Origin of the sequence: Microbispora sp. H10836 (assembly GCF_012999525.1) — a bacterium.
Classification (GTDB): domain Bacteria; phylum Actinomycetota; class Actinomycetes; order Streptosporangiales; family Streptosporangiaceae; genus Microbispora.
On the sequence record NZ_JABBWU010000001.1, the window covers coordinates 626435 to 682212 of the forward strand.

General features: G+C 71.3%; 54 protein-coding genes, 1 tRNA gene and 1 pseudogene (2 of these 56 running past the window's edge). 32 read left to right on the forward strand and 24 right to left on the reverse strand.

What is annotated here, in order from left to right; genetic code table 11:
• The 6 genes from HHX30_RS02900 to galK form a co-directional block, all read left to right on the forward strand.
• A protein-coding gene (locus HHX30_RS02900) for an HPr family phosphocarrier protein (RefSeq protein WP_169979017.1) crosses the window boundary here: on the forward strand, positions 1–248 show its 3' portion. It extends 85 nt beyond the left edge of the window; the window shows 248 of its 333 coding nt (coding positions 86–333); its start codon lies beyond the left edge, outside the window; the stop codon is at positions 246–248.
• Between the two features lie 171 nt (positions 249–419).
• Positions 420–1337, forward strand: a complete 918-nt coding sequence (locus tag HHX30_RS02905; RefSeq protein WP_169979019.1) for an AraC family transcriptional regulator — start codon at positions 420–422, stop codon at positions 1335–1337.
• Positions 1334–1756, forward strand: a complete 423-nt coding sequence (locus HHX30_RS02910) for a VOC family protein (protein WP_169979021.1) — start codon at positions 1334–1336, stop codon at positions 1754–1756. The genes HHX30_RS02905 and HHX30_RS02910 overlap by 4 nt, the downstream gene beginning before the upstream one ends.
• A 77-nt stretch (positions 1757–1833) precedes the next feature.
• Entirely contained in the window at positions 1834–3090 is a 1257-nt protein-coding gene (locus tag HHX30_RS02915; RefSeq protein ID WP_169979023.1) for a hypothetical protein, read from the forward strand.
• A 96-nt stretch (positions 3091–3186) separates the two neighbouring features.
• The gene (locus HHX30_RS02920; RefSeq protein ID WP_169979025.1) at positions 3187–4848 is read left to right on the forward strand and encodes a catalase; all 1662 of its coding nucleotides are present in this window, start codon (positions 3187–3189) and stop codon (positions 4846–4848) included.
• Between the two features lie 115 nt (positions 4849–4963).
• A complete protein-coding gene (galK, locus tag HHX30_RS02925) occupies positions 4964–6085 on the forward strand; it encodes a galactokinase (protein WP_169979027.1) in 1122 nt (373 codons plus the stop codon).
• Positions 6086–6088: 3 nt separating this feature from the next.
• On the opposite strand, the gene HHX30_RS02930 is transcribed toward galK, so the two are convergent.
• Both HHX30_RS02930 and HHX30_RS02935 read right to left on the reverse strand, forming a co-directional pair.
• Entirely contained in the window at positions 6089–6859 is a 771-nt protein-coding gene (locus HHX30_RS02930; RefSeq protein WP_249349624.1) for an enoyl-CoA hydratase-related protein, read from the reverse strand.
• A gap of 41 nt (positions 6860–6900) precedes the next feature.
• A complete protein-coding gene (locus tag HHX30_RS02935) occupies positions 6901–8055 on the reverse strand; it encodes a nitric oxide synthase oxygenase (RefSeq protein ID WP_311922052.1) in 1155 nt (384 codons plus the stop codon).
• A 376-nt stretch (positions 8056–8431) separates the two neighbouring features.
• Between HHX30_RS02935 and HHX30_RS02940 the strand changes: the two genes are divergently transcribed.
• Positions 8432–9691, forward strand: a complete 1260-nt coding sequence (locus HHX30_RS02940) for a hypothetical protein (protein ID WP_169979032.1) — start codon at positions 8432–8434, stop codon at positions 9689–9691.
• 150 nt (positions 9692–9841) lie between these two features.
• Here HHX30_RS02940 and HHX30_RS02945 read toward each other — a convergent pair whose 3' ends face one another.
• Together HHX30_RS02945 and HHX30_RS02950 are read right to left on the reverse strand one after the other, a co-directional pair.
• Positions 9842–10381 carry a DUF1062 domain-containing protein gene (locus tag HHX30_RS02945; protein WP_311922053.1) on the reverse strand — a complete coding sequence of 180 codons (540 nt, stop codon included), beginning with the start codon at positions 10379–10381 and terminating at the stop codon, positions 9842–9844.
• A gap of 304 nt (positions 10382–10685) precedes the next feature.
• Positions 10686–11117 (reverse strand): YgjP-like metallopeptidase domain-containing protein, encoded by a 432-nt coding sequence (locus HHX30_RS02950; protein ID WP_169979036.1) that lies wholly within the window; start codon positions 11115–11117, stop codon positions 10686–10688.
• A gap of 150 nt (positions 11118–11267) precedes the next feature.
• Here HHX30_RS02950 and HHX30_RS02955 point away from each other — a divergent pair, with 150 nt between their 5' ends.
• Positions 11268–11882, forward strand: a complete 615-nt coding sequence (locus HHX30_RS02955; protein ID WP_169979038.1) for a dihydrofolate reductase family protein — start codon at positions 11268–11270, stop codon at positions 11880–11882.
• 10 nt (positions 11883–11892) lie between these two features.
• On the opposite strand, the gene HHX30_RS02960 is transcribed toward HHX30_RS02955, so the two are convergent.
• Positions 11893–12111 (reverse strand): hypothetical protein, encoded by a 219-nt coding sequence (locus HHX30_RS02960; protein ID WP_249349526.1) that lies wholly within the window; start codon positions 12109–12111, stop codon positions 11893–11895.
• 136 nt (positions 12112–12247) lie between these two features.
• Between HHX30_RS02960 and HHX30_RS02965 the strand changes: the two genes are divergently transcribed.
• Positions 12248–12598, forward strand: coding sequence for an MmcQ/YjbR family DNA-binding protein (locus tag HHX30_RS02965; RefSeq protein ID WP_169979040.1), 351 nt, complete (start codon positions 12248–12250; stop codon positions 12596–12598).
• A 237-nt stretch (positions 12599–12835) separates the two neighbouring features.
• Here HHX30_RS02965 and HHX30_RS02970 read toward each other — a convergent pair.
• A tRNA-Asn gene (locus HHX30_RS02970) sits at positions 12836–12908 on the reverse strand.
• Positions 12909–13178: 270 nt separating this feature from the next.
• Between HHX30_RS02970 and HHX30_RS41210 the strand changes: the two genes are divergently transcribed.
• From HHX30_RS41210 to HHX30_RS02995, 5 genes are all read left to right on the forward strand, one after another.
• Positions 13179–13478 carry a YtxH domain-containing protein gene (locus HHX30_RS41210; protein ID WP_249349527.1) on the forward strand — a complete coding sequence of 100 codons (300 nt, stop codon included), beginning with the start codon at positions 13179–13181 and terminating at the stop codon, positions 13476–13478.
• Between the two features lie 140 nt (positions 13479–13618).
• A complete protein-coding gene (locus HHX30_RS02980) occupies positions 13619–13888 on the forward strand; it encodes a metal-sensitive transcriptional regulator (protein ID WP_169944372.1) in 270 nt (89 codons plus the stop codon).
• 216 nt (positions 13889–14104) lie between these two features.
• Positions 14105–15445 (forward strand): rhodanese-like domain-containing protein, encoded by a 1341-nt coding sequence (locus HHX30_RS02985; protein ID WP_169979042.1) that lies wholly within the window; start codon positions 14105–14107, stop codon positions 15443–15445.
• 35 nt (positions 15446–15480) lie between these two features.
• Positions 15481–16068: a rhodanese-like domain-containing protein gene (locus HHX30_RS02990; RefSeq protein ID WP_244313006.1), complete on the forward strand. Its 588-nt coding sequence runs from the start codon at positions 15481–15483 to the stop codon at positions 16066–16068.
• Between the two features lie 17 nt (positions 16069–16085).
• Complete coding sequence (locus HHX30_RS02995) at positions 16086–16976, forward strand: sulfite exporter TauE/SafE family protein (protein WP_169979044.1); 891 nt, start codon at positions 16086–16088, stop codon at positions 16974–16976.
• A gap of 192 nt (positions 16977–17168) precedes the next feature.
• Here the strand turns inward: HHX30_RS02995 and HHX30_RS03000 are convergent, their stop codons facing one another.
• The 4 genes from HHX30_RS03000 to dnaG all read right to left on the reverse strand — a co-directional run bounded on the left by HHX30_RS03000 (position 17169) and on the right by dnaG (position 21903).
• Entirely contained in the window at positions 17169–17672 is a 504-nt protein-coding gene (locus HHX30_RS03000; RefSeq protein WP_249349528.1) for a hypothetical protein, read from the reverse strand.
• A 122-nt stretch (positions 17673–17794) separates the two neighbouring features.
• Positions 17795–18523 (reverse strand): glyoxalase, encoded by a 729-nt coding sequence (locus HHX30_RS03005; RefSeq protein ID WP_169979046.1) that lies wholly within the window; start codon positions 18521–18523, stop codon positions 17795–17797.
• Between the two features lie 174 nt (positions 18524–18697).
• The gene (gene rpoD, locus HHX30_RS03010; RefSeq protein ID WP_310741755.1) at positions 18698–19837 is read right to left on the reverse strand and encodes an RNA polymerase sigma factor RpoD; all 1140 of its coding nucleotides are present in this window, start codon (positions 19835–19837) and stop codon (positions 18698–18700) included.
• 146 nt (positions 19838–19983) lie between these two features.
• The gene (dnaG, locus tag HHX30_RS03015) at positions 19984–21903 is read right to left on the reverse strand and encodes a DNA primase (RefSeq protein ID WP_169979050.1); all 1920 of its coding nucleotides are present in this window, start codon (positions 21901–21903) and stop codon (positions 19984–19986) included.
• 146 nt (positions 21904–22049) lie between these two features.
• On the opposite strand from dnaG, the gene HHX30_RS03020 reads away from it, so the two are divergent.
• Positions 22050–22907, forward strand: a complete 858-nt coding sequence (locus HHX30_RS03020) for a M23 family metallopeptidase (protein WP_169979777.1) — start codon at positions 22050–22052, stop codon at positions 22905–22907.
• Positions 22908–22922: 15 nt separating this feature from the next.
• Here HHX30_RS03020 and HHX30_RS03025 read toward each other — a convergent pair whose 3' ends face one another.
• Positions 22923–24230 (reverse strand): deoxyguanosinetriphosphate triphosphohydrolase, encoded by a 1308-nt coding sequence (locus tag HHX30_RS03025; protein WP_169979052.1) that lies wholly within the window; start codon positions 24228–24230, stop codon positions 22923–22925.
• Between the two features lie 173 nt (positions 24231–24403).
• Between HHX30_RS03025 and HHX30_RS03030 the strand changes: the two genes are divergently transcribed.
• On the forward strand, positions 24404–25195 hold the full coding sequence (locus tag HHX30_RS03030; protein WP_311922054.1) for a hypothetical protein: 792 nt from the start codon (positions 24404–24406) through the stop codon (positions 25193–25195).
• On the opposite strand, the gene HHX30_RS03035 is transcribed toward HHX30_RS03030, so the two are convergent.
• On the reverse strand, positions 25192–27105 hold the full coding sequence (locus HHX30_RS03035; RefSeq protein ID WP_311922055.1) for a M14 family zinc carboxypeptidase: 1914 nt from the start codon (positions 27103–27105) through the stop codon (positions 25192–25194). The genes HHX30_RS03030 and HHX30_RS03035 overlap by 4 nt on opposite strands.
• Before the next feature lie 150 nt (positions 27106–27255).
• Positions 27256–29892, reverse strand: coding sequence for a pyruvate, phosphate dikinase (gene ppdK / locus HHX30_RS03040; protein ID WP_169979057.1), 2637 nt, complete (start codon positions 29890–29892; stop codon positions 27256–27258).
• A 408-nt stretch (positions 29893–30300) separates the two neighbouring features.
• Here ppdK and HHX30_RS03045 point away from each other — a divergent pair, with 408 nt between their 5' ends.
• The 3 genes from HHX30_RS03045 (at position 30301) to HHX30_RS03055 (ending at position 33707) form a co-directional block, all read left to right on the forward strand.
• Positions 30301–31758, forward strand: coding sequence for an alpha/beta hydrolase (locus HHX30_RS03045; protein ID WP_169979059.1), 1458 nt, complete (start codon positions 30301–30303; stop codon positions 31756–31758).
• A gap of 450 nt (positions 31759–32208) precedes the next feature.
• Positions 32209–33177 carry a hypothetical protein gene (locus HHX30_RS03050; RefSeq protein ID WP_169979061.1) on the forward strand — a complete coding sequence of 323 codons (969 nt, stop codon included), beginning with the start codon at positions 32209–32211 and terminating at the stop codon, positions 33175–33177.
• A 65-nt stretch (positions 33178–33242) separates the two neighbouring features.
• Positions 33243–33707 carry a hypothetical protein gene (locus HHX30_RS03055; protein WP_169979062.1) on the forward strand — a complete coding sequence of 155 codons (465 nt, stop codon included), beginning with the start codon at positions 33243–33245 and terminating at the stop codon, positions 33705–33707.
• A 183-nt stretch (positions 33708–33890) separates the two neighbouring features.
• Here the strand turns inward: HHX30_RS03055 and HHX30_RS03060 are convergent, their stop codons facing one another.
• Entirely contained in the window at positions 33891–35276 is a 1386-nt protein-coding gene (locus HHX30_RS03060) for a glycine--tRNA ligase (protein WP_169979064.1), read from the reverse strand.
• Between the two features lie 160 nt (positions 35277–35436).
• A complete protein-coding gene (locus tag HHX30_RS03065; RefSeq protein WP_169979066.1) occupies positions 35437–35754 on the reverse strand; it encodes an antibiotic biosynthesis monooxygenase in 318 nt (105 codons plus the stop codon).
• A 120-nt stretch (positions 35755–35874) separates the two neighbouring features.
• Here HHX30_RS03065 and HHX30_RS03070 point away from each other — a divergent pair, with 120 nt between their 5' ends.
• From HHX30_RS03070 to HHX30_RS03080, 3 genes are all read left to right on the forward strand, one after another.
• Positions 35875–36297, forward strand: coding sequence for a DUF6703 family protein (locus HHX30_RS03070; RefSeq protein ID WP_310741705.1), 423 nt, complete (start codon positions 35875–35877; stop codon positions 36295–36297).
• Between the two features lie 55 nt (positions 36298–36352).
• Entirely contained in the window at positions 36353–36766 is a 414-nt protein-coding gene (locus HHX30_RS03075; protein WP_169979068.1) for a Fur family transcriptional regulator, read from the forward strand.
• A gap of 62 nt (positions 36767–36828) precedes the next feature.
• Positions 36829–37377, forward strand: coding sequence for a CGNR zinc finger domain-containing protein (locus HHX30_RS03080; RefSeq protein WP_310741704.1), 549 nt, complete (start codon positions 36829–36831; stop codon positions 37375–37377).
• Position 37378: 1 nt separating this feature from the next.
• On the opposite strand, the gene HHX30_RS03085 is transcribed toward HHX30_RS03080, so the two are convergent.
• Complete coding sequence (locus HHX30_RS03085) at positions 37379–38164, reverse strand: isoprenyl transferase (protein ID WP_169979069.1); 786 nt, start codon at positions 38162–38164, stop codon at positions 37379–37381.
• A gap of 30 nt (positions 38165–38194) precedes the next feature.
• A complete protein-coding gene (gene recO, locus HHX30_RS03090) occupies positions 38195–38971 on the reverse strand; it encodes a DNA repair protein RecO (protein ID WP_169979071.1) in 777 nt (258 codons plus the stop codon).
• 266 nt (positions 38972–39237) lie between these two features.
• Here recO and HHX30_RS42460 point away from each other — a divergent pair, with 266 nt between their 5' ends.
• Complete coding sequence (locus HHX30_RS42460; protein ID WP_169979073.1) at positions 39238–40833, forward strand: CDP-alcohol phosphatidyltransferase family protein; 1596 nt, start codon at positions 39238–39240, stop codon at positions 40831–40833.
• The gene (locus HHX30_RS42465) at positions 40830–41540 is read left to right on the forward strand and encodes a DUF5941 domain-containing protein (RefSeq protein WP_169979075.1); all 711 of its coding nucleotides are present in this window, start codon (positions 40830–40832) and stop codon (positions 41538–41540) included. The genes HHX30_RS42460 and HHX30_RS42465 overlap by 4 nt, the downstream gene beginning before the upstream one ends.
• Positions 41541–41646: 106 nt before the next feature.
• Here the strand turns inward: HHX30_RS42465 and HHX30_RS03105 are convergent, their stop codons facing one another.
• Complete coding sequence (locus HHX30_RS03105) at positions 41647–42141, reverse strand: ATP-binding protein (protein ID WP_169979077.1); 495 nt, start codon at positions 42139–42141, stop codon at positions 41647–41649.
• A gap of 219 nt (positions 42142–42360) precedes the next feature.
• On the opposite strand from HHX30_RS03105, the gene HHX30_RS03110 reads away from it, so the two are divergent.
• Positions 42361–43260 (forward strand): helix-turn-helix transcriptional regulator, encoded by a 900-nt coding sequence (locus HHX30_RS03110; RefSeq protein ID WP_311922056.1) that lies wholly within the window; start codon positions 42361–42363, stop codon positions 43258–43260.
• Between the two features lies 1 nt (position 43261).
• Here HHX30_RS03110 and HHX30_RS03115 read toward each other — a convergent pair whose 3' ends face one another.
• The 3 genes and pseudogenes from HHX30_RS03115 to HHX30_RS03125 all read right to left on the reverse strand — a co-directional run.
• Positions 43262–44170: a LysR substrate-binding domain-containing protein gene (locus HHX30_RS03115; protein WP_169979079.1), complete on the reverse strand. Its 909-nt coding sequence runs from the start codon at positions 44168–44170 to the stop codon at positions 43262–43264.
• A 70-nt stretch (positions 44171–44240) separates the two neighbouring features.
• Positions 44241–44969, reverse strand: coding sequence for an ABC transporter permease (locus HHX30_RS03120; protein WP_169979081.1), 729 nt, complete (start codon positions 44967–44969; stop codon positions 44241–44243).
• Between the two features lie 71 nt (positions 44970–45040).
• Positions 45041–45709: pseudogene (locus tag HHX30_RS03125) on the reverse strand (ABC transporter ATP-binding protein); the annotation flags it as partial.
• A 64-nt stretch (positions 45710–45773) separates the two neighbouring features.
• Between HHX30_RS03125 and HHX30_RS03130 the strand changes: the two are divergent.
• Positions 45774–46406 carry a TetR/AcrR family transcriptional regulator gene (locus HHX30_RS03130; RefSeq protein ID WP_169979085.1) on the forward strand — a complete coding sequence of 211 codons (633 nt, stop codon included), beginning with the start codon at positions 45774–45776 and terminating at the stop codon, positions 46404–46406.
• A gap of 157 nt (positions 46407–46563) precedes the next feature.
• Here HHX30_RS03130 and HHX30_RS03135 read toward each other — a convergent pair whose 3' ends face one another.
• Positions 46564–47265: a TetR/AcrR family transcriptional regulator gene (locus HHX30_RS03135; protein ID WP_169979087.1), complete on the reverse strand. Its 702-nt coding sequence runs from the start codon at positions 47263–47265 to the stop codon at positions 46564–46566.
• 101 nt (positions 47266–47366) lie between these two features.
• On the opposite strand from HHX30_RS03135, the gene HHX30_RS03140 reads away from it, so the two are divergent.
• Both HHX30_RS03140 and HHX30_RS03145 read left to right on the forward strand, forming a co-directional pair.
• Positions 47367–48383, forward strand: a complete 1017-nt coding sequence (locus HHX30_RS03140; protein ID WP_169979089.1) for a DMT family transporter — start codon at positions 47367–47369, stop codon at positions 48381–48383.
• A 137-nt stretch (positions 48384–48520) separates the two neighbouring features.
• The gene (locus HHX30_RS03145; RefSeq protein ID WP_169979091.1) at positions 48521–49207 is read left to right on the forward strand and encodes a DsbA family protein; all 687 of its coding nucleotides are present in this window, start codon (positions 48521–48523) and stop codon (positions 49205–49207) included.
• 54 nt (positions 49208–49261) lie between these two features.
• On the opposite strand, the gene HHX30_RS03150 is transcribed toward HHX30_RS03145, so the two are convergent.
• Positions 49262–49918 (reverse strand): class I SAM-dependent methyltransferase, encoded by a 657-nt coding sequence (locus HHX30_RS03150; RefSeq protein WP_169979093.1) that lies wholly within the window; start codon positions 49916–49918, stop codon positions 49262–49264.
• Between the two features lie 131 nt (positions 49919–50049).
• On the opposite strand from HHX30_RS03150, the gene HHX30_RS03155 reads away from it, so the two are divergent.
• From HHX30_RS03155 to rocD, 3 genes are all read left to right on the forward strand, one after another.
• Positions 50050–50499, forward strand: coding sequence for an Lrp/AsnC family transcriptional regulator (locus HHX30_RS03155; RefSeq protein ID WP_169979095.1), 450 nt, complete (start codon positions 50050–50052; stop codon positions 50497–50499).
• A 106-nt stretch (positions 50500–50605) separates the two neighbouring features.
• Positions 50606–51460, forward strand: coding sequence for a dimethylargininase (ddaH, locus tag HHX30_RS03160; protein WP_249349529.1), 855 nt, complete (start codon positions 50606–50608; stop codon positions 51458–51460).
• Positions 51457–52662 carry an ornithine--oxo-acid transaminase gene (gene rocD, locus HHX30_RS03165; RefSeq protein WP_169979097.1) on the forward strand — a complete coding sequence of 402 codons (1206 nt, stop codon included), beginning with the start codon at positions 51457–51459 and terminating at the stop codon, positions 52660–52662. Before ddaH ends, rocD begins: the two co-directional genes overlap by 4 nt.
• On the opposite strand, the gene HHX30_RS03170 is transcribed toward rocD, so the two are convergent.
• The gene (locus tag HHX30_RS03170) at positions 52631–54214 is read right to left on the reverse strand and encodes an alkaline phosphatase D family protein (RefSeq protein ID WP_169979106.1); all 1584 of its coding nucleotides are present in this window, start codon (positions 54212–54214) and stop codon (positions 52631–52633) included. The genes rocD and HHX30_RS03170 overlap by 32 nt on opposite strands.
• A 233-nt stretch (positions 54215–54447) precedes the next feature.
• Between HHX30_RS03170 and HHX30_RS03175 the strand changes: the two genes are divergently transcribed.
• Positions 54448–55778: the 5' portion of a Glu/Leu/Phe/Val dehydrogenase gene (locus tag HHX30_RS03175; RefSeq protein WP_169979108.1), read on the forward strand. It continues 10 nt past the right edge of the window; 1331 of the gene's 1341 nt are visible here — the first part of the coding sequence; the start codon lies at positions 54448–54450; its stop codon lies off the right edge, out of view.

Genomic DNA, 55778 nt, shown 5'->3' on the forward strand with positions numbered 1-55778 from the left:
AGGCCGTGCCCGTGCGCATCCGCGTGGGCGACGGCAAGGCCGTCCCCGCCAACAGCATGCTGGGCGTGCTGACCCTCGGGGCCGGGCACGGCGCCGAGGTCACTCTGGAGGCCGACGGGCCGGGGGCGGAGGAGGCCCTGACCACCCTCGCGGACCTGCTGTCCCGCGACCTCGACGCGGAAGGAGCCGAGGGAGCCGAGGGAGCCGAGGGAGCCGAGGGAGCCGAGGGAGCCGAGGGAGCCGCCTGACCGGCGGCTGAGGGCATCCGGACCGCCCTGCGGGCGCGTCCCCCGGCCCGCGCCCGGCGCACCTGCACGCTCAGCCCGGCCTCGCCGCGCTCCCGCGGCCGTCGTCGACCATCACGATGACGGCCGCGCTCCGCGTGATGGAGACTGGAACGCGGGAGGGAGGAGCAGGCGATGGCGGCTCGGGATCGGCGGGCGGCGGAAACCGGCGAGCACGAGGAGAACACGTTCTTCCATCGGCGGCCCGCTCCGGCGCTGCGTCAGCTGGTCGCGTGGTACAGCGCCTACCGCGAGGCCGGAGTCCCGCCGGCCACGCATCGCGGCCTGCCCTCGCCGTACCTGACGATGATCGTCACGCTCGACGATCCGCTCGTCGTCGCGGCGCACCCCGACCCGCGCACCCCGCCCGGGTCGTACGACACGCTGGTCGGCGGGCTGCACACCACCCCCGCGCTGATCACGCACGACGGCCGGCAGTCGGGTGTGCAGCTCGCGCTGACGCCGCTCGGCGCGCGGGCCCTGCTCGGGCTGCCCGCCGGGGAGCTGTCCGGGCTCGACCTGGACGGCGCCGAGGTGCTCGGCCGGCCGGCGGCCGAGCTCCGCGAACGCCTCCTGGAGGCGCCCGGCTGGGACGAGCGCTTCGCGGTCCTCGACGCGGTCCTGTCCCGGCGCGCTCGGCCCACGCGGGCGCAGCCGGCCGAGGTGGCGCGGGCGTGGCGGCGGACGCTGACCGCCGGCGGGCGGGTCAGCGTGTCCGGCCTCGCCCGCGAGGTGGGCTGGAGCACGAGGCACCTCAACGGCCGGTTCCGGGAGGAGATCGGCCTGTCCCCCAAGGAGGCGGCGCGGGTCGTGCGGTTCGACCGGGCCCGCCGCCTGCTGCAGCACGCGGCGGTGTCAGGGCGGCGGCTCACGCTGGCCGCCGCGGCGGCCGAGTGCGGGTTCTACGACCAGGCGCATCTCGCCCGCGAGTTCGGCGCCTTCGCCGGGTGCCCACCAAGCCAGTGGCTGGCCGAGGAAGGCGGCCACGGAGGCGAGCTGTTCCGAAACGTCCAAGCCGGGGCTGAGGACGGCTCGCCAGACTCGATGGCATGAACGACACCACACCAGCACCTCAGGTATGGCCCACGCTGCGGGCCGGGGACGCACGCGCCCTGATCGCCTTCCTCGTCGAGGCGTTCGGCTTCGAGGAGACCGCCGTGTACGGCGAGGGCGACCGCGTCGACCACGCCCAGCTCTCCTGGCCGGCAGGCGGCGGGATCATGCTGGGCAGCGTCCGCGACACACCGGACGACAAGTGGAGCCTCACCCCCGGCTCCTTCGGCGCCTATGCGGTGACCGACGACCCGGACGCGCTGTTCGCCCGGGCGACCGCCGCGGGGGCGCGGGTCGTCCAGGAGCCGTACGACACCGACTACGGCTCCCGCGAGTTCGTCGTCCGCGATCCGGAGGGCAACCTCTGGTCGTTCGGCACCTACCGCGGCGAGCCGCGGAAGGCGGCCCCCACAGGGTGAGGTAGGGAATTCCCCACCGCGGTTCCGGCGGTGTGCGGGATGGGCCGCGACCACCGCCGGAACCTACGTTTACGGCCATGACGAACTCCCTCCCCAAGCGTCTTCTGGCCGCCGCGGCCTGTGCCGCGCTGGTGCTCTCCGTTCCCGCGACCGCCTCCGCCGCGATCACCCGGCCCTCCGCCCCCACGGCCGCCGCCGTCACCGCCGTCACCGCCGGGGCCCCGCACGGCACGATCGTGTCGGCGACCCGGATCGACCGGCTGTCGCCCGCCCGGGTCTCCGCCACCCTGCGCGCCGCCGGCTTCCCCGTGCCGGAGCACCCGCTCGGCGTCGACGTCTACCGGGTCGTCTACCGGACCACCGGCACCGGCGGACAGCCCACGACCGCCAGCGGCGTCGTGACCCTGCCCCGCTCCGGGGACGGGCGCCTGTCGTTCGCGGTCTACGAGCACGGGACGCTTCCCACCAAGCGCTACGCGCCCTCCGTCGCTCCGGGCAGCGACGGCCGGCTGGTGCCGGTCATGTTCGCCGCCGCGGGCTTCGCGGGGGTGGCGCCCGACTACCTCGGTCTCGGGCTCGGGCCGGGCCGGCATCCGTACATGGACGCGGCGTCGGAGGTGACCGCCTCCGCCGACCTGCTGCGCGCCGCCCGCGATCTCGTCGCCCGGCACGGCCGCGGCCTCGACGGCCGGGTGATGGTCACCGGCTTCTCCCAGGGCGGGCACGCCGCCATGGCGCTGGGCCGCGCGCTCCAGCGGGGCGTCGTGCCCGGCCTCCGGCTCGCCGCGCTCGCCCCGATCAGCGGGCCGTACGCCGTCGAGCGGGCCGAGCTGCCCGCCGTCCTGTCCGGGGACGTCGAGCCGCGCTCCGCGACGTTCTACCTCGCGTACTGGATCACGTCGATGAACCGGCTCCACCATCTGTACGACACGCCCGGCCAGGCGTTCCGCGCACCGTACGACCGGACGGTGGAGGGGCTCTTCGACGGGCGGCACACCGAGGAGCAGATCGCCGCCGCGCTCCCGGCGAGCCCGGCCGAGTTGCTGACCGAGGAGTTCATGATCCAGGTCAGGCGGCCCTCGGGCGCGTTCCTCGAGGCGCTGCGCGTCAACGACACCACCTGCACCGGCTGGCGGCCCCGGGTCCCGGTCACGCTGTACGCGGCCCGTGGCGACCGCGACGTGGCGATCGCCAACGCCCGGGTGTGCCGCGACGACCTGGCGGCGAGCGGGGCGAACGTGCGCCTGGTCGACGCCGGGGCCGTCGGCCACGTGCACGGCGCCCTGTGGTCCCTCCCCCGCGTGCTCCGGGCGTTCCAGGATCTCCTCACCTGAGGGCGCCGGGACGAATACCCCGCCCAAAACCGGATAGGGGAGTCTTGAAGTGGACTAACAGTTAAAACGTGATCAAATAGCGAGAGGAGCCGTCCCATGACGGACGTGTCGAGCAGGGGGCCGGAGCCCGGAGACGAGCGTCCGGTGCTGACCAACCGTCAAGGGCACCCGGTCTACGACAACCAGAACCAGCGGACGGTCGGCGCGCGCGGCCCGGCCACTCTCGAGAACTACCAGTTCCTGGAGAAGATCAGTCACTTCGACCGGGAGCGCATTCCCGAGCGGGTGGTCCACGCTCGCGGCACGGTCGCCTACGGCTTCTTCGAGGCGTACGGCAAATGGGGTGACGAGCCGATCGCCCGGTTCACCAGGGCGAAGCTCTTCCAGGAGGCCGGCAAGCGCACCGATCTCGCCATCCGGTTCTCGACCGTGATCGGGGGGCGCGACTCGTCCGAGTGCGCCCGCGACCCGCGCGGCTTCGCCGTGAAGTTCTACACCGAGGACGGCAACTGGGACCTCGTCGGCAACAATCTCGCGGTGTTCTTCATCCGCGACGCCATCAAGTTCCCTGACGTGATCCACGCGCTCAAGCCGGACCCGGTGACGTTCCGGCAGGAGCCGAACCGGATCTTCGACTTCATGTCGCAGTCGCCCGAGAGCATGCACATGCTCGTCAACCTGTTCAGCCCGCGCGGCATCCCGGCGGACTACCGGCACATGCAGGGCTTCGGGGTCAACACCTACAAGTGGGTCAACGCGCAGGGCGACACCGTGCTCGTGAAGTACCACTGGATGCCCAAGCAGGGGGTCAGGAGCATGACGGCCGAGGACGCCGCCCGCATCCAGGCCCACGAGCTCGGGCACGCGACCAAGGACCTCCGTGACGCGATCGAGCGGGGCGACTATCCGGAATGGGAGCTGCTCGTCCAGATGATGAGCGACGACGAGCACCCCGAGCTGGACTTCGACCCGCTGGACGACACCAAGGTCTGGCCCGAGGAGCTCTTCCCGGCCAAGCCGGTCGGGCGGATGGTCCTCGACCGGACCGTCAGCAACAACTTCGCGGAAAACGAGCAGATCTCCTTTGGCACCGGCGTCCTCGTCGACGGGCTGGACTTCTCCGACGACAAGATGCTGGTGGGCAGGACGTTCTCCTACAGCGACACCCAGCGCTACCGCGTCGGGCCGAACTACCTGCAGCTGCCCGTGAACCAGGCCAAGAACGCCGAGGTGCGCACCAACCAGCGCGACGGCCTCATGACCTACCACCAGGACCAGGGAGGCGAGAACCCGCACATCAACTACGAGCCGTCTATCAACGGCGGGCTGCGGGAGGGACAGTTCCCGACGCACGACGAGCAGGGCCCGGAGATCGTCGGCAGGCTCACCCGCAAGCGCATCCCGCGGACCAACGACTACAAGCAGGCGGGCCAGCGCTACCTGCTCATGGAGCAGTGGGAGCGTGACGACCTGGTGGAGAACATGACCACCATGCTGTCGCAGTGCGACCGGCCCATCCAGGAGCGCATGGTCTGGCACCTGCTGCTGGTCGAGGACGACCTCGGCCTGCGCGTCGGCGAGGGGCTCGGCATCACACCCGACGACGTCAAGCACCTGGAGCCGCTGGCGAGCCAGGACCTGACGGAGGAGGACACGCAGCGCCTGGCCAACCTCGGCAAGAACGGCCCGCGCGACGTATCGGGCCTCACGATGACGCACTGCGTCCCGGACGAGCGGGCCACGGTACCCGCGATGTGAGGTCGGCATGATCGGACCAGGGCCCGGCCCGGGCTACCCGGGCCGGGCCCCGGCACGTCCGCGGCCAGGGGCCGCTACCCTACGGGGAGGCTGCGATGTTGAGGAGTGTGCGACTATGCGCGTTGTTGATGCTTTCCGGCAGGCGTACGGCGGCGAACCCGCCGGGGTCTGGCACGCGCCCGGCAGGGTCAACCTGATCGGCGAGCACACCGACTACAACGACGGCTTCGTCCTGCCGTTCGCGGTGCCGTGGGGCGTGACGGCCGCCGTCAGCCCCCGCGACGACCTCACGGTGCGGATCGCCTCCCTCCAGGCGCCCGGCGAGGAGCAGGTGCTGGAGGACCTCGACCGGGCCGCGGGCTGGGCCCGCTACCCCACCGGGGTCGTCGCGGTGATGCGCGGCGCCGGACTCCCGGTGCGCGGCGCCGACATCGTGGTCGACGGCGACGTGCCCAAGGGCGCCGGGCTGTCCTCCAGCGCCGCGCTGGAGGTCTCGGTCGGGCTCGCCCTGAACGACCTGTACGGCCTCGGCCTGGAGCCGATGGAGCTGGCCAGGCTGTGCCAGAAGGCCGAGAACGAGTTCGTCGGCATGCCCTGCGGGATCATGGACCAGGCGGCCTCGGCGCTGAGCCAAGAGGGGCACGCCCTGTTCCTCGACTGCCGCTCGCTGGCCAGTCGCGCCGTCCCGTTCGACCTGTCGGCGTACGGATTGCAGATCCTCATCGTCAACACCGGCGTGCACCACGAACTGGCCGACGGGCAGTACGCCAGGCGGCGCCAGGACTGCGAGAACGCGGCCAAGCGCCTCGGCGTCCCGTCGCTGCGGGACGTCACCGACCTCGCCGCGGCCCTGTCGAGGCTCAGCGGAGACGAGCGGGCCCGCACCCAGCACGTCGTCACCGAGAACCATCGGGTGGAGGCCGTCATCGGGCTGCTGCGGGCCAAAGCCGTACAGGAGATCGGCGCCCTGCTGAACGCCTCGCACCTGTCCCTCCGGGACCAGTACCAGGTCTCCTGCCCGGAGCTGGACGTGGCCGTCGAGGCCGCGGTCAAGGGCGGCGCGCGCGGGGCGCGGATGACCGGCGGCGGCTTCGGCGGCTCGGCCATCGCACTCGTCGCCGACGACCGGGTGGACCGGGTCCGCATCACCGTGGAGCAGGCCTACGCCGGGCGCGGCTGGGCCGCGCCGACGTTCCTGCCGGCCACTCCGGCGGCCGGCGCCCGCCGTCTGCGCTGAGCGCTACGTCAGAGGCGGGAAGTCCGGCGGCCGGCGTTCGAGGAAGCTCGCCACTCCCTCGGCGAAGTCCGGCCGCCGGAACGACTCCATCATCAGCCGTACGGCCTCGTCCCTGGCCTCGTCGAGCCCCGCCTGCCAGCCGCCCCAGATCTGCCGCTTGATCACGGCCATCGACGCGGGCGAGCACTGGGTGGCCAGATCCTTCGCGTACGCGACGGCCTCGGCGAGCAGCCGCTCCCCCGGCACGGCGCGTACGGCGAGGCCCATGGCGCACGCCTGCGCGCCGGTGAAGACCCGGCCGGACAGCAGCAGGTCCATCGCCCGCGCCTGGCCGGCCAGCCGGGGCAGGATCCAGCCGAGGCCGTACTCGGCGACGAGGCCGCGCCGCGAGAACGCGGTCGTCCACTTGGCGTCGTCGGCGGTCAGGACCACGTCGCACACGAGCGCGTGGACCATCCCCAGCCCGGCGCACGCGCCGTTGACCGCGGCGACGACGGGCGTCCGCAGGGTGGTGGGGAAGGTGTTGGGCCGGGGGTCCTGCTCGTCGGCGTAGGTTCCCGCCTGCAGGGCCGTCAGGTCGGCGAAGTCGGCCCCGGCGCAGAAACCCTTCCCCGCGCCGGTCACCACGACCGCCCGTACGGACGGGTCGCGGTCGGCCTCCTCCAGCAGGTCGAAGTAGCGCCGTCCCATCTCGGCGGTCCAGGCGTTCAGCCGTTCGGGCCGGTTGAACGTCAGGATCCGCACACCGCCGTCGTCCTCGGACAGCACCACCATCGCCACACCCCTCCTTCGCCCGAACATAGTTCTACACGGTTCTACACCAGCGGAGGGCGGTGGACGTAGGCCGGCGTGAGCCGTACGTCGTCGTAGTAGCGGTGGAAGACCGGCGTCGCGGCGCCGGACAGGGGCGGCACGATCCAGGACCAGTCCGCGGGGCAGACGCGCCCGCTGCGCTCCTCCCGCTCCAGATGGGTCATGAACCGCCGCGCCTCGGTGTGGTGGTCGGTGATCGTCACACCGTCCTCCGCGAAGGAGTGCAGCACGGCGACGTTGAGCTCCACCAGGGCCTGGTCGCGCCAGAGCGTCCGGTCGTGGGAGGTGTCGAGACCGAGCTGCTCGGCGACCACCGGGAGCTGGTCGTAGCGGTCCCGGTCGGCCAGGTTGCGCGCGCCGATCTCGGTGCCCATGTACCAGCCGTTGAACGGCGCGCACGGGTAGGAGACGCCGCCGATCTCCAGCGACATGTTCGCGATCGCCGGCACGGCGTGCCACCTGAGTCCCAGATCGGCGAACCACGGGAAGGCCGGGTGCCGGAGCGGCACCTCCAGGACCGCGTCGCGCGGCACCTCCCGCAGGACCAGGGCGCCCTTGGCCTCCACGACCAGCGGCAGGACGTCGAACCTCGTGCCGTCCCCCCGCCAGCCCATGCGCAGGGCCCGCATGGTGATCCGCGCGTTGGCCGGATCGCCGAGGACCGAGCCGTCCTCGCGGACGTACCCGGCGTACCGGATGAGCTGGTCGTTGAGGATCCGCGGCGCCCGCTCCCCCGGCCGGTCGGGGGCGCACACCGTGATGGTGGGGCGGATCCTGCCCTTCCCGGTGGCCGTCCTGAGATGCTCGACGCACTCCTCGGCCACGCCGTCCGCGGTGTCCACGTGCCGCCGGTCACGGACCTGCAGCGACCGCCAGTAGAGGCGGCCGATGCATCTGTTGCTGTTGCGCCACGCCACCCGCGCGCCGAAGGTCAGCTCGCCCGTGGTGTGCGTGTACGTCCCCGTCTGCTCGATCTCCGCGAAGACTTCCCGGAGCCGCTGCTCCACCGGGCCCGCCACCGGGTTCTCCGCGTGGTGGAGCCGGATGAAGTCCTCCGCCTCCCGTCTGTCGACCTCCTCCCCGCGTTCCCGTACGGGCGCGGGGGTCTTCCTCGTTTTACGCCAAGTCAGCACGACCGCCACACACTTCGCGCTCACGGGCGCCCCGCGCCGGTTCCGGGCCGGCGGCGACACCCTCCCGCAGTGGCCCTCACCCCACTGCGCCGTCCGTGGTCCGCGGCAGCCGCGACCGGTACGGCCGCAGCGCTCCACATTTTCCGCGAAGTCCCAGGATTTGTCCGCCAAATCCACACACGCGCTGTCATGGTCCGGCCTTTCGGCCCCGTTCATCTGGCCCCAGCCACCGCTTTCCCCGTTCCCTATACGTACGGCCTCGTTTCAACGGGATGAGAGGAACGTGGTGACCGAAGAACCAGAACCTTCACCGGCCCGGGCACGGCGACCTCGACCACCTGCGCGGCTCCGGCAACGACCAGCCTGGGGATGGGCGCTGTACGCCTTGGGATGGGCGGCTGTGACCGTGGGCACGATCAGCGGCGCCGCGGCCTACTCAGCCGTGCGCCGTGGGACGGCCCCGCAGGGCTGGCCGGCGACGGCCGCCGAGTTCGCGCTCATGACCGCGCTGCTGGGAGGCGGTCGCTGGGCGATACGACAAAGCCACCGGCACCGGGCCAAGACACTGCGACCCGTCGACGCGCTCCCGCACGACCAGGAGATCGTGCTGTTCCTGCGCGCGTTCACCGACGACGAGGGCTTCGCCAATGTTCCCCGGGGCCATCCGCACGGTCCCTGGGCGGCGACGACCGACACCGAGGAACAGCAACTGGCACAGGCGACCGCGCCGTTCGGCCAGATGATCGCCCTTGGCAAGCCCGGCGACGCGCTCCCGCAGACCGGTGCCGGACGTTACTACGCCGCGGACCACGAGTGGCAGACGCAGGTGCTCGCCGCTCTGGATCGCGCCCGCCTCGTCATCCTGGCCTGTGGGCCCGGACGCGGCCTGCGATGGGAGACCGAGCGAATCGTGGCCTTCAACCGGCCCGAGCGGCTGGTGCTCGTCGTCGCCCGTGACGCTGACCAGTACGAATCATTCAGAGCCGAGATGCACGACCTTTTCCCCAAAGGCCTGCCTCGGGCTCCTGACTTCGAGAACGTCGTCGTCAAGGGGCCTGATCATGTCCACATCCGCGCCGTCGTCTGGTTCGACGGCGACTGGACGCCACACGCGACCGCCCTGGGGGCGGCCGATCCAGAAGTCCGCGTCCACAGGTTGATCGAGCCTTCCGCATGGGTCAGAACGGCTTTCCCCCTTGCCATCCGGCCGGTTTATCAGCGGGCCGGACTCGCCATACCCGGACTTCCCGCCACACGGCACACTCGCCCGTGGCAGGTTCCCGTCGCGCTGGTGCTCTGCGCGCTCGCCCTGGTGCTTCTGTCCGCCGGGACAGACGGCTTCGATCTGTCGAGCGAGAAGACCACTACCCTGCTGATCTTTCTCGGCCTTCCCTTCTCGGTCCTGCTGTATCGGACATGGTGTGGGGGACATATCTCCATAAGGTTCGTGCAATTCTTCGGATGGCTGTTCGGAGCGGTGTCCTTCATGGTTCTGGTGATGCCGGGAACCACACGACATCCCCTCGTCGCCGGGCTGCTCGGAACCCTGTCGAGCACCGGGGCTCTTCTGCTCGGCAGACACAGAGTCCGCGAGTGGGTCGCGTCACTCGCCTTGGTGCCGCCGGACAGTCCGCGAGCGAGTCGGCGAAAGCGAAAGTGACAATGGGCGGCGGCATGCGCCGGCCGGCCAGGACGGCCTGCACACGGTGCGTGGCTCGCCAGGGGCGACTCCGGACGGCCGGAGCCGCCCCTGGGGCGAGGCGTGTTCGGCACGGATGCCTACGGGGATCGCATTGCGGCTACCCTCCCGTCAGTCCCCGGCCATGACGGTGAAGGTGAACCCGGTGCTCGTCGTACGGCGCAGCGGAATGTCGCACTTGATCCGGCGGAGCACCTCGTTCCTGCTGAGGCCGAGCCCCTGGGCGATGAGCCGCTCCGGGCGCACCGGCACAGGGTCCTCGAAGACGACCTCCACCTGGACCGGCCACGACTCGTCGAGCCATGCCAACGGGGTGTCCAGCCGCCAGGCCCCCTCCCAGTCCAGAGCGAAGCGGTTGCGCCGGGCGAACAGCGGATCCAGCAGCGTGGACGCCACCAGCTCCGGATCGTTGGTGTGGTAGCCGTCGAGCTCGGCCGGATCGACGGATCTGACCGGCGCCCGCTCGTGCACGGTGAGCTTGCTCGTCCGGCCGCAGGACACGCAGCGGACCAGCAGCCACACGTCCAGCAGCTTGCCGTTGGCGTTGACCCGGAACCTGCCCTCGCCCGTGGTGGCCGACTCCGACCGGCAGTCCGGGCACCGCGACGACAGCAGAGGCAGCCTGGTCCGGCGGACGACCCAGGGCAGCACAGTATGAGGTTGTGAAGACATGATCTCTCTAGACCTGACACGAGGCCGATCGCGCGCGGCCTCAAACGCTGCATGACCGGGCGCACACGGGCAGCCCGGCGGAGCCGACGGGACGGTCGGCTTGAAGGTGAGCGGAAGAAGGTGTCAGGTTAAAGAGCAGGCGGGGTCACGCGCTTTTGTCCTCTGTCCTCACGGCGACGGGGGCCGCAGGCACCCTACGGGAGCGCGAAAGAAGGGCTCAAGCGGTTTTCCGCGGCGGTGGTCCCTGTCGCCTGGGTTCATCCCACGGCCGTGCTCCGCCTCGTCAGCGTCCTTCCTCGGGCAGCCACAGGTCGGGGCCGAGTCGGCGCAGGCGCTCTCGGCACCGCAGCCCGGTCACCTCGACGCCCATCCTCTGTGCCCACGGCCGAGTGCGCCGCTTCAGCCACGATTCGCCGACCCGGCGATACCAGCGGACCAGGTCCCGCGCTCCCCCGCCCCGGCCCAGCTCCAGCCGTCCGCGAAGCAGCCGCACCTCGCGTCCCGGCTCCACGATCCGCAGCCGGTACGACCGGCCGAGATACGGGAAGCCCTCGCCGGCGACGTACTGCCGGGCCGGGCGGGCCTCGCCCAGCTCGCGCCGGTCAGCGAGCTTGCCGTACGGCCAGGGCCGCTTGGCCTCGACCACCTTCACCAGTTCGGCGAGCTCGGTGTAGTCGATGCGCGGCAGACGGGCGGCTGCCTGACTTCGCTCCACGGCACAAAGGACTGGTGATCGGTAATCAGCCGGAACGTGTGGACCCGGACCTGAACCGCTCCGTCGGCACGGATCTGTGGTCTGCCGATAAGTTTGGGAGGCTGCGCCGGTCTGCCTACCGACGCCACCTGACTTGAAGGGATCGTCACGATGGCGAAGATCATCTCCACGCTGTTCATCTCGGCCGACGGCGTGGCCGAGATCGACCCCGATTGGCACTTCCCATACTTCGACGAGAACATGGGCCGCGCCGTCGGCGAGGACTACGACACCGCTGACGTGCTGCTCATCGGCCGCGAGACCTATGACAGCTTCGCCGGCGCCTGGCCCGGTCGCGAGGCCGCGGGCGGGGACGACGCGCCGTTCGCCAAGCAACTCGGGGACATGCGCAAGGTGGTCGTCTCGCGCCAGCCGCTGGAGTTCTCCTGGCGCAACTCTGAGCTGATCAAGGGCGATCTCCTCGACGCCGCCGCCTCGCTCAAGGCCGATGCCGGCATCAGAGGCATCCTCATCCCCGGGTCGATCTCCGTCGTGCAGCAACTGCTCGCTGCAGGCCTGGTCGACGAGCTGCGCCTACTGGTGCATCCGGTGGCGGCGCGTAAGGGCCGCAGGCTCTTCGACGACGGCGACGCGCCGTACCACCTGAAGGTGACTGCGACGGAGGCGTTTGCGACGGGCGTGATCCGCGTCATCTACTCGCCGACCGCGGCACCTGCCAAGGTCGGCTACGACGAGGTCAAGGACCAGGTGCCCGAAGGGAAATAGCCTCCGGGGGTCACCAGGGGACGGCGCCCTCGTCGTCGAAGAAGCCGCCGCGCGGCCCGTCGTCCGGCAGGGTAGCGAGCCGGATCGCGGTCGCGGCGCCCTGCTCGGGCGTCCGTGGCGCGTTGAAGCCGGTGAAGTCGGTCGCCACGTAGCCCGGGCAGCAGGCGTTCACGATGACCTTCGTGTCGGCGAGCCGACAGGAGAAGGTTCTTCGCGGCAACGACGCCATCCGGAGACTGTTGGACGGCCGGCAACGATGTCGTTCTCTTGCTCACCCATCACCCGTGACGCGTAACGAACTTCTCACGGGGGGCTGCAGGAGAACCGGCGGCGCGAATGTCGGAGGCGGCTGGTAGAAGGTGAGCATGGGCGTGAGCGTGGATGAGTTCCTGGCCTTGCTGACCAGGTTGCCCGAAGTCGAGCAGGGCTACGGCGGCGAGTGGGTCTCGCTGAAGGTGGACGGCAAGGGCTTCGGATATCTGTGGGAGAAGACCCGGACCGTCGGGCTCAAACAGCCGATCGAGGAGCAGATCGCGCTGGTGTCCGAGCGTCCCGACGTCTTCGAGGTGCAGTTCACCGCGGGACGCTTCGGCTGGGTCGTGGTGAAGCTCGACAAGATCGAAGAGGACGAGCTCTTCGAACTCGTCACCGAGGCGTGGCTGCTGACCGCGCCGAAGGATCTGGTCGAGGCGCACGAGCCCGAGCTGCTGCCGTAACTCCCTGCCCGCGAGGTCTCCGCCGGTCGTACGGCGGGCGCCGACCCGGGTGATCCCGGGGAACGGCGCCGCGAGATTCCGAGCGAGCGGGTGACGTTCCGATGAGCCCTGCCCCCGGTGTTCCGGGGGCACCGGCCGCACTGTGGTCATACCGGGGCCAGACCGTGGCCGTACCGTGCGGACCTGGAAAACGACCGAGGCCGGTGATCTGGGATCACCGGCCTTCGGAGTGATGAGCTCCCGCGATAGGACTCGAACCTATAACCTGCCGGTTAACAGCCGGCTGCTCTGCCGATTGAGCTACACGGGATCGTGCTCTGTACTGCTGTTACTGCTGTTACTGCCTGCTCCGCTCGTTCCGGCCTTTCGGCTTTCCTTGCGGCGCGGAACTAGATTAGCGCACTCCGGGGGGTGTCTGTCACATCGATTCCGCCCGCGAGTCGTCGGGTCTTGATCGGCGTACGGCAAAGAGCGCCCGGAGGGCCTCGGGAGCCGCCCGGGCGGGGCAGGAGCGGCTGCTGTTGGATAGAGACATGCCCTCGGGGTAGGGGGGCGGGGAACACGAGCGCGGAGGTGGAAGATGCGATACAAGGCGATGTTCGCCACCGGGCTGGCCGTCGGCTACGTCCTCGGCACGCGGGCCGGGCGTGAGCGCTACGAGCAGATCAAGCGCTTCGCGCAGCGGCTCGCGGACAGCCCCACGGTGCAGGAGGCGGCGGGGCTGGTCGGCGCCCAGGCCTCGAAGGTGGCGGGCAAGGCCAAGGACCTCGCGGGCGACAAGGTGCCGTTCCTCAGGAAGACGGAGTCCTGGGAGTCCGACAGGACCGACCGGGTCGGCACGGCCACCGGCTGGCCGGGCGGCGCCGACCAGATCCCCTGAGCCGCCCCCGGCCGATTACGCCCTCGACCGCCGGAGCAGCCCACGACCCCGGAGAGCAGGCGGCGGGCCCCCGGCACGATGCCGGGGGCCACGGGTGAAGCCCATTTGCCCTCAGGTACCCCCGGGGGTATAAATGAGACATGCAGATGAACGAGGCAATGGTCGGCGACGCAGTGACGCGTTTGCGCCGGGCGCACGGCCAGCTCGCCGGAGTGATCGCAATGATCGAGGCGGGCGAGGACTGCACCAAGGTGCTGACCCAGCTGGCCGCGGTCTCGAAGGCGATCGACCGGGCCGGATTCAAGCTCGTCGCCAGCGGTCTGCGGCACTGCCACGCCGCACAGGAGCGGGGCGAGGAGGCTCCGATGAGCGTGGCCGAGCTGGAGAAGCTGTTCCTGGCCCTCGCCTAGATCCTCTGCCCCAACCGACAAAGCCCCGCCACGCGCACAGGCAGGCCTTCGCCGTGGACTCCCCCGGAGGAAGGCCGGCCTTCGCACATCCGCCGGATACCCCCCGGGGTATCTCGCGGCCATCTTCGCGCCGGCGTACTCGACAGCAGGCGCGGTCAACGGTTTTTCAGGCCCGTCACATACCCCCGGGGGTATATGGAAATGAGGTGTTCCCCTATGGAGATCGTGTCCTTCCGCACTCCGGGTCTCGGTGACCAGACCTACCTGCTGACCCACGAAGGCAAGGGAGTGCTCGTCGACCCGCAGCGCGACATCGACAGGTTCCTGCGGGCGGCGGCCGAGCGCGACGTGGAGCTGCGCTTCGTGCTGGAGACCCACCTGCACAACGACTACGTGTCGGGCGGCGAGCAGGCGGCTCTGCGCACCGGAGCCGAGCTGGTCCTGCCCGCCGCCGCCGCGCCTGCCTACCCTCACACCCCGGCGTTCCACCTGGAGGACATCGAGGGAGGGGACGGCCTGTCCCTGCGGCCGGTCCACACCCCGGGGCACACCCCCGAGCACACCAGCTACCTGGTGCTCATCGAGGGTGAGCCGGTCGCGGTGTTCTCCGGCGGCAGCCTCCTGGTGGCCTCGGCGGGCCGGCCCGACCTGCTCGGCATGGCCCGGGCCCGGACCCTGGCCCGGCTGCAGCACGGCTCCCTGCGCCGGCTGGCGGCGCTGCCGCCCGAGGTCGGGCTGTTCCCGACGCACGGCGAGGGGTCGTTCTGCAGCGCGAGCGGGGCCGGCCGCTACACCTCGACGATCGGCGAGGAGATGAGGTCCAACCCGCTGCTCGCCATCGAGGACGCCGAACAACTGGCCGACGAACTGCTCGCCGCACCCATGCCGATCCCGGCCTTCTACCGGTACATGGGCCCCGCCAACACGCTCGGCGTGCCGCCGATGCCCTCCGTCGGCGCGCCCGAACTGGCCGTCGCCGACCTGCCCCAGGACGTGCGCGTGGTCGACATCCGCCCGCGCGAGAGGCAGGCGGACGGCTTCCTGCCCGGCTCTGTCGGCATCGAGCTGGGGGCGGACTTCGGCAGCTGGGCCGGGTGGCTGCTGCCGTACCGGTCGCCGATCGTGCTCGTGGCCGAGCCCGGCCAGGACGCGGGCGAGGCGGTGACCCAGCTGGCGCAGATCGGCATCGACACCGTGCGCGGCGTCGTGCGCGACCTCGGCCCGGCCGCGACCGCGACGTTCGAACGGCTGGACCTGGCGGCCTTCACGGCACGGACGGTCCAGCCCGGCGCCCAGGTGCTGGACGTGCGCATGCCGAACGAACGCCAGGCCGTGCGCCTGGAGGGAGCCGTCGAGCGCTTCCTCCCCGACCTGGTGACCGAGGGCGTCCCCGCCGAGCTGGACCGCGAGCGCCCGGTGCTCGTGGCCTGCGGATCGGGCCGGCGCGCGGCCATCGCCGCCACGCTGCTCGCGGCTGCGGGATACACGCCGGTCGCGCTCGACGGCGCCGGCGTGCCCGACGTGGTCGCCACGCTGCGGACCCGCCGCGCTGCCTGACCCCAGACCCCACATACGAGAACGAGAAGGAAGCCGTGAACACCGAATCCCCGAACATCGACACCGCGACCGCCCGTGCGCTGATCGCCGCCAACCCCGACGTGCTGGTCGTGGACGTGCGGACCCCCGCCGAGTTCGAGACCGCGCACATCGGCGGCGCGATCAACCTGCCGCTCGACCAGGTCGACGCCCACCTGCGGCGGATCGTCGCCGACGCCGGCGGGCGGATGCTGCTCATCTGCCAGTCCGGCGGCCGGGCCACCCAGGCGCACAAGAAGCTCTGCGAGGCGGGACTGCCCGACACGGTCGTGCTCACCGGCGGGATGAACGCCTGGATCGCCTCCGGCGCCCCCGTGGTGCGCGGCAGACAGCGGTGGAGCCTGGAACGCCAGGTCCGCGTGGTCGCGGGCGGCATCGTGCTCGCCTCGATCGTGGCCGACCTGTGGCTGCCGGGGGCGCGCTTCGCCGGCGCCTTCGTCGGCGCGGGCCTGGTCTTCGCCGGGCTGACCGACACCTGCGCCATGGGCATGCTGCTGTCCCGCCTGCCGTACAACCGCGGCGCGGGCGCCGACGTGGACGCCGCTCTCGCCTGTATCCGCCGCCCCGGCCGCAGCGCGGCCTGACGGATCGAGACGACGACATGACCGCTCTCACTCTGGCCGGCGCCGTCGTCGTCGGCCTGACCCTGGGCCTGTTCGGCGGCGGCGGATCGATCCTGACCGTTCCTCTGCTCGTCTACGTCGCGGGTGTCCCGGCCAAGTCCGCGATCGCCATGTCCCTGTTCGTCGTCGGCGTGACCAGCGTGGTCAGCGCCGTCGGCCACGCCCGCGCCGGCCGCATCCGGTGGCGGACCGGGCTGGTGTTCGGCCTGGCCGGGATGGCCGGAGCGTACGGCGGCGGCCTCATCGGGCCGCGCCTGCCCACGGCGGCGCTGCTGGCGGGGTTCGCGCTGATGATGGCGGCCACCGCCGTCGCCATGATCTGCCGCCGCGGGACGTCCCAGGCCGCGGGGGCCCACAAGGATCTGCCGATCCTCCACGTCCTCGTCGAAGGCGTCGTCGTCGGCCTGGTCACCGGCCTGGTCGGGGCCGGCGGAGGCTTCCTCGTCGTCCCCGCGCTGGTGCTGCTCGGCGGCATGCCGATGAGCACAGCCGTCGCCACCTCCCTGGTGGTCATCGCGATGAAGTCGTTCGCCGGGCTGGCCGGCTACCTGCAGACCGTCCCCGTCGACTGGTCGATCGCCCTGCCCGTCACGGCGATGGCGGTCGCCGGCGGTCTCGCCGGGGGCTGGCTGGCCGGGCGCGTCCACGCCGACCGCCTGCGCAGGGGCTTCGGCTGGTTCGTCCTCGTCATGGGCGGATTCGTGCTGCTCCAGCAGGCGCCGCCCGAGCTGTTCCACACCGTGTGGGGCGTCACCGCGCTGCTGGCCGGCGCCGCGGCCGTCGCGGCGGGGGTCGTCTATCTGTTCCTGTGCCAGGGCCGCCGGCTGGACGGCGGCGCCCTGCGCGTCGGGGAACTCAATCGCACGTGACGCACGCCCCTGCTCGGCGACGCGGCAGGCTCCGTGCGCGGCCGTCCGGCCCGGACGGGGGCGATCGAGGACAGCGCGGCGTAAAGATCCTCTTCCGGTCGTCGCCGGCTCCGCTCTGCTCCGGTGTCCCGTCCAGGCCACCGGAGCAGAGCCGGACGTCCCCGCCGAGTCCCCTGCCCGGGTTCGCCGGCTTCACACGCCGAGGCTGCGCCGTACCTCTTCGAGCGCCTGCTCGGCGTGCGCGCGCAGGCCCGGGTCCTTCGCGTCGAGGCCGGGGTCGAAGATGAACTCCCAGCGCGGGGTGTCGTAGCCCGGGATCCGGCGGGCGACGAGGCGCACTCCCCCGCGGCCGTCGATGGTCACATGGCGGCTCGCGACGATCGTCGAGGTCACCCGCTCGCGGATCGTCTCCGGCAGCCTGCCCGGCTCGGGCAGGAGGGTCCGGTGGACGGATCCGTCCGTCATCGTGACCGTCACTCCCTCCTCGTCCCACACGGCCTTGTCCATGAGGTGCCACGGCAGGCGCGGCCCGTCCGGCAGGTGCAGCGCCCGGGTGGTGGCGACGACGTGGCCGCCCTCCGGCGTACGCGCGTGGCTGATCGGGTGCTCGCCGCTCTCCAGCGCGAGAGCCGTACGGACCTCACGAGGGAGCCGGGAGCCGAACAGGCGGGACAGCGAGGGCTTGGGAGGAGTCAAGAGGCACCGCCAGCGTACGACGACCGTTAACACCCCCGAGGCTATCCGGCGGCCCCGTCCCTCCTGTCGTACGGGCTCCGAGCGCGGGAGCCGCGGAACCCGGGCGGGAAGCCGCGTCGCGCTCAGGGGAGCCAGTCCTGAAGTCCGGCGAGATGCCCGAGTTCCGACTCGATTCGCCGCCTGTCGTCGGCGGTGAGCTCCAGACCACGCAGATCGGTGAGCCAGGGATCGGCAGGCTCACCGAGGACCGTGGCCAGGTCGACGAGGTGACACAGGGCGATGGCCCGCTCGACCGGCGAGGCGTCCGCGCCGTGCCTGCGCACCGCGGACTTGAGCGCACGGAAGGCCTGCAGGTCGTCGTTCTTGAACTCGCGCAGTATCCGGGCGTTGTCGAGCGCCCTGGCCAGGCCCGTCAGCTTCTTCGAACCGCCGTACTCCACCTCGGCCGGCTCGTCGCGCTGGATGAATATGATCGAGTTCCCGGACGGATCCATCAGCGTGAACCGGGACGCGCCGGGCCGGTAGCGGGTGATCCGCGGCAGGCCGGAGCTCAGCACCTTCCCGTAGACCCGGCGCATCGCCGCGACGAACTCCGCGTGGTACGGCGCCACGGCGTCGACCATGACCAGGCAGCCTCCGGACTCCTCCCGGGCCGGGTCCAGGCCCTTGGGCGCCGGGCCGAAGTGCAGATCGAATCCGCTCCACCGCAGCGCCAGATAGACATAGGGCCTGCTTTGTTTGTAGGTCGCCTCGAACCCCAGCGCCTCGTAGAACGCCAGGGTCTCCTCCGGCGACGCGCACGGCATCAACGGCACCGTCGTCTCGTTCGGCCGGACCGCGGGCTCACTCATGTCATCCACCTTTCCGATCGCCCGGCGATGGTGGCACCCCTCGGCGCGGCTCGCACATGGATCGCTCCATGACCCCGCGTCGCTCCATGGACCCCGCGTCGCGCCGTCGGCCCAGGACGCGGACGAGCGCCTCCCGTGAGCCGGGAGGCGCTCGTCCGCGCCGATCGGGGAGCGTCAGTCCAGGTAGTCCCGTAGCGTCTGGGCCCGGGTGGGGTGGCGCAGCTTGGCCAGCGTCTTGGACTCGATCTGGCGGATGCGCTCACGCGTCACGCCGAACTCCCGGCCGACCTCCTCCAATGTGCGGGGGTGGCCGTCGGAGAGGCCGAACCGGAGCTGGATGATCCGCTGCTCGCGCTCCGACAGCGTGGCCAGGATGTCGTCGAGCTGGTCCTGCAGCATGATGAAGGCCGCGGCCTCCATCGGCACCACCGCGTCGGCGTCCTCGATGAAGTCGCCGAGGTCGGAGTCCTCCTCGCCGATCGGCGCCTGGAGCGAGACCGGCTCCTGCGCGATGCGCTGGATCTCCACCACGCGGTCGATGGGCAGGTCCATCTCGGCGGCGATCTCCTCGGGCGCGGGCTCCCTGCCGAGATCCTGGTGGAGCTGCCGCTGCACCCGGACCAATTTATTGATCGTCTCGACCATGTGCACGGGAATCCGGATCGTTCTCGCCTGGTCGGCGATCGCCCGGGTGATCGCCTGGCGAATCCACCACGTGGCGTAGGTCGAGAACTTGTATCCCTTGGTGTAGTCGAATTTCTCGACCGCACGGATGAGACCGAGATTGCCCTCCTGAATGAGATCCAGGAACAGCATTCCGCGGCCCACATAGCGCTTGGCGATGGAGACCACGAGCCTGAGGTTGGCCTCGATGAGCCGCTGCTTGGCGCGGACGCCCTCCCAGACCAGGTCCTCCAGCTCCGGCTGGGCGAACCTGGCGGCGGGGCTCTCGCAGAGCTTGTCCTCCGCGAACAGGCCCGCTTCGATGGCCTTGGCCAGCTCCACCTCCTCTTCGGCGGTGAGCAGCGGAACCCTGCCGATCTCCCGGAGGTAGATCCTGACCAGGTCGCTGGTCGGAGCGCGTTTGCCGATATCCTCCTCGTCCGGCTTGCCGGGTTCCTCGTCGCCTTGCGGCTCGAGGACCTCAACTCCGTTCTCGGCGAGCATCCGCACGACGCGCTCCAGCGCGTCGGCGGGCAACTCGGATCGGTCGAGCGCGGCGGCCACGTCTTCAACCGTGACGCTCCCGCGTTCCCTTCCCTTCGCGACGAGGTCCGCCACCTGGTCTACCGATGGCGGCCTGCTTGGCAGCACCGATGCACCCACGCAACACAGTGTGCAGGAAAGGCACCACTAAATGGCAGGCCTATTTTTGTCACCCAAGGTAAGGCGGAAGTCAATACCGAATCGAGATCAAAATGTATGTTTGACTGCTGTGAGAACTGGAAAGGGACGTTTATTCAGGCCCCACTCGCGCGTTCTCGCAACACCCGTCGCTGCTGTTCCAGCGCCACGAGTTCGCCGAACAGCCGGTTGTACTCCTGCTGCTCCTCGACCGGGTTGAGCCGCTGCAGCCGCGACTTCACCTGGGCGACGGCCCGGCCCACCGCGACCTCCTGGATCTTCGCGAGGACGGCCGCGCCGTACCGCTCCTCGACGTTGACGTCGGCGCGCACGGCCTCGACCGCGAACCGGGTGACGAGCGACCTCAGGTCGAAGCCGGTCGCACCCGGCGCCGCGGCGTCGGCCTGCTCCAGCAGCCGGTCGACCCACTCGCGCCCGCCCGGTCCTCCGGCGACGGTGCCCCCCGCCGCCGTGACGACCTCGTACAGGGCGACGTGCTCGGGCAGGGTGAACGTCGCCGCGCCGAGCGCGTCGAACTCCGGCCCGAGCAGCGCGGGCCGCTGCACGGCGAGCTTGAGCGCCTCCGCCTCCAGGCGGACGGCGGGGTCCAGGGGCTCCTGCCGCACGGGCGCGGGCCGTTCCTGCGCCGCCGTACGGCCGGCCTGCCTGCGCCCGGGAGCGTGCGCGCCGTCCTGCGTCCGCCCCACGACCTGCTGGACGCGCTGGATGACGAAGCCCTCGTCCATGAAGCCGATCCAGCGGTCGAGGTCCACCACGTAGGTCTTGCGCAGCCCTGGGTCCTTGATCGAGGCCACGACGGGCGCGGCGGCGTCGAGCGCGGCCAGGCGGCCCTCGTTGGTGTTGAGGTCGTAGCGGGACAGGGTGCTGCGGATGGCGAAGGCGAACAGCGGCTCGCGGCTGGCGATCAGGTCGCGCACGGCGGCGTCGCCCTGCTTGACCCGCAGGTCGCAGGGGTCGAGGCCGTCGGGCTGCACGGCGACGAAGGTCTGCGTGACGAACTTCTGCTCGTCGGCGAACGCGCGCAGGGCGGCCTTCTGCCCCGCCGAGTCCCCGTCGAAGGTGAAGATCACCTCGCCCCGGAACTCGGCCTGGTCGAGCAGCAGCCGGCGCAGGACCTTGATGTGCTCCTCGCCGAAGGAGGTGCCGCAGGTGGCCACCGCGGTCGGCACGCCGGCCAGATGGCAGGCCATGACGTCGGTGTAGCCCTCCACGATGACGGCCTGGGACCGCTTGGCGATCTCCCGCTTGGCGAGGTCCACGCCGTACAGCACCGAGCTCTTGTGGTAGATCGGGCTCTCGGGGGTGTTCAGGTACTTGGGGCCGTCGTCGGAGTCGAGCAGCTTGCGCGCGCCGAACCCGATGACGTCTCCGGTGATGTCGCGGATCGGCCAGACGAGCCGGCCGCGGAACCGGTCGACGGGGCCACGCCTGCCCTCGCGGGCCAGGCCGCCCTTGATCAGCTCCTGGGAGGTGAACCCGCGGGCCATCAGGTGCCGCGACAGCGCCTCCCACTCGTTGGGCGCGTAGCCGACCCCGAAGTGCTCGGCGTCGGCCCGCTCGAAGCCGCGCTCGGACAGGAAGCGCCGCCCGGGCGCCGCCTCGGGGCCGGACAGCCGCTCGGCGTAGAACTCGGCGGCGGCGCGGTGCGCCTCGATCAGCCGCAGCCGCTCGCCCTGCTCGCGCCCCGGCACGTAGCCGCCCTGCTCGTAGCGGAGCTGGATGCCGGCGCGCTGGGCGAGCCGCTCGACCGCCTCGGTGAACGTCAGGTTCTCGATCTTGCGGACGAACGTGATGACGTCGCCGCCCTCGGCGCAGCCGAAGCAGTAGTAGTAGCCCCGGGCCGGGGTGACGTTGAAGGAGGGCGACTTCTCGTCGTGGAACGGGCACAGCCCCTTCAGGTTGCCCCCGCCCGCGTTGCGGAGCTGGATGTGCTCGCCGACGACGTCGGCGATCGGCGAGCGCTCCCGCACGAGCGCGATGTCCTCGTCACTGATCCGACCGCTTCGCCCTGCCACGCTGGCGAGTCTAGAGCCTGCCCCCGACAGCCCGGACGCCCCGCCGCCGACGTCGAGGACATGTCACGACTTTCCGGAACAGGTCGTGATGTACGGCTTGGTCCGTTACAAAGGAAAGGTTCGATAACGTCGACCAGGTGGAGATCATGCGATCGGGGAGACTGGCCGCCCTCGCCGGCGCCGCGTTCGTCGCGGCGTCCTGCGGCGCGCCCGCCGGGGTCGCGGGAGTGAGCACACTGCCGCCCACGCCGCCGCCCGGAAACGGCATCACGGCCGCCACCGACGACTCCCAGCCCGGTCACGTCGTGCCCCCGCCCGGGGACGAGCCGGTGCGGGTCCCGCCGCCGAAGATGTCCCCCTACACGTACGCCTTCCCCATCAAGGGCTGCAAGGTGTCGTACTCCCGCAAGCTGCTCGTGCTGCCCAAGACCACCATCTGGGCGAAGAAGGGCTGCGCGTTCGTGTCGCCGGTCGACGGAGTGGTCCAGGAGGTCAACGTCAGGAACCTCTGGACGCCCTCCACCGACCGCGGCACCGACCGGGAGGGCCGGTTCGTCACGGTCAAGGGCGAGGACGGCGTGCTGTACCTCGGAGGCCACCTCGACTCCGTCGAGGAGGACGTCACACCGGGCACCAAGGTCAAGGCCGGGCAACTGCTCGGCCGCGTGGGCAACACGGGCAACGCCCGCGACACCGCGAGCAACCTCTACTTCGCCATCTCCTGGCCGGTCGAGCCGCAGTACTGGTGGGTCCGCCGGGGCGTGGTGCCGCCGTGGCCGTACCTGGACGCCTGGGACGACGGCAACCGCACGGTCTCCCCGCGCAAGGCGATGCTGACGCTGCGCAAGCGGCTGGGCCCCACCCCGCCCTGCACGCAACTGTGCTCCGGCTCGTCCAACTCGTCCAACTCGTCGAAGCAGCCCACGACGCCCACCCCGGACGAGACCAAGCCGCCCAAGAAGAAGAACGACAACGACAACGACACGGTGGTCATCCCGCTCTGAGACGCGCGGGCGCGGTCAGCCGGCCTTGAGGCGGCGGCGCGTGGCCGCGGACAGGCGCCGGTGCCAGCCCATGGCGGAGGCGTCGGTGAGCGAGGCGATCTGGTCGACCACCGCGCGCAGCCGTCCCGCGTCGTCGGCGGCCTGCTCGAACTGCGGCCGCAGGGCGGGCTCCAGGGTCGCCGGGGCGCCCCGGAGGATGAGGTCGCCCAGCTCGGCGATGATCTCCCGCTGCCGGGCCTGGACGGCGTGGTGGTCCTCCCTCGACATCACGTAGTGAGCCGTCACGCCCTTGAGCAGCGCGCACTCCAACCGGGTGGTCCTCGGCACCACCAGGTCCGCGTCGTACCGTCCCGGGGCGCTCCGGCCGGCGGGCGCCGGGCGGCAGCCGTACGCCTCGCGCGTGGCGTCCTGCGCGGAGCGGCACAGCCGGCCGATGAGCGCGCTGGTGAGCCGCTTGAGCGCGGCGAGGTCGGCGAGCCCGGCGTCGAAGGCGGCGGGCCACAGCGGCTCGGTGATCAGCCGCGTGAAGGTCTCCGCCAGCTCCTCCAGGCCGGCGTCGGGCGCGTACCACTGCCTCGTCAGGCGGCACACATCCAGCCGCTCCTCCGGGTCGCGCAGCGCCGCCATCGTGACGTGGCCGCACGTCAGCGCGTCCTCCAGGTCGTGCACCGAGTACGCCACGTCGTCGGCCCAGTCCATGACCTGCGCCTCGAAGCCGACCGCGTAGTCGGGCGCGCCCTCCCGCACCCACCGGAAGACCGCCAGGTCGTCGGGGTAGACGCAGTACGGCTGGCCCTCCCCGGCGAGCGGGACGCCGGGAACGCGGCAGGACGACCCGGCCCAGGGATACTTGCACACCGAGTCGAGCGTCGCCCGGGTGAGGTTGAGCCCGGCGCTGCGGCCGTCCTCGGTGATGACCTTGGCCTCCAGCCGGGTCAGCAGGCGCAGGTTCTGCGCGTTGCCCTGGAACCCGCCGCACGGCGCCGCCAGTTCGTCGAGGGCGGCCTCCCCGTTGTGGCCGAACGGGGGGTGGCCGAGGTCGTGGGCGAGGCAGGCGGTCTCCACCAGGTCGGGGTCGCAGCCGAGGACCTTGCCCATCTCCCGGCCGATCTGCGCGCATTCCAGCGAGTGGGTCAGCCGCGTACGGGGGCTGTGCAGGCCGGTGCAGTCGGCGGGGGCCACCACCTGCGTCTTGGCGGCGAGCCTGCGCAGCGAGGCGCTGTGGAGCACGCGTGCCCGGTCCCGCTCGAACGCGCTCCGCTCGGGGTTGCCCGGCGGCTCCGGCACCCACCGCGCCTGGTCGTGCTCGTCATAGCGGGCCATGCGTCCTCCTTCCCTGTGGCAAGCCCCGTGGCGGCGGGGAATGGAGCGTACCCGCGAAGGTCGGGTTTCACGACAGATCCGGTAGTCCGATGGGAGATTGCCCTCTTGCCGGGTAAGCGGTCGCGAGTGATACTCGGCTTTTCCCGCCCTGGCGCTTCCGGGGAGGAGCCCTGGTGGTGGACGACGAGCTCGCGGAGGTCCTCCGGTCCGGGCCCTTCGAGCGCGCCCTGCGGGCCGCCATCCGCGCGCGGGGCCTGAGCCTCGACCGCCTGCACTCACGGCTGCGCGAGCGGGGATTCGAGGTCAGCCTGTCCAGCCTCAGCTATTGGCAGCGCGGCCGGTCCCGGCCCGAGCGCGCCGCCTCCCTGGCGGCGGTCCGGGAGCTCGAGGTCATCTTGTCCCTGCCCGAATACGCCCTGATCGGCCTGCTCGGGCCGCCCCGCCCGCGAGGACGGCGGCCGGAGACGCTCACCGTGCTCAGCCACCACGAGCAGGTGGTGGTGAGCACCGGCCGGCGGCATCGGGTGAACGCCCGCGTCGTGCTGCGGGCCGCCGCGCCGGGCGTGGACCGGTACGTGGTCGCCCATCCGCCGGGCACCCGGCTGCTGCGCACCGAGTGGTGCCGGCCCGGCCGCGGCGGCGTCGACGGCACGGAGCTCCTGACCGAGCTGATCTTCCCGCACCCGCTCGCCCCCGGCGAGACCCACGTCGTGGAGTACGTCACCGCCATCGCCTCGGCCGACCGGTACGACCGGCGCCTGCGGGACCCGGTCGAGCAGCATCTGGTGCAGGTGCGGTTCACGGGCGGGCGGCTGCCGGTGCGGTGTTTCCACACCTGGTCGCCGGACGCGTCGGCGCCGCCCCGCGACGCCGGCGAGCTGCGCGTCGACGCGTTCGGAACCGCCCATCTGGTGGACACCGGCGCCCGGCCCGGCGTACGCGGCATCCGCTGGGAGTGGGTCTAGTTCCTGGTGATCCGGACGTCGTCGACGCCGGCCTCCACGAGGCTGGCGGTCGCCAGGTCGGCCGCCTCGAACTGGATGCGCACGGTCTGACCGGCGAACCCGGTCAGCGACGCGGTGGCGACGCTCCACGCGCCGTCCCTGTCGGTGGCCGCGCCGAGCTGCTCGAAGACCGTGCTCGTCGTGCCGCCGATCACCTTCACCCGGAAGTAGTCGGCCGCGGAGGAGTTGGACCCGTGGGCGAGGTACCAGGACAGCGACAGCGTGAGCGTCCCCGAGGCCGGCAGCGTGATCGGCGGCGACGTGATCGTGGTCACTCCCCCGTCGACGTCGCCGTCCCCCGCGCTCGTCCCGGCGGCGGCGCCCGTGACCAGGTCGTAGCTCCCGCTGACCGTGGTGCCGAGCTGCTTGGCCCCGCTGGAGGAGGTCGCGGCGGGGTCGGCGCGCTCCCACGCGCCGGAGGTGGCCGTGTCGGTGCCCGCCGCGTTCGCCGTCCAGCCGGTCGCGGTCTCGAAGGTGTCGGAGTAGACGACGGCGGGCGGCGTGCCCGTGCCGCAGTACGCGGACTCCTTGCCGATGACCCGGTAGACGCAGTCGGCGTTCTGGACGAGCAGCAGCGCGGCCGCCCGGTTGCGCGAGGTCTCCCGGTCGATCGTCTCGTCGGGCGGGTAGAAGCCGGGGTTGCTCCCCTTGGGATACATCTCGAACGTGTACGTGAAGATCTTGTAGGTGCCCCACATCCAGTCGTCGATCGAGCCGTCGGTGATGTAGAGGTCGCTCGCCTGCTCGGCGGTGTACCCGTTGGTGGCCGCCATGCTGCGGCCGAGGGCGGCGTGCGCGTCCCTGTCGTCCTGCGTCATGCCCGGGCCGGTGTCGGCCGTCGTGTACCCGTACGGCCACAGGACGAGTTCGCTGTAGGTGTGCCAGTCGATGGCGGCCTTGATCTGCTGGACGCCGCCGACCACCCGGCCGCGTACGAAGTCGGCCGCCGCCTTGACCTCCGGGGCCGACTCGGCGGCCGCTCCGCGGTAGGTCTCGCTCGACGGGGTGCCCGAGGAGCCGCCGCAGCAGCCCCACCTGTAGCCCCAGTTGCGGTTGAGGTCGGTGCCGACGCTGGATGTGCCGGCGTTGGGCTGGCGGTTCTTGCGCCAGGACCGGTAGGAACCGGTGGCGACGTCGTACTCGCCGCCGTCGGGGTTGAGGTCGGGCAGGATCCAGATCTCCCGCGTGTTCACCAGGTCGGTGATCTGGGCGTCGCCGCCGTAGCCGTCGGTGAACAGGCGCAGCAGGTAGATCGCCATCTCGACGGTCAGATGCTCGCGCGCGTGCTGGTGGGCGGTGAACAGCACCTCCGGCTCGTTCTCGTCGGCGGCCACGTTGTCGCTGATCTTGATGCCCATCAGATCGCGGCCCTCGTAGGAGCGGCCGTAGCTGAACCTGCGGGCGATCGCGGGATGGGCGGCGACGACCTGGTCCACCAGCGTGCTGAGCTCGGCGTAGTTGTGGTAGCCGGAGTCCCCCGAGGGGAAGTCGAAGGTCTGCGGGCCACCGGGCTCAGCCGGGGGTTCCAGCTCGGTGAGCCTGAACCCGAGCCGCCGGATGGCGTCGGCCTCCTGGAGCGTCGCGGTGACGACCAGGCTCCGGCCGTGCACCTCGTCGATCGCGGCCCCCGTGCGGGCCACCGCGCTGCGCTGCGCGACGGTGGCCGGGCCGTCCACCTCGTACTGCCTCGACGTCGACGGCTCCTGGTCCGCCCGCCCCGCGGGGGCCTCCCCGGCGGCGGCCGGCGGGCCCGTCAGCGTGGCCGCGGGCGGGACGGCCGACGACACGGGGGCGGCTGCGAGCAGCGTGGGGAGGGTGCACAGCAGCGCCGCGGCGATCGCGAGCGCCGGCGGACGGCGACGTCTTCTCACTCCACGTCCTTCCTTGCGGTAGGTACGTAGAGTGATCACTCAGGCGGGCGGCTTCAACGGTCACCGGGCCGTGTCGCGCGACCCGGTGAACCACCCCCACTCCGACCTGGTCATTCCACAACCAGTCCGGATGTTCTGTGGAATTTCAACTCATCGCGTGTCGGACTCCGCGCAGGTCAGCGCGGCGCGGCCCGCCTCGAGCCGCGCCACCGGGATACGGAACGGCGAGCAGGAGACGTAGTCGAGGCCGATCTCGTGGCAGAAGCGGACCGAGTCGGGGTCGCCGCCGTGCTCGCCGCAGATGCCGATCTTGAGGCCCGGCCGGCTCCGCCTGCCCTCCTCGGCCGCGAGCCGCATCAGGCGTCCGACGCCCTCGCGGTCGATCGACTCGAACGGTGAGACCCCGAAGACGCCCAGGTCGAGGTATCTGGCGAAGAACCCGCTCTCCACGTCGTCGCGGGAGAAGCCCCAGGTCATCTGGGTGAGGTCGTTGGTGCCGAACGAGAAGAACTCGGCGGCCTCGGCGATCTGCCCGGCCGTCAGCGCCGCCCTCGGCACCTCGATCATCGTGCCGATCGCCGCCTCCACGCCCGCCTCGGCGAGGATCCGCTCCGCCTCCTCCCGTACGATCTCCAGCTCCTGCACCGCGCCGACCAGGGGGATCATGATCTCCGCCCGGGCGCCCTCGACCCGCCGGGCCGCGGCGGCGATGGCCCGCACCTGCATCGCGAACAGGCCGGGGATCGTCAGGCCGAGCCGTACGCCGCGCAGGCCCAGCATCGGGTTCTGCTCGTGCAGCCGCTTGACCGCCTCGAGAAGCCTGCGGTCCCGGTCGTCCGCCTCGTCCCCTCCGAGGGCCACCTTCACGGCCAGGTCGGTGAGGTCGGGCAGGAACTCGTGCAGCGGCGGGTCGATCAGCCGGATCGTCACCGGCAGCCCGCGCATGGCCGTGAGGATGCCGATGAAGTCGCCGGTCTGCAGCGGTTCCAGCGCGTCCAGCGCAACCTGCCGCTCCTTGGGCGTCGCGGCCAGGATCAGGTCCTCCACAAGCCGCCGCCGCTCCCCCAGGAACATGTGCTCCGTACGGCACAGCCCGATGCCCTGGGCGCCGTAGCGGCGGGCGCGGGCGGCGTCCTCGGGGGTGTCGGCGTTGGCCCGTACGGCGAGCCGGCGGACGGAGTCCGCGTGGGTCATGATCCGGTCCACGGCCCGGACCAGCTCGTCCCCGGCCGGCTCGCCCTCGAAGTACTCGGCGACCGGCGAGGCGGTGACGGGGACCTCGCCGAGGTAGACGGCGCCGGTGCCGCCGTCGATCGAGATCACGTCGCCCTCGTTCACGACGATCCCGCCGGGCGCGGTGAAGCGGCGGGCGTGCGTGTCGACGTCCAGCTCCTCGGCCCCGCACACGCAGGTCTTGCCCATGCCGCGGGCCACCACGGCGGCGTGGGAGGTCTTGCCGCCCCTTGAGGTGAGCACACCCTGGGCCGCGATCATCCCGGCGAGGTCGTCGGGGTTGGTCTCCCGCCGCACGAGGATGACCGCCTCGCCCCGCCCGGCCAGCTCGACGGCCCGCTCGGAGCTGAAGACGGCCTTGCCCGCGGCGGCGCCGGGCGAGGCGTTCATGCCGGTGGTCAGCCTGCGGTTGCCCGCCGTCGCGGCGAAGCGGGGGAACATGAGCTGGGCGAGCTGGTCGCCCGTGACCCGGATGACCGCCTCGTCCATGTCGATGAGGCCCTCGTCCACGAGCTGGGTGGCGATGCAGAAGGCGGCCTCGGCCGTGCGCTTGCCGACGCGGGTCTGCAGCATCCACAACTTGCCGCGCTCGATCGTGAACTCGATGTCGCACAGGTCGCGGTAGTGCCGCTCCAGCGTCGCCATGATGTCGAGGAGCTCGCGGTAGGCCGCGGGGTTGATGGTCTCCAGCTCCTGCAGGGGGACGGTGTTGCGGATGCCGGCCACGACGTCCTCGCCCTGGGCGTTGCGCAGGTAGTCGCCGTAGACGCCCTGGCGTCCCGAGCCGGGGTCACGGGTGAAGGCGACCCCCGTGCCGGAGTCCGGGCCCATGTTGCCGAACACCATGGCGACGACGTTGACGGCCGTGCCGAGATCGGCGGGGATGCGCTCCTGGCGGCGGTAGAGGATCGCGCGCGGGGCGTTCCAGGAGTCGAAGACCGCCCCGACGGCGAGGTCCATCTGCTCACGGGGGTCGGCGGGGAAGTCGCGGCCCGTACGCTCGCGGACGATGCCCTTGAAGGTCTCGACCAGCCGCTGGAGGTCGGCGGCGTCGAGGTCGGTGTCCTCCCGCTCGCCCTTGAGGTCGTCCATCGCGTCCTCGAACAGCTCGCCGTCGATGCCCAGGACGGTCTTGCCGAACATCTGGATGAGCCGGCGGTAGGAGTCCCACGCGAAGCGGTCGTTGCCCGACTGCTTGGCCAGCCCGAGGACCGAGTCGTCGTTGAGGCCGATGTTGAGGACCGTCTCCATCATGCCGGGCATCGAGAACTTGGCCCCCGACCTCACGCTGACCAGCAGCGGGTCGTCGGCCTGGCCGAGGCGCTTGCCCATGCGCGCCTCCAGCGCGGCGAGGTGCTCGCCGATCTCCCCCTCCAGCCCGTCGGGCACGCCGCCGTGCCGGAGGTAGTGGCGGCACGCCTCGGTGGTGATCGTGAAGCCGGGAGGCACGGGGAGGCCGATGTTGGTCATTTCCGCCAGATTGGCGCCCTTACCACCGAGGAGGTCTTTGAGGTCCTTGTTGCCCTCGGTGAAGTCGTAAACGTACTTGGGCATGTGACGCTCCTTCGCCGACTTCAAAGAAACCGCGGACGCGGCCCGCAACCGGACTGTACCTAGGAAAAGCAGCACCAAACATCACCCTTCACCACATATGATGTCTAAGCAGGTAGAAGGGCTAGCAGAGGTCTAATCCAATCAAAGATCGGCCATTTTTCCGGAGGGCGCACACTGGTATAAACCAATTCATCGTCATGTGCGCCGCGGAGGCCCCGCCCCACCGGAGGGGAAATGGTTTAGACCATTGTCCGGTAAGGCGGCGTTCCGGTGAGTTCCGGTGAGTTCCGGTGCGTCGGCCATACGGGCGCGACGGTCTGCGATATAAACGAGGCACCCTCCGAACGCAGTCGAACACGAGGGGTTTCAGTGTCGCGAGGGGTGTCGGCGCGAAGGATCTGGCGGGTCATGGCGGTGACCGTGGCCGGGCTCGGCGCGATGGCGGCGACCGCCGGCTGCGGGGGCGCGAGGGTCACCCCCGAGGAGTACGCCTCGGCCACGCCCTCCCTGTCGTGGAAGGCGTGCGAGGAGACCGCCTCCTCCTCCGGCTTCGAGTGCGCCACGCTCCAGGTGCCGCTCGACTACGCCAAGCCCGAGGGCAAGAAGATCGGTATCGCCCTGGTCCGACTGCGGGCCACCGACCAGGGCCGGCGGATCGGCTCCCTGGTTTTCAACTTCGGGGGTCCCGGCGGCTCGGGCGTCACGACGCTCATGAACGCGGCCCACGCCTTCTCCACGTTGAACAGCCGCTACGACCTCGTCAGCTTCGATCCGCGCGGCGTGGAACGCAGCAGCGGCATCCGCTGTCTCAGCGGCCCGCAGATGGACCAGTACGTGAGCAGGGAGCCCAGCGAGAACGCCTCGACCGAGACCAAACTCGTCACCGGATTCGCGCAGGGGTGCGAGCGCAACGCGGGCTGGATCCTGCCCTACGTCGGCACCGTCAACGCGGCACGCGACATGGAGACGCTGCGGGCGGCCCTCGGCGACCCGCGCCTCAACTACTTCGGCTTCTCCTACGGCACCCACCTCGGCGCGGTGTACGCCACGCAGTCCCCGAAGAAGGTGGGGCGGATGGTGCTCGACTCCGCCGTCGACCCCTCGATCGGCATGCTCGAGATGGCCAAGACGCAGGCTCTCGGCTTCCAGAAGGCGTACGAGGACTATCTGGCCGACTGCGCCAAGACGCGGACGAGCTGCCCGCTGGGCGCCGACCCCGCCGCCGCGAACGCCACCGTGCTGAAGCTCCTCGACACCCTGTCCCGCACGCCGGGGAAGGTGGGCTCGCGCACGGTCACCGAGGACGTGGCCCGGGCGGGCATCACCCAGGCGCTCTACAGCAAGCTCACCTGGCCGCTGCTGACCGAGGCCCTGGACGAGGGCCGGAAGGGCAGGCTCGACGGCCTGCTCGCGCTGGCCGACCAGTACGCCGGGCGGCAGCCGGACGGCACTTACTCCACCCTGCAGTTCTCGCTGCCGTCGGTGCTGTGCGTCGACAGCACCGACCGGCCCTCGGTCGCCCAGGCCGAGGAGCTGGCCCGGCGGCTGGAGAAGAAGACCCCGATCTTCGCGTCGACCGCCATCAGCGCGGGGTCGTGCAGCCTATGGCCGGTGCCCGGGGACGACGCCGCCAGGCACGTCGACGCCACCGGGTCCGGCCCCATCCTCGTCGTCGGCGTGACGAACGACCCGGCCACGCCGTACCAGTGGGCGCCGCGGCTGGCCGAACAGCTGCGCACCGGCGTGCTGCTGACGCTGAACGGCGAGGGCCACGGCGCGTACGGCCAGAGCAGGTGCATCGACGACAAGGTCGACGCGTTCCTGCTGGAGGGGAAGGTTCCGGCCAAGGGAACGCGCTGCGACTGAGCGCGCGCCGGTAGCAGGTCTCGGCTTGGTCGTAGTCCCTCCGAGCCGATGGTGGACGTGGCCCAGGGTGTCTCAGGTGGCTGATTCCCGTCGCGATCCCCGGCCTCCTGAAGCCAGGTCGAAGCCTGCCGGCAGTGGGCGAGCGCTTCCCGATGGTTTCCGACGGCGATGTGGCACCAGCCGGCCGCGCTGATCGCCCTGACCTCCCGGTGCCGCTGGCCGGCGGCCCGGTAGAGCCGGAGTGCGTGCTCGGCGCTGTCCAGCGCCTCCACATGGTGGCCCTGCTGCTCGAAGACCCGCGCAGGGTTGCTGTGAATGTGCGCCTGGCCGGTCAGGTCTTCCAGCCGCGAAGTGCTCGAGCGCGTGCCCGTACTCCCGCCCCACTGCGACCAGAGCCCGGATGACCGCGTCGCCCGTCAAGGCAAGAGGAAGGTGCTGTGCGTCGCGCCGGTGACACAACCGCCGGGCAGATCGGTCCTGAGTTCGACGAGCGCCGCCGACGACCCGCCACCCCTGCCCGCCTGGTGCATCGACCCCCCTGACGATCAGTCGAAGAGCGCGTGGAAGACCAGGCGATTCGCCGCCTGCCTGATCAACTATGCGTCCGTCGGCGTCTACGACACCACCACGAGGGCCCTACTCGGCCGCACCATGATCAACTACCTGCATTTCATCGGCATGTTCAACGACAGCCTGGAACTCACCGATGTCTTCGCGATCGTCCGCTTCTACTCCGAGGGAGAACTGGTCCCGGACGACGCGCTCAGCTTCCGCCTGGCGGTCAGTTGTTCCTACGGCTGTACGGCCGGCGACTTCGGCCCTCCCATCGCACTGCCCGAGAACTCCACCCGCTACCTGACCCCGTCCGTCCCGCATCTCGTGAACGTGCCCTTCGACGGGATACGCACCGTCATCACCACGTACGAGCTGCAGCTGACGCATCCGGGCGGGGACACGGAGATGATCAATGTCTTTCCGCCGGAAAAGGGTCCGTACCCTTCGCCGGACATCCGCTGCGACAGGATTCTCGGCGGCGCCGGCTGCGTCATCCCGAGTTTCATCCCCACGCTCGACGGGCTGTCCGCCTACCCGACGGTCAGCGCGCACATCAAACGTGCGCAGGCCAGTGGGCTTCCGGGAGCCCCCGGCACCACCCCCCTTCACCGGCTTGCCGACCCGGCCAAGGTCAGGAGGAACCGGGACACGGCCTGCCCCGACTCGCTGCCCCGTCCACCTGGGCTGACATGCGACGAATACCCCATGGCGCGCACCTGGGAGGGCGCCTGGACGAGCGGCGGCGCCTACAGCACGGACATGGTCCTCGACATGGACAACTCGGGCGCGGGAGGGAAGTTCGGAGCACTCGTCACCCGCGATCGGCTGCTGGACCGCGACGCCTTCTGGGTCGATCCCAACTGATTCCCCCGATGGCCACGTCATTCTCATCGCGCCGGGCCCGGTGGAACACGACCGCGAAGCGCTTCATGAAAATTCTCTTCGCCGCGGTCATCGGAGCGGCGGCCACGACGGCCGGCCCGGTCTCCGCCGCGAACGCCACCACAGGCGAGTGCGACAAGACCTGGGTTCCCGACTACTACAAGGAGGTCGGCGGCGCCGACATTCACCTGGGAAACGCACGCTTCGTCAAGCTGATGAACGGCGGTGCCTTCAACTACAGCTACGCCCAGATCTCGCCGAGCGATTCGGGGTACACCGTCTGGGTCGACCGTAGCCTGCAGGGGATGCCCAGCAGCCTGCCCATGTTCCCCACCACGGAGCAGGTGCAGGCGAACGGCGGCTGGAAGCAGTGCGGACCGTTCTACAACTCCAGCAGCAGCAACCTCGTCATGAACTGGAACACCGATCAGCAGCGGCACTACGCGGTCCGCGCGTGCGCGCGCAACGCGCTCGGCAGCTACTGCGGTAACTGGTACATCGACCGGAGCTGACCGGCCGCCCTGTACCGGGCCGGCAGCACCAACATCACCGCTGATCGACCACGCCTGCCCACAGCACGATCCTGCCGAGGACCGTGCTGTGGGCAGGCGTTCGGCTTCTTCTGGGCGAGCGCCTTCCTGAACCCGGAAGGCGCCTGTCCGGAAATTTCCGGACAGGCGCCTTGTCGCGGTGACCTAGTCGTTGAGGTGCTGGCGCAGGTACGACTCGACCTGGTCGAGCGCGACCCGCTGCTGGGCCATGGAGTCCCGCTCGCGGATCGTCACGGCCTGGTCCTCCAGGGTGTCGAAGTCGACCGTGATCGCGAACGGCGTGCCGATCTCGTCCTGGCGGCGGTAGCGGCGGCCGATGGCGCCCGCGTCGTCGAAGTCCACGTTCCACCGGCGGCGCAGCCGCGCCGCGAGGTCGCGGGCCTTCGGCGACAGGTCGGCGTTGCGCGACAGCGGCAGCACCGCGACCTTGACCGGGGCCAGGCGGTGGTCGAGGCGCATCACGGTCCGCTCCTCCATCACGCCCTTGGCGTTGGGCGCCTGGTCGACGGTGTAGGCGTCGACGAGGAAGGTCAGCGTCGCGCGGTCCACACCGGCCGCCGGCTCGATGACGTACGGCACGTAGCGCTCGCCCGACTCCTGCTCGAAGAACGACAGGTCGGTGCCGGACGCCTTGCCGTGCGCGGTGAGGTCGAAGTCGGTGCGGTTGGCGATGCCCTCCAGCTCACCCCACTCGCCGCCGGCGAAGTTGAAGCGGTACTCGATGTCCACGGTCCGCTTCGAGTAGTGGGACAGCTTCTCCTTCGGGTGCTCGTAGAGCCGGAGGTTGTCCTTGTTGATGCCGAGGTCGACGTACCAGCGCAGGCGCTCGTCGATCCAGTACTGGTGCCACTCCTCGTCGGTGCCCGGCTTGACGAAGAACTCCATCTCCATCTGCTCGAACTCGCGGGTGCGGAAGATGAAGTTGCCCGGGGTGATCTCGTTGCGGAACGACTTGCCGATCTGGCCGATGCCGAACGGGATCTTCCTGCGGGCCGACTGCTGGACGTTCAGGTAGTTGATGAAGATGCCCTGGGCGGTCTCCGGCCGCAGGTACGCCAGGCCGGACTCGTCCTCCACCGGGCCGAGGAAGGTCTTCAGCAGGCCGCTGAACTGCTTCGGCTGGGTGAAGGCGCCCTTGTTGCCGCAGTTGGGGCAGGTGATGTCGGCCAGGCCGCCCGCCGGCTCGCCGCCGTGCTTGGCCTCGTAGGCCTCGATAAGGTGGTCGGCGCGGTAGCGCTTGTGGCACGACTGGCACTCGGTGAGCGGGTCGCTGAAGGTGTCGACGTGGCCGCTGGCCTGCCAGACCTCGCGGGCGAGGATGACGCAGGAGTCGAGGCCGACGACGTCGTCGCGGCCCTGCACCATGGCCTTCCACCACTCGCGCTTCACGTTGTTCTTGAGCTCGACACCGAGGGGGCCGTAATCCCAGGACGCCCGCAGGCCTCCGTAGATCTCGCTCGACGGGAAGACGAGCCCGCGGCGTTTGGCGAGGCTGACGATCGTTTCCAAGACGTCGGTGCGACGTGCCATCAGTGGAACTCCATCCGGCTGGGTGTCGGCGTTGAGATCGGGGTCAGCGGTGCGCTGATCGCTGAGGCGGGCGGGCCTGCTGGCCGCCTGCCGGCGGCGGGACGTCCGGCCACCTGCCCGGATCTGGGCACAAGCTTAGGGGAATCCGGCGCCCCCGCGCTCAAGCCTTGCCCGGGGTGCCCGCGTTCGCCCCCTCGCCCGGGAGCGCGTAGACGCCTTCGAAGGCCCCGGGCTCGTTGATCATAAGGGTCATCAGCGGATACATGACCATTCGCGCCGCCGACAGGGCGCGCCGGTAGTAGCCCGCGCCCTCCCACTCGGTGACCACGGCCCACAGGGCCGGCTCGTCCACCGACCTGCCGATCTGCCCGCGCAGGTATCCCGGCTGCGCGGCCAGCAGGTCGAGGATGGCGCGCGCCTGGACGGCGAACTCGTCGGCGCGGGCGCCCGGCACCGAGTAACGGATCACGGCGAGCATGCCGCCCAGCATGCCACCCCTCCCGTACGCCCCGCCGGGAGGGGGCGACGCGGGCGGAAAGGGCACAGCGGACGACGCGACGGGGCACTGCCCGCAGGGATCGGCACTAGGCTCGAACGCGTGGGAAGCGAAACCGAACCGCCGCGCCGTCAGGTGCCGGCGCATCCTCTGGCGAGGAAGCCCCCCGCCCGGGCGAACGCGGCGTCCCCCCGGCCGCGCCGGCCGCTGCCGCAGGGCGAGCAGTTCTTCACGCCCGGCGCGATCGGGCTGCGCGCGGCGGTCGAGCGCAGGAGCGCCGCGCCGCTGGTCTTCCTGTTCCAGCAGCCCCGCTGGCTGGCCCCGCTGGTGATGGTGGCGCTGCTGATCGCCGGACTGGTGGTGCCCGACTGGCGGGGCGGCGTGGCCGTGCTGCCGGTGCTCGCGTTCATCGCCTGGCTGGCCTACCTGTCGTGGCCGTCGCTGCGTCCGGTGGGCCGGTTGCTGCGGGTGGCGGTCGGGACGTTCCTGATTCTCCTCGCCGCCACCCGTTTCGGACTGATCTGACGCGAACCGGCCTAACCTGATAGGTCGTAGGGCGAAGCCGTACACAGGAGTCCTGATGACGAAGAGCCGTGACGCCGTCCACGAGATCCTCCGGCAGAGCCGGGGGTTCCGCAGCGCGCAGGACGTGTTCGCCGAGATGCGCGCGGTCGGCTCGAAGATCGGCCTGACGACCGTGTACCGGGCGCTCCAGTCGCTCTCCGACGCCGGCCGGGTCGACGTGCTGCGCACCGACGAGGGCGAGTCGGTCTACCGGGCCTGCCAGACCGACACGCATCACCACCACCTGGTGTGCCGGGCGTGCGGTCGTACGATCGAGGTCGCCGGGCCGGACGTGGAACGCTGGGCCGAGGTCGTCGGGGCCGAGCACGGTTTCATCGACGTCACGCACACCGTCGAGGTCTTCGGCACCTGCTCCTCGTGTGCGGAGTCCTGTGGGGAGTCGTCGGGAGAAGCGGCCCGAAAGGGCTGACCCCGCCCCGCGCGGGCCCGCCGGGAGGTACGCTGCCTGCGCCGCGACATGAGGGAGATGGCGTGCCGTTCAGCCATGACATGGTGTATTCGCTGGCGACGGTGGTGGACCTCATCAACACCGGCACCGGCGAACGCGACGGGCTGGCCGAGGTCGGCGACCTGGAGGAGTTCGTCCGCAGGCGGGAGGTCAGCGGAGTCGGGGCGCTGACCCGGCGCGACCTCGCCGAGGTCCGGGACCTGCGCGAGGAGTTCCACGCCGTGTTCACCGCGCCGGACCAGCCGACGGCGGTCGGCCTGCTCAACACGCTGCTGCGGCGCACCAGCATCACGCCGAGCCTCACCGAGCACGACGGTCATTCCCTCCACGTCCACTACTTCGCGCCGGACGCGTCGGTCGCCGAGCACCTGGCCGCCGACTGCGGCGTCGCGCTCGCCCACGTGCTCGTGGAGAACGAGCGGGACCGCCTGCGCACGTGCGCCGCCCCCGACTGCGCGCACGTCTTCGTGGACGAGTCGCGGAACCGCTCCCGGGTCTACTGCGACAGCCGCACCTGCGGGAACCGCATGCACGTCGCGGCGTACCGGGCCCGTCGCCGCGACGCCTCCTGAGTCAGGACGCCTCGCCGGGGACGGCGTTGGGCACCGCGCCGCCGTACCTGCGGTCGCGCTTGGCGTAGATCTCGCACGCCTGCCACAGGTCCCGGCGGTCGAAGTCGGGCCACAGCTGGTTGAGGAAGACCATCTCGGCGTACGCGGACTGCCAGAGCAGGAAGTTGGAGGTGCGCTGCTCGCCGGACGAGCGCAGGAACAGGTCCACGTCGGGGATCTCCGGCTCGTCCAGGTAGCGGGCGAAGGTCTTCTCCGAGACCTTGTCGGCCTTGACCCGGCCGGCGGCGATGTCGCGGGCGAGCTTCACCGCCGCGTCCACGATCTCCGCGCGGCCGCCGTAGTTCACGCAGAACTGCAGGGTCAGCGTGCTGTTGCCGACCGTCATCCGCTCGGCGTCCTCGAGCTCCTTGATCACGCTCTTCCACAGCCGCCCGGGACGCCCGGCCCAGCGGACCCGCACGCCCATCGCGTGCAGCTGGTCGCGCCGCCTGCGGATCACGTCGCGGTTGAACCCCATGAGGAAGCGCACCTCGTCGGGCGAGCGCTTCCAGTTCTCGGTGGAGAAGGCGTACGCCGACAGGTAGGGGACGCCGAGCTCGATGGCGCCCTCGACGACGTCGAACAGCGACGCCTCGCCCATCTTGTGTCCCTCGGTCCTGGGCAGCCCGCGCGCCTTGGCCCAGCGGCCGTTGCCGTCCATGACGATCGCCACATGTCGCGGCAGCAGGGCGCGCGGGATGGCGGGCGCGGTGGCCCCGGACGGGTGCGGAGTAGGAGGACGGACCATGTTCCGAGGGTATTGCGTCCGGACCCGTCCTCAGACGCGGAAGACGTGTGGATCCGGTGCAGGTTCCGCCTGGCCCGGCCACTCGCGTTCGACGTGCCGCAGCGAGCGGATGCCGTGCTCCAGGTGCCACTGCAGGTACGCGGCGACCAGGCCGCTGCACTCGGTGCGGTGCCGGGGCTCGGAGGCGTCGGCGGTGGCCCAGTCGCCGCGCAGCAGGGCGATCATCAGCGCGATCGTCTCCGCGGCGGGCACCGCGGCGCCGGCCGGGCGGCAGGCGCCGCACACCACGCCGCCGGCGACGATCGCGAAGGCGCGCACGGCCTCCGCGCCGCACCGCGCGCACTCCGACAGCGCGGGGGCGTAACCCGCCACGGCCAGCGAGCGCAGGAAGAACGCGTCGAGCACCAGCCGGGCCTCGTGGCCGCCCTCGGCGAGCGTGCGCAGACCGCCGACCAGCAGCAGGAACTGGCGCAGGGCCGGCTCCTTCTCCCCCACCGTCAGCCGGTCGGCCGTCTCCAGCATCGCGGTCCCCGCGGTGTACCGGGTGTAGTCGGCCACGATCGCCTCGCCGTACGGGTGCAGGGTCTCCACCTGGGTGATCACGTCGAGCGACCTGCCGCTGTGGAGTTGCAGGTCGACGTGGGAGAACGGCTCCAGCCGCGCGCCGAAGCGCGACATGGTCCTGCGCACGCCCTTGGCCACGCCGCGGACCTTGCCGGTGCGCCGGGTGAGGATGGTGATGATGCGGTCGGCCTCACCCAGCTTCTGGGTGCGCAGCACGACGCCCTCGTCCCGGTAGAGACTCACCCCGCCATCGTATGGGTGCGCGCGGGCGTCCGCCCCGCTGCACGGACATCCAGCCCTCCGGGGCGCACGAATGGTGAAAATTCGGTAATGATCCGGCGACGATGCTCGGGGGCGAACCCTCCACAACCTGTACATCCGGGGGCCGTACGGTAAACCTGGGATGCATCGGCTCAACCGAAAGGTCACTAAGCTTTGGCTTCCGGCGGACTTCCCCGCGCCGGTCAAGCCTGAGGGCCTGATCTCCCCCCGATGCGTGAAAGGTTGCCATGACCCGCGTGGTCCTGCTGGGCGCCCCGCCCGGCCCGATCAGTCCCCCGCCGCCCGGCGGTCAGCCCGCCCTGCCCGCGGACATCACGCTCAAATCGCTGCCCGGGGCCCCCTCCGCGTACGACAGGCTGCTCGCACAGGCCGCCGTCATGGACCCCGAGCCGACGACGATCGCCCGGCCGGGGGACGCCGCCGCCTACCGCAGGCCGTACGGCCGGGTGGTGGAGAGCCCGGATGTCGCCGGTGACCTGCGCGCGCTGGCGGACGCGGTCGAGGGCGCCGAGGAGAACCTGCTGATCCTGCCGGCCGGCTCGCTGGTGCACGACGAGCTGCTCTACCAGCTCACCAAGGCCAAGCGCGGCGCCATCGCGCTGGTCCTCCGCGAGCAGCGCGACGAGCAGGACGGCGACGAGCAGCCCGAACTCGTGCCCATCGAGGAGGCGGAGCCCGAGATCGGCCAGGGCGTCATCGAGGGGCTGCCCCAGCGCACCCGCATCGGCCGCAGCCGGATCATCTCGGTCGGCACCGCCTACCACGCGGTGACGCGGCCGAACGCGGTGCTGCTCGGACCGCTCCACCTCCACCAGCGGCACCTGCAGACCCTCGCCGAGGTCGCCCGCGAGCTCGCGGACATGGCTCACCTGTTCGGCCCCGAGGACGACGTGACCGAGCTCCTCGTGCTCGGCCTCGTCCGGCGCGGCGTGTCGGTGGGCCGGCGCGGCCGGCGCGACCTGTTCTTCCGCCGCATCCGCAGCCAGGCCGAGGCCGACGAGGCGCTGACGGAGATGGCGGGCTTCGACGAGGACCGGGCCCGGCTGGACAACGCCGTGAAGGGCGCCGACGGTTTCTTCACCACGTTCTTCGTCAGCACCTACTCGCGCTTCATCGCCCGCTGGGCGGCCCGCCGGGGGCTCACGCCCAACCAGGTGACGCTGATCTCGATCGCCCTCGGCCTGCTGTCGGCCGGCGCGTTCGCCACCGGCACCCGCTGGGGGGCGGTGGCCGGCGCGGTGCTCATCTACTTCGCGTTCGTCTTCGACTGCGTCGACGGCCAGGTCGCCCGCTACGCGCGCAAGTTCGGCGTGCTCGGCGCCTGGCTGGACGCCACGTTCGACCGGTTCAAGGAGTACGCCGTCTTCGTCGGCCTCGCGGTCGGCGCGACGGTGTCCGGGCAGTTCGGCGACGGCGAGGGCGTCTGGACGCTGGCGCTGGTCGCGCTGGCCCTCCAGTCGGTCAAGCACCTGCTCGACTTCTCGTTCGGCGCGGCCAACCGGCGCAAGGCGCCCGTGCCGCTGCCCACGCTGGACCTGACGGTCGCCGACGACCGGCCGCTGCGGGAGGCGCTGGAGGAGCGCAGGGCGAGCCGGAGCACCGGCGTGCGCGGGCTGCTGAAGCTCTGGACCAAGGCCGGCAAGTTCCGCCCGGTCCACTGGGCCCGCAAGATGATCGTGTTCCCCATCGGCGAGCGCTTCGCCGCGATCGCGATCACCGCCGCGTTCTTCGACCCCCGGGTGACGTTCCTCACGCTGATCGTCTGGGGCGGCGTCGCGGCCACCTACACCCTCACCGGACGTCTCCTGAGGTCGCTCGCATGATCACTCAGCCGCAGACCACCACGCCGCTCCCGGACCCGGACGAGGAGCGCCGCCGCGTCCAGACCGCGCGCCTGCTCGCCTACCGCGACGACGGCCCGCTCGCCACCGCGCTGAAGGGCGCCCTGGGCCGGCTGCTGCCGCCCGTGCCCGCGACCGTGGTGGCGCTGCTCGCGATCGTGGCGATGGCCGTCGCCGGCGCCCTCACCGACGGCCCGATCCTGCTCGCGCCCGTCGCCGTGCTGCTCGTGCTGGTCCTGCCCACCGCGGGACGCGACCACCTGGGCCGCTTCGACTGGCTCACTCCCCCGCTGCTGCGGGCGGCCGAGTTCGCGACGATCATCCTGCTCGGGCTGGCCGAGGGCACGCCCAAGTGGCTGCTGTTCGTGCTCCTCTACGTGGTCGGCTACCACACGTACGACACCGTCTACCGCACCCGGCAGGGCATCTGGCCCCCCGCCTGGCTGTACCAGGCCGGACTGGGCTGGGAGGTCCGCCTGCTGATCCTGGGCGTGGCCGCCGCCGCCGGCTGGCTGACCCCCGTGGCGGCCGTCCTCACGGCGTACCTGCTCGTGCTCTTCGCGGTCGAGAGCGTCACGAGCTGGGTCCGGCTGGACAAGGCCTCCGCGCAGGCCCAGGCCGACCAGGACCTGGAGCAGTCGCCCGAGGAGGCCGCCGAGCAGGTCACCGGCGAGGCCGAGCAGGGCTGACCTCCGCGTCCCCTCCCCAGACGGGGGCGTCCCCTCGCGATTGGCGGGCCGCGCCGGCATGCGGTGCCGGTGCGGCCCGACCGGCTTTCCGGGGCGGATCGATCGGTCAGGAGGCCGGCGAGGCGTCGAACAGCGCCCACACCACCTTGCCGCCGCCGCGGGTGAGGACCCACCCCCACGCCGCCGTCAGCGCCTCGACCAGGTGCAGTCCGCGGCCCGACTCCGACAGGTCGTTCCAGGGCGAGACCGCGGGCACTCGGGCGCTGGCGTCGCTCACTCCGCAGCCGATATGAAACCGGTGCTTCACCAGCCTCAGCCGGATCGGCGGGGCGTCGGCGGGATCACCGGGAGCGTGCCGCAGCGCGTTGGTCACCAATTCCGACACCACAATCTGCGCGTCCGGCACGAGATCGGGCACTCCCCACCCGCACAGCGTCCTGGCGGTGAAGTCCCGCGCGGCGGCGGCGGACGTGGTGCGCCCGTGGAAGGTGCACGCCGCCGACGGAGGCAGGGACAAGCCGGCGATGTCGTCTCGCTCGAACGTCGAGGTCAACCACGTAGGCGCCGTCGCGGCTCCCGGGCCCGCCAGGTCTGCAGTCATCGCCGATCCCTCAGGTCTCACTCACTACATGATGTGAATTTCCCTGCCGTCGTGTATCTTGCCCTGTGCCTTGCGGATGCAAGCACGCATGCACGTGCAAATGTCGTAGGCCCCCGACTTTCTGTCGAAGTTCCCAGAAAAGACGACCTCACCCCGCTCCGGTAGGATGATCAATCCGATTGCTTTACCAGGAATTCTTCCGGAGCGTATGGAGCCCACGTGAACGGACAGGCGGGCAGCATCGCCCCCGCACCGGCCGGGATCGCCCGCGGCGGCCCGACGGCCCTGCGGCTGCTGCTAGGGGCCCAGCTCAGGCGGTTGCGCCGGGAGAGCGGCATCACCCCCGAGAAGGCGGCCCGCGCCATCCGCGCGTCGCACGCCAAGATCAGCAGGCTCGAGCTCGGCCGGGTCGGTTTCAAGGAGCGGGACGTCGCCGACCTGCTCACCCTGTACGGCATGACCGACCCCGGCGACCGGGCCGTGCTGCTCGACCTGGCGCGACAGGCGAACATCCCCGGCTGGTGGCACAAGTACAGCGACGTGCTGCCGGGCTGGTTCGAGTTCTACGTCGGGCTGGAGGAGGCGGCGTCCGTCATCCGCTGCTACGAGCTGCAGTACGTCCCCGGGCTGCTGCAGACGCCCGAGTACGCGCGGGCCCTCGTCCTGCGCGGCACCATGGGGCGGTCGGCCGACGACGTCGACCGGCACGTCGACCTGCGGATGCGCCGGCAGGAGCGGCTGACGGGCCCCGATGCGGCGACCCTGTGGGCCGTGATGGACGAGGGCGCGCTGCGCCGTCCGATCGGCGGCCGGAAGGTCATGCGGGCCCAGCTGGAGCACCTCATCGAGGTGACCAGGCAGCCGAACATCACGCTGCAGATCGTGCCGTTCGACCACGGCGGGCACGCCGCGTGCGGGGGGCCTTTCACGATCCTGCGCTTCGACGCGCCCGAACTGCCCGACGTCGTCTACCTGGAACAGCTCACCAGCGCCCTCTACCTGGACAAGGCCGAGGACACAGAGGCGTACACGCAGGTGCTGAACGCGGTGTGCGTGGATGCCAGGCCGGCCACGCACACCGGCGCGTTCCTGGAGGGGCTGCTCGCCGACCTCGGGTGACCTACCCGCCGGAGAAGAACGCCTGGCAGGTCTCGGCGAAGGCGACCGCCCGCGCGGTGGGCCGCACACCGCGCACCGAGGCGAGCACGACGTCGAGCGTGGGCACGTCGTCGCTGATCGGGACGCACGCGACCCGGCCGCCGTCGTAGGTCTGGTCGCTTTCTGCCCGCTGGTTGAGTATCGAGTAGCCGTGCCCGCCCGCCACCAGCGAGCGCGCCGTCTCGTAACTCGACGTGCGGAACCGCACGCGCGGCTCGGTGGGATAGATGGTCCGGAAGTAGTCGCGGCTGCGCGGCAGGTCCAGCAGGATCATCGGCTCGGCCGCCAGCTCCGCCAGCGACACCGCCTCCGCCCGGGCCAGCGGGTGCTCCGGCGGCAGCAGCGCGTACGGCCTGGCCCGGGTGAGCGTCCGGATGTCGAGGTCGAGGGCGAGGTCGATGGCGTAGACGAGAGCGACCTCGCACCGCCCGTCGAGCAGGGCCGACTCCATGGTGGAGATCTCGCCCTCCGCGACGCTGACCCGCACCCCCGGATACCGTCCGGCGAACTCGCGCAGCAACCGGGACAGGTAGAACGGCGCGAGCGTGGTCAGGCAGCCGACGGCGAGCTCACCGGTCAGCGACCCCGCCAGGCCGCGGGCCGACTGGGCGAGCGCCGCGGCGTGGGACAGGAACTCCCGGGCCTCGACGAGGAAGCGCTCGCCGGCGCGGGTCAGTGACAGGCCGCGGGCATGGTGGCGGATCAGGAGCTGGACCCCCAGCTCCCGCTCCACCTGGGCGATGGCGGCCGAGATCGCCGACTGCGCCACCATGAGTTCTCTGCTGGCCGCGGTCATGCTGCCGAGCTCGGCCGCGGTTACGAAGTAACGCAGCTGGACGAGGGTGAAGTTGACGTCCGCCACGCCCCCCATTGTGACCGTCTCAGTGCCCGGCGGCGCCCGCAAACCGGTATGAAGTTCGAATGCCTTTTCCTGGCCCTGATCAGGCGTTTTCTCGTTGAAAACGACTGGTGCCCAAAGCGACGCCCACGACGGCGAACACCAGGGACACGACGACCCCCCACAACAGGGCGGACGACGCGTAGGAACCGGCGAACAGCGCGCGCAGCCCCTCGACCGCGTACCGGAACGGCGTGAGCCGCGACACCACGTCCAGCCAGGCCGGGGCGAGCGACATCGGCAGCAGCGCGCCCGACAGCAGCATCAGCGGGATGACCACGGTGGACATCACGGGCGCGAACAGCTCCTGCCGCATGGTGAGCGCCGCCGCGTACGACAGCGACGCCATGCCGACGGACAGCACGGTGATCAGCAGCAGGGCGGCGAGCACCCCCGCCAGCGGCGCCCGCAGCCCCAGCGCCCAGGCCGCCACGATGATCAGCACGGCCTGGATCAGCAGCACCACGCTGTCCCTGAGCACCCGGCCGAGCAGGAGCGTCACCCGGCTCACCGGGGTGACCCGCAGCCGTTCGAGCACGCCGAACCGTTGGTCGAAGACGATGGTGAAGCCGGCCATGCCCGCGCTCGTCAGCCCGAGCTGCACCAGCAGGCCGGGCACGAGGACGGCCCACGAGCCAACGCCGCTGCGGTCGAACAGCGGGCCGAACAACACGAGGTAGAGGAACGGCTGGATGGCCCCGAAGACCAGGCTGAACCTGTTGCCGAAGGATGCGCGCAGGTAGTGCCCGGTCAGGGCGGCGAGGGCGGTCACGCGGCGGCCCCCTCGCGCGGCTCGCGACCGGTGACGGCGAGGAAGACGTCGTCGAGGGTCCGCGCGCCGTGCTCGGACTTCAGCTCGTCCGGGGTGCCCCCGGCGACGATCCGGCCGTGGTCGATGATCAGAACGCGGTCGCAGAGCGCGTCGGCCTCCTCCAGATAGTGGGTCGTGAGGAAGACCGTCAGGCCGTCCCGCTCGCGCAGCCGCCGCACGTGGTCCCACAGGTTGGCGCGGCTCTGCGGGTCGAGCCCCGTCGTGGGCTCGTCGAGGAAGAGCAGCTCGGGCCGGTGGAGCAGGCCCATCGCGATGTCCAGCCGGCGCTTCTGGCCGCCCGACATCGTGACCGTCGTACGCTCCTCGACCCCGGGCAGGTCGAGCCCGGCGAGCAGGGCGGTCACCCGCTCGCGGGCCTCCTCCCTGGTCAGGCCGTACAGGCGGGCCTGGAGCACGAGCTCCTCCCCCACCGGCGAGAACGGGGCGAACGCGCCGCCCTGAGCGACGTAGCCGATGCGGCGGCGCACGCCCGCGGGGTCGGCGAACAGGTCGGCGCCCGCGACCGTGGCGGTGCCGGACGTCGGGCGCAGCAGCGTGGTCAGCATCCGCAGCGTGGTGGTCTTGCCCGCGCCGTTCGGTCCGAGGAAGCCGACGATCTCCCCCGCGGAGACGTCGAGATCGATCCCCCGGACGGCCTCGACCGGCCCGAACGTCTTGGTGAGCCCTCTGGCATGAATCATGCCGGGTAGAGTAGCACCAAATTTGGTGTCGCTTAAAGTTTGCATCCGCCCTTACAATCGAGGCATGGAAGAGGGCCTGCGGGAGCGGAAGAAGCGGGAGACCCGGCAGCGCATCGCGGACATCGCGATGGGGCTGTTCCTGCAACGGGGCTTCGACAACGTCACGGTGGCCGAGGTGGCCAGGGCCGCCGACGTGTCGGTCAACACCGTCTTCAACTACTTCCGCACGAAGGAGGACCTGTTCCTCGACCGCGGCGAGGAGACCGAGGACCTGCTGGCCCGCGCCGTGCGCGAGCGCCGCGCGGGCGAGACGGCGGTCGAAGCGGTGCGGCGCGACTTCTTCGAGGCCCTCGACGCGGGCGACTGGCGTTACGGGATGAGCGAGGGCCTGGACCTGTTCACGCAGCGGGTGCGGGAGAGCGTGTCCCTGCAGTCACGCGTGCGCATGCTGGACGTCAACCGGGAGGAGCGGCTCGCCCGGACGCTCGCGGAGGACGCCGACGCCGAGCCCGGCGACCTGACCCCCTGGCTCGTGGCGGCGCAGATCTGCGCCGTCGTCCGCGCGCTGACCCGTCACTTCGCGATGCGGCAGATGGCCGGGGAGGACCCGGCGCTGATCAGGGCCGACATCAGGAACCACGCCGAGCGCGCCTTCGACCTGCTGGAGCACGGGACCGGCGACTACTGCACCCGGTGAGACGAGTCGCCGTCGGCCTCGCTTCCCGCCTCGCCGCCGTTCGGTCGCCCATCCGCGCGGACAGGCCGGATCGGATCAGTGACGTGATGGTCTCGCCCGGCTGGTCACGCCTGGTGGCCGACCGCCGCCCGGGCCACGCGCGGCAGGGCTTGATTCGTCAGGCACGACCTGGATCGTGTCCCGCCAGGCGGCGGGCGCTCCACACCAGAGCCTCGGTGACACGGGCCTGCGACAGGCCCAGGGTGTGCCGCTGGAACTGGTAGACCTCGGGCGCGAGCGGCGCCAGCACGGCGTCCGTCATCGCGTCGGGGTCCGGCACCCCCGCCTCGGTCAGCAGCATCCGCACATGCAGGCGCCAGAAGCGGTAGGCGCCGGTGCCGAACCGCGCGCTCCCGGTCTCGGCTCCGAGGACGAGGTGCAGGTGACGCTCCAGCAGATCGGTCATGGCGACGTGGAAGGCGGCGAGCCGGTCGGCCGGTGAGGCCCCCGGGCCGAGCGGCGGCGGACCGCTCAGGATGTGCTCCTGCACCTGCCGCTCGTGCTCGTCGAGCAGGGCCGTCGCGATCGACGCGGGGTCCGGATAGCGCCGGTAGAGCGTGGCCCGGCCCACGCCCGCCGCCTTGGCGATCTCGTCCATCGTGACGTGCCGGGCGTCTGTCTCCGCGAAAAGCTTCTCCGCCGCCTTCAGCACGCGCATGCGGTTGCGCGCGGCGTCCGCCCGTTCCCGCACCGGAGCGGGCCGGCCCGGTTCGAGGTCCAGCACGGGCAGTTCCCGGCCGGCGCCGACCGGGACGGCCCCCTCCGACGGAGCGCGGCCGTTCGCCCGGTTCCCGCCGGAATCCGGCAACCCGTTGGCCATGAGGACATGCTAGCCCCTCGCGCCAGCCATATGGACACAGTGTCCGGTTCTCGCCTAGTCTCATCCGGACACTACGTCCACTTATCCTGTAGGGGACTGCCATGCATGCCCTGTTCCTCGCCTCGGCGCTGCTGGCCGGCTGCCTGCTGGCCGTGCAGGCCTCGGTGAATCTCCAGCTCAACAAGGCCGTCGGCACGCCGTACGGCGCCTCGACCCTGCAGTTGAGCGTGGCGACCGCCCTGCTGGTGCTCCTCGCGGTCGCGGCCGGCGCCATCGGGGCGATCCGCCTCGTGCCCGATGTGCCGGTCTGGCACCTGCTCGGCGGGCTCGCCAGCCCGCTCTACATCACCAGCGGGATCCTGCTCTTCCCCCGCCTCGGCGCTCTGGCGGCGGCCGGGCTGTTCGTGACCGGCCAGATGTTCGCGTCGCTGGGGCTGGACCTGTTCGGCCTGCTCGGCGTCGCCCGCAAGCCGCCGAGCCTCGGCATCGCACTCGGCGCGCTCGCGGTCCTGGCCGGCATCACCGTGATCATCCGTGGGCAGCGCCCGGCGCCGTCCGCCTCGGGACCGGCGCCCGGGGCCCCGGGCGGCCCCGCCGGCGGGGCGAGGACCACGACCCTCACCGCCCCGGCCATCCCGGGCGTACGCCGGGCGGGCGGCCTCGGCCAGGGCGGCTGGATCCTGCTGGGCATCGTCGCCGGCGCCGTCCTGCCCGTGCAGGGAGCGGTCAACGCCGCGCTGCGCAAGGACATCCACGAGCCGGTGACGACCGCGATGATCAGCTTCGTCGTGGCCACGATCACCATCGCCGTGGTGCTGATCGTCCTGCTGGCGACGCACCGCACCCCCCGGCCGCGACTCGCCGGGCTGCGTACGATGACCTGGTGGGGCTGGCTCGGCGGCGCCTGCGCCGCGGCCTACGTCACCGCGACCTTCACGCTCATCCCCGCGGTCGGCGCCGCCACCACCGTCGCCCTGACCGTGACCGGGCAGCAGGCCGCCTCGGCCGTGATCGACAACCACGGCCTCCTGCGGCTGCCCCGCCGCCCGCTCACCGCGCCGCGCCTGGCCGGTCTCGTCCTGCTCATCGCCGGCTCGGTGCTCGTCCAGCTCACCTGAGCGAAGTCACCGCGCGGATGACCTGGCCGACCTGGCCGCCCCGGCCGGATTCGACACCGCGCCGGACGATCCGGTCCGCCCGGTGCCCCGGCAGCACGAACCGTCGTGGGACAAGAGACGACACAAGGAGAACGCCGATGACGACGACACCGTCCCCGGAGCCCGGCACCATCATCATCTTCTCCGACATCTGGTGCTCCTTCGCGCACATCGCGGTGCACCGGCTCCACCTGACCCGGGAACGGCTCGGCCTGACCGGCCGGGTCCGGTTCGACCATCACGCCTTCCCTCTGGAACTGCTCAACGAGGCACCCAGCCCCCGGCCGGGTACCGACAGCGAGGTGGCCCGGATGGCCTCGCTCGAGCCCGGCGCGGGGTGGCAGCTGTGGCAGGCGAAGGACTGGCTGTACCCGTCCACCACATTGCCCGCGCTGGAGGCCGTCCAGGCGGCCAAGGAGCAGGGGCTCACCGCCTCGGAGCAGCTCGACCTGGCGCTGCGGAGGGCCTTTTGGGCCGAGTCGCGGTGCATCAGCCACCGCAAGGTCATCCTGGACGCCGCCGCGTCCACCGGGGTGGTGGACGTGGCCGCGCTGGCGGCCGCGCTCGACGACGGCCGGGCACGCGCGACGCTGTCCGGGCAGGCCGCCGTCGCGGCGACCGACGGGGTGAACTGCAGCCCGCACCTGTTCCTGCCGGACGGCACCGACCACGCCAACCCCGGAATCGAGGTCGGCTGGGCCGGCGGGTACGGCATCGGCTGGCCCGTCGTCTCCTCCGACGATCCGAGCGTGTACGAGGACATCCTCAAGCGCGCCGCCGCCTGACCGAAGCACCCGCCCCAAGGCACAGAACGCCGCCGGACCCGGGCGGCCCGCCCTCTAGGTACGGGCGATGAGCGCGTAGCGTTCATCGCTCACCGGGCGCCCCCACAGGTCGGGATCGTCGCTGAGCGGTTCGATACGTACGTCGGCGACGAGCGGCCGCACCGCGTCGGCCAGGTCGGCGGCGGCGACGCCGAAGCCCCAGGGCAGCGATTCGGCTCCCGTCACATAGGGCTGTCCTGCCTGCCCGGCCTCACCCCAGCGTCCCTCGATCAGCACCAGCCGGCCGTTCGGGCGAAGCCGGGCGACCCAACCGCGCAGCGCGGCATGGGGATCGGGCAGGGTCCAGATCAGGTGCCGGCAGAGCAGCATGTCGAACCGTTCGTCTCCCACGGGCGGGACGACTGCGTCACCGACCAGGAAGCGCCCGGTGAGCCCGGCGTCCGCGAACTTGGCCCGGGCCCGCTCGACCATCCGCGGTGACAGGTCGACACCGGTGACGCGATGCCCGGCCGCGGCCAGCAACGCCGACAGCGAGCCGGTGCCGCAGCCGACGTCCAGGATGTCGGCCGGGCGGGAAGGCGCCCACGCGCGCAGCAGGCGCTCCCAGGCGGCATGCGTGTGATCAGCCCGCAGGCCGTGGTCGGGCTCGTCGTCGAACGCGTCGGCGGCGGCGTCCCAGTAACCGGTGATCGCGGAGGTGAGTTCGGTCATGGCGACGATCCTCCCAACCGCCACCGACAATCCGTACCTGTGATCACCTCGCGCATGTCGTCGCTGCCGCGGACGGGGTGGCACGCCGGGCGCGGGGGCATGCCGGACGCGGCGGCTGTATACAGGTCCACGTGAAGTTGGACGAGCTCGATCGCGCCATCATCCGGGCCCTCGTCGAGGACGCCCGAGCGACGTACGCCGAGATAGGCGCTCAAGTGGGGCTGTCGGCTCCGGCCGTGAAGAGGCGGGTCGACCGGCTCGTCGCCAGTGGCGCGATCACCGGGTTCAGCGCCCGGGTGGAGCCGTCGGCCCTCGGCTGGACCACCGAGGCGTACGTCGAGCTGTACTGCCGGGGCAAGACCTCCCCCACGGAGATCGGCATGGCCGTGTCCCGGCACCCGGAGGTCGTCTCGGCCTGCACGGTCACCGGCGAGGCGGACGCGTTGCTGCACATCCGCGCGACCGACGTACGGCACGTCGAGCGGGTGATCGAACGCCTGGCGGCCGAGCCGTTCGTGGTGCGCACCAAGAGCTCGATCGTGCTGTCCCGGCTGATTAACGGATCGCCGCAAAACGGGTGAAGGACGCAACCGATCCACATGTGACCGCAACGCGGGCGCATTGGATTGTCGTCTCCGGATTCCTACGCTGAAGTCCCGTTCACCGGTTTCCCGCTTGGAGTCGACGATGACGCTCGCGCCAGCCACCGAGGCCACGGACAGTGGTCACACGGGTACGGTCCGGCATTTCCTGATGTGCCGGCCCGAGTTCTTCACGGTCTCGTATTCCATCAACCCATGGATGCACCCGGAGAAGGAGACCGACACCGCACGGGCGCTGCGGCAGTGGGACAGCCTCCGGCAGGCGTACGAGAGCCTGGGCCACACCGTCAGCCTGATCGACCCGATCGAGGGCCTGCCGGACATGGTGTTCGCCGCCAACGGCGCGCTCGTGGTCGACGGACGGGTCTACGGCGCCAGGTTCGCCCACCCGCAGCGAGCCGCCGAGGGCCCCGCCTACCTGCGGTGGTTCAGCGAGCGGGGATACGAGACACTGGAGGCGTCCTTCACCAACGAGGGCGAGGGCGACTACCTGACGCTCGACGAGATGATCCTGGCAGGGACGGGCTTCCGCACCGACGTGGCGGCGCACATGGAGGCCCAGGAGTTCCTCGGCCGCCCGGTCGTCACGCTGCGCCTGGTCGACCCGAGGTTCTACCACCTCGACACCGCCCTGTTCCCGCTGGACGGCCACAACGTGGCGTACTATCCGGAGGCGTTCAGCGAGGGCAGCAGGAAGGTGCTGCGGCGGCTGTTCCCCGACGCCGTCATCGCCACGTCCGCGGACGCGGAGGTGCTGGGCCTCAACGCGGTGAGCGACGGCCGCAACGTCGTCGTCAACGCCGAGGCGACCGGGCTGATCCTGGAACTGAAGCGCCGCGGTTTCGAGGTCGTCCCGGTCGACCTCAGCGAGCTGCGCAAGTCCGGCGGCGGCCCCAAGTGCTGCACCCTCGAGATCCGGCCGAGCAGGGAGATCCGATGAGGACCGAGGAGTTCATCAGGCTCAGCGAGAGCCACAGCGCACACAACTACCACCCGCTGCCGGTCGTGATCAGCTCCGCCGAGGGCGCCTGGGTCACCGACGTGGAGGGCAGGCGGTATCTCGACTGCCTGGCCGGCTACTCCTCGCTGAACTTCGGCCACGGCAACCCCGAGATCCTCGCGGCGGCGCGCGAGCAGCTCGACCGGCTGACGCTGACCAGCAGGGCGTTCTACCACGACCGGTTCGCGGCGTTCGTGACCGGCCTTTCCGAGCTGTGCGGCAAGGACATGGTCCTGCCGATGAACACCGGCGCGGAGGCCGTCGAGACCGCGATCAAGGTGGCCCGCAAGTGGGGGTACGAGGTCAAGGGCGTCGCCCCCGGTCAGGCCAACATCGTCGTGATGGAGGACAACTTCCACGGCCGTACGACGACGATCGTGGGCTTCTCCACCGACCCCGAGTCGCGCGACGGGTTCGGCCCCTTCTCCCCCGGCTTCCGGATCGTCAAGTACGGCTCCGTGGAGGCGGTCAGGGAGGCGATCGACGAGAACACCGTGGCCGTACTGCTCGAACCGATCCAGGGCGAGGCCGGCGTGCTGGTCCCGCCGGACGGCTACCTGGCCGCGGTCCGGGAGATCTGCACCGACACCAACGTGCTGTTCGTGGCCGACGAGATCCAGTCGGGCCTCGGCCGCACCGGCGACACGTTCGCCTGCGACCACGAGAGGGTCGTCCCGGACCTGTACGTCCTGGGCAAGGCCCTCGGCGGCGGCGTGGTCCCGGTCTCCGCGGTCGTCGCGAACACCGACGTCCTGGGCGTGATCGGGCCCGGCCAGCACGGCTCCACCTTCGGCGGCAACCCGCTCGCGTGCGCCGTCGGCGACGCGGTCATCGGGCTGCTGAAGACCGGCGAGTATCAGGCCAGGGCCCGCGAGCTGGGCGCGTTCCTGCACGCGCGGCTGGCCGATCTCGGCCCCGGTGTGGTGGCGGTGCGTGGGCGCGGGCTGTGGGCGGGCGTCGACATCGACCCCTCGCTCGGCACGGGCCGGCAGATCAGCGAGGCGCTCATGCGCCGCGGCGTGCTCGTCAAGGACACGCACGGCTCGACGATCCGCCTCGCGCCGCCGCTCGTCGTCTCCCGCGACGACCTGGAGTGGGCGATGGACCAGCTCAGCGCGGTGCTGCGGGAGGCTCGGGCCTGATCAGCACCGTGTCGTGGTCGCCGGTGTCGGTGAACCACGTCACCCTGGCCTCTCCGGGCGCCAGGTCGACGGCGGTCATCATGTTGGGGAACCAGGGTCCCTTGCTGATCCGCCATCGCACCGGCGTCCGGGGAAGGCCGCCCGCCCTGGCCAGCACCCCGCCGAGCACGCCCGCCAGCCCGAACGACGCCACGATGTTGGCGAAGCGCAGCGTGCGGCTCAGCGGGTTGCGAATCGGCGAGCAGACGATCTGATGGACGCGCCCGCCGCCCCGGCGCCGTACGGACGCCATGTAGGAGTAGTGGACGTCGCCCGACAGGAGCAGGACGCTCGCGGGCGGCCTGCCCCGGCGGCCCGAGGCGACCTCCAGCACCACCCGCGCGAGTTCCTCGAACGACCGGCGGAAGGCCCCCCAGTGCTCCAGGTCGAGAAACTGCCGCAGCCGCTCGCCCCACCGCGCCGCCCGGCGGCCCCAGATGCCGTCGCAGACCGCCTCGTTCCAGCTCTCGACGTGGTGGATGCCCGCGGGCAGCAGGATCGGCAGCGAGGACCCGACGAGCAGGTGTCCGAAGTCGCCCGTGGCGTGCTTGTCGAACCAGTCCCACTCCTCGGGGTCGAGCATCCGCCGGTGTCCCGGCTCCAGCACCCGGGCGCTGCGGCTGTCCAGCACGATCAGCCGGGCGTCGCCCAGGTCCCGGTGGTAGCTCCAGCGCACCGAGTCGGGCTCACGGTCGGCCCGCCGGGCGAAGGCGTCGAGCGCCTCGTCGCCGCCGCCGGACTTGAGCGCGGCGAGCACGGGATCGGCCGCCCGCTCGTCCGGGGGCAGGTTCCCCAGGTGCTGGTAGACGTAATACGAGCCGAGCGCCGAGACGATGCGCCGGTCCCACCAGGCCACCTCGGCCATCTGCTCACGCCATGCCGCCGAGGTGTTCCAGTCGTCCCTGACGTCGTGGTCGTCGAAGATCATCAGGGTGGGGACCGTGGCCATCAGCCAGCGGACCGGAGGATCGGACCACGCCTGGCGGTACAGCTCGGCGTACTCCTCGAAGTCGACGACCTCCTGCGGGCCGTCGTCCCTGCGCCCGGCGATGAACTCCTTCATGTCCGGGGTGAGCTCGTCGGCGTACACCTGGTCGCCCAGCAGCAGGATCAGGTCGGGCCGCTCGTCCGGCGACTCCATCACGCGCAGGCCGTACGCCCGCAGGACGTCCGGGCCGTGCGTGCGCACGTACGGCTCCTCGTGCGGGACGCTCGTGCGGCAGGAGCCGAAGATCAGCCGGTCGAGGCGGGTGAGCGGGCGGATCACGCTCGGCGGCAGGCCCTCTTCCGGCCACACCCGCCGGTCGTCGAGCTCCACCTCGTAGGCCACCGGCCCGTCGATGCCGACGTCGAGCAGGGCGTAGTGGTGACCGTGCACCGTGAAGGTGCGCTCCTGCGAGCAGGCGTCGCCGGCCCGCACGCGGACGGTACACGGCTCCGAGGTCTCCACCCAGACGGTCGCGACGGCCGCGTCCACGTGACGCAGCAGCGGGCCCAGCACAAGTTCCGGCACCCACCTTGTCTACTGGCAAACCCCGTCTATCGCAAAAGGTCCGCAAACCGGGTCCCAAGTTCACCAGAACGGCGAAATCTCGCCCGGCGATCTCCTTATTGGCCTATATCGCGGTCACCACGGCTCGCGGTTTGATCCAGATGTCGCTCCTCCAGGCCCGTCGTACGCGGTCGTCAACGTCGACGGCCGCGGGGTCCGGGGGACGGCCTCTCTTCCGACAGGAGAACAACAGAATGACCATCACGGACTTCCCGACAACGGCGTCGGGGGTTCGGTCCCCGATCCCCGATCCGCAGACCGCGTATTCCGGCCCCCGGCCCACCCCCGGTGAGCACGCCCTCGCCGCCGCCCGGTTCCAGCTCGCCGAGGCGTCCCGCTTCCTCGGCCTCGACGACGGCATGCACCGCATGCTCGCCACGCCCCGCCGCTCGCTGACGGTCTCCGTGCCCGTACGGCGCGAGGACGGCCGCCTGGAGGTGGTGCAGGGCCACCGCGTGCAGCACAACCTGTCGCGCGGCCCGGCCAAGGGCGGCATCCGCTTCCACCCCGCCACCGACCTCGCCGAGGTCACCGCACTCGCCATGTGGATGACGTGGAAGTGCGCGCTCGTCGGCATACCGTACGGCGGGGCGAAGGGCGGCGTCGCGGTGGACCCGGCCACGCTGACCACCCGCGAACTCGAACGCGTCACGCGGCGCTACGTCAACGAGATCCTGCCGCTCATCGGCCCGGAGAAGGACATCCCCGCGCCCGACGTGGGCACCGACGAGCAGACCATGGCCTGGATCATGGACACCTACAGCGCGAACGCGGGCTACTCGGTCCCGGGCGTGGTGACCGGCAAGCCCACGGCTCTCGGCGGCTCGCTGGGCCGCGCGGGCGCGACCTCGCGCGGGGTGCAGATCGCCGCGCTGCAGGCGCTGGCCGAGATGAGTGGGGCACGCTCCCCAGAGGGCGCGACCGTGGCGGTGCAGGGCTTCGGGAAGGTGGGCGCGCTCGCCGCGCAGTACCTCGCCGACGCCGGCTGCCGTGTCGTGGCCGTCTCCGACGCGGGCGGCGCGGTCGTCAGGCCCTCCGGGCTCGACGTCGCCGCGCTGCGCGCCCACGCGGCCGAGACCGGCTCGGTGCACGGCTACCGCGACGCCGACGCGCTCTCCCACGGCGACCTGCTCGAACTCGACGTGGACGTGCTGGTCCCCGCCGCGCTCGAAGGCGTCATCACGGCGGACAACGCCCCGCGCGTACGGGCCCGCCTGGTCGTGGAGGGCGCCAACGGGCCCACCACGCCCGAGGCCGACCTGATCATGGCGGGCAACGGGGTCACGGTGGTCCCCGACATCCTGGCCAACGCCGGCGGGGTCATCGTGTCCTACCTGGAGTGGGTGCAGAACACCCAGGCGTACTCCTGGAGCGCGGGCGAGGTCGAGGTGAAGCTCCGCGACCTGATGGAGAACGCCTACCGGGCGGTCGCGGATCTGGCCGTGGAGCGCGACCTCACGCTCCGCCAGGCCGCCCACGCGATCGGCGTGGGGCGGGTGGCCGAGGCCCACCGCATGCGTGGCCT

Coding starts and splice junctions, on each gene's coding strand:
- HHX30_RS02905 (WP_169979019.1), top strand. CDS start 420: ATGGCGGCTCGGGATCGGCGGGCGGCGGAAACCGGCGAGCACGAGGAG.
- HHX30_RS02985 (WP_169979042.1), top strand. CDS start 14,105: ATGGAGATCGTGTCCTTCCGCACTCCGGGTCTCGGTGACCAGACCTAC.
- HHX30_RS03060 (WP_169979064.1), bottom strand. CDS start 35,276: ATGGCACGTCGCACCGACGTCTTGGAAACGATCGTCAGCCTCGCCAAA.
- HHX30_RS42460 (WP_169979073.1), top strand. CDS start 39,238: ATGACCCGCGTGGTCCTGCTGGGCGCCCCGCCCGGCCCGATCAGTCCC.
- HHX30_RS03020 (WP_169979777.1), top strand. CDS start 22,050: ATGCGATCGGGGAGACTGGCCGCCCTCGCCGGCGCCGCGTTCGTCGCG.
- HHX30_RS02955 (WP_169979038.1), top strand. CDS start 11,268: ATGGCGAAGATCATCTCCACGCTGTTCATCTCGGCCGACGGCGTGGCC.
- HHX30_RS03025 (WP_169979052.1), bottom strand. CDS start 24,230: ATGGCCCGCTATGACGAGCACGACCAGGCGCGGTGGGTGCCGGAGCCG.
- HHX30_RS03130 (WP_169979085.1), top strand. CDS start 45,774: ATGGAAGAGGGCCTGCGGGAGCGGAAGAAGCGGGAGACCCGGCAGCGC.
- HHX30_RS03105 (WP_169979077.1), bottom strand. CDS start 42,141: ATGACTGCAGACCTGGCGGGCCCGGGAGCCGCGACGGCGCCTACGTGG.
- HHX30_RS03055 (WP_169979062.1), top strand. CDS start 33,243: ATGAAAATTCTCTTCGCCGCGGTCATCGGAGCGGCGGCCACGACGGCC.
- HHX30_RS03065 (WP_169979066.1), bottom strand. CDS start 35,754: ATGCTCGCCGTGATCCGTTACTCGGTGCCGGGCGCCCGCGCCGACGAG.
- HHX30_RS03115 (WP_169979079.1), bottom strand. CDS start 44,170: ATGGGGGGCGTGGCGGACGTCAACTTCACCCTCGTCCAGCTGCGTTAC.
- HHX30_RS03150 (WP_169979093.1), bottom strand. CDS start 49,918: ATGACCGAACTCACCTCCGCGATCACCGGTTACTGGGACGCCGCCGCC.
- HHX30_RS02965 (WP_169979040.1), top strand. CDS start 12,248: ATGGGCGTGAGCGTGGATGAGTTCCTGGCCTTGCTGACCAGGTTGCCC.
- HHX30_RS03145 (WP_169979091.1), top strand. CDS start 48,521: ATGACGACGACACCGTCCCCGGAGCCCGGCACCATCATCATCTTCTCC.
- HHX30_RS02980 (WP_169944372.1), top strand. CDS start 13,619: ATGCAGATGAACGAGGCAATGGTCGGCGACGCAGTGACGCGTTTGCGC.
- HHX30_RS02995 (WP_169979044.1), top strand. CDS start 16,086: ATGACCGCTCTCACTCTGGCCGGCGCCGTCGTCGTCGGCCTGACCCTG.
- HHX30_RS02930 (WP_249349624.1), bottom strand. CDS start 6,859: ATGGTGGTGCTGTCCGAGGACGACGGCGGTGTGCGGATCCTGACGTTC.
- HHX30_RS03075 (WP_169979068.1), top strand. CDS start 36,353: ATGACGAAGAGCCGTGACGCCGTCCACGAGATCCTCCGGCAGAGCCGG.
- HHX30_RS02960 (WP_249349526.1), bottom strand. CDS start 12,111: ATGGCGTCGTTGCCGCGAAGAACCTTCTCCTGTCGGCTCGCCGACACG.
- rocD (WP_169979097.1), top strand. CDS start 51,457: ATGAGGACCGAGGAGTTCATCAGGCTCAGCGAGAGCCACAGCGCACAC.
- HHX30_RS41210 (WP_249349527.1), top strand. CDS start 13,179: ATGCGATACAAGGCGATGTTCGCCACCGGGCTGGCCGTCGGCTACGTC.
- HHX30_RS03135 (WP_169979087.1), bottom strand. CDS start 47,265: ATGGCCAACGGGTTGCCGGATTCCGGCGGGAACCGGGCGAACGGCCGC.
- HHX30_RS03005 (WP_169979046.1), bottom strand. CDS start 18,523: ATGAGTGAGCCCGCGGTCCGGCCGAACGAGACGACGGTGCCGTTGATG.
- HHX30_RS03085 (WP_169979069.1), bottom strand. CDS start 38,164: ATGGTCCGTCCTCCTACTCCGCACCCGTCCGGGGCCACCGCGCCCGCC.
- HHX30_RS03140 (WP_169979089.1), top strand. CDS start 47,367: ATGCATGCCCTGTTCCTCGCCTCGGCGCTGCTGGCCGGCTGCCTGCTG.
- HHX30_RS02915 (WP_169979023.1), top strand. CDS start 1,834: ATGACGAACTCCCTCCCCAAGCGTCTTCTGGCCGCCGCGGCCTGTGCC.
- ddaH (WP_249349529.1), top strand. CDS start 50,606: ATGACGCTCGCGCCAGCCACCGAGGCCACGGACAGTGGTCACACGGGT.
- HHX30_RS02910 (WP_169979021.1), top strand. CDS start 1,334: ATGAACGACACCACACCAGCACCTCAGGTATGGCCCACGCTGCGGGCC.
- ppdK (WP_169979057.1), bottom strand. CDS start 29,892: ATGCCCAAGTACGTTTACGACTTCACCGAGGGCAACAAGGACCTCAAA.
- HHX30_RS02920 (WP_169979025.1), top strand. CDS start 3,187: ATGACGGACGTGTCGAGCAGGGGGCCGGAGCCCGGAGACGAGCGTCCG.
- HHX30_RS42465 (WP_169979075.1), top strand. CDS start 40,830: ATGATCACTCAGCCGCAGACCACCACGCCGCTCCCGGACCCGGACGAG.
- HHX30_RS03045 (WP_169979059.1), top strand. CDS start 30,301: ATGGCGGTGACCGTGGCCGGGCTCGGCGCGATGGCGGCGACCGCCGGC.
- galK (WP_169979027.1), top strand. CDS start 4,964: ATGCGCGTTGTTGATGCTTTCCGGCAGGCGTACGGCGGCGAACCCGCC.